At 63.1% G+C, this 57208-nt stretch carries 51 protein-coding genes and 2 pseudogenes (1 of these 53 cut by a window edge); 34 read left to right on the forward strand and 19 right to left on the reverse strand.

What is annotated here, in order from left to right; translation table 11 throughout:
• Positions 1 to 43: 43 nt before the first annotated feature.
• The 3 genes from grxD to PMM47T1_RS20120 form a co-directional block, all read right to left on the reverse strand.
• Positions 44 to 382: a Grx4 family monothiol glutaredoxin gene (gene grxD, locus PMM47T1_RS20110; protein WP_008372370.1), complete on the reverse strand. Its 339-nt coding sequence runs from the start codon at positions 380 to 382 to the stop codon at positions 44 to 46.
• A 116-nt stretch (positions 383 to 498) separates the two neighbouring features.
• Positions 499 to 2610, reverse strand: coding sequence for a molybdopterin oxidoreductase family protein (locus PMM47T1_RS20115; protein ID WP_008372372.1), 2112 nt, complete (start codon positions 2608 to 2610; stop codon positions 499 to 501).
• Between the two features lie 106 nt (positions 2611 to 2716).
• On the reverse strand, positions 2717 to 3010 hold the full coding sequence (locus tag PMM47T1_RS20120) for a hypothetical protein (protein WP_008372375.1): 294 nt from the start codon (positions 3008 to 3010) through the stop codon (positions 2717 to 2719).
• A 401-nt stretch (positions 3011 to 3411) separates the two neighbouring features.
• On the opposite strand from PMM47T1_RS20120, the gene argF reads away from it, so the two are divergent.
• On the forward strand, positions 3412 to 4332 hold the full coding sequence (argF, locus tag PMM47T1_RS20125; protein ID WP_008372377.1) for an ornithine carbamoyltransferase: 921 nt from the start codon (positions 3412 to 3414) through the stop codon (positions 4330 to 4332).
• Positions 4329 to 5375, forward strand: coding sequence for an ABC transporter ATP-binding protein (locus PMM47T1_RS20130; protein WP_008372379.1), 1047 nt, complete (start codon positions 4329 to 4331; stop codon positions 5373 to 5375). The genes argF and PMM47T1_RS20130 overlap by 4 nt, the downstream gene beginning before the upstream one ends.
• Before the next feature lie 2 nt (positions 5376 to 5377).
• Here PMM47T1_RS20130 and ybaK read toward each other — a convergent pair whose 3' ends face one another.
• Positions 5378 to 5848, reverse strand: coding sequence for a Cys-tRNA(Pro) deacylase (gene ybaK / locus PMM47T1_RS20135; RefSeq protein WP_008372381.1), 471 nt, complete (start codon positions 5846 to 5848; stop codon positions 5378 to 5380).
• A 469-nt stretch (positions 5849 to 6317) separates the two neighbouring features.
• Between ybaK and PMM47T1_RS20145 the strand changes: the two genes are divergently transcribed.
• The 11 genes from PMM47T1_RS20145 to PMM47T1_RS20195 all read left to right on the forward strand — a co-directional run bounded on the left by PMM47T1_RS20145 (position 6318) and on the right by PMM47T1_RS20195 (position 19500).
• Positions 6318 to 7169: an MIP/aquaporin family protein gene (locus PMM47T1_RS20145; RefSeq protein WP_008372384.1), complete on the forward strand. Its 852-nt coding sequence runs from the start codon at positions 6318 to 6320 to the stop codon at positions 7167 to 7169.
• 75 nt (positions 7170 to 7244) lie between these two features.
• A complete protein-coding gene (glpK, locus tag PMM47T1_RS20150) occupies positions 7245 to 8750 on the forward strand; it encodes a glycerol kinase GlpK (RefSeq protein WP_008372386.1) in 1506 nt (501 codons plus the stop codon).
• Between the two features lie 151 nt (positions 8751 to 8901).
• Entirely contained in the window at positions 8902 to 9657 is a 756-nt protein-coding gene (locus PMM47T1_RS20155) for a DeoR/GlpR family transcriptional regulator (RefSeq protein WP_008372388.1), read from the forward strand.
• 236 nt (positions 9658 to 9893) lie between these two features.
• Positions 9894 to 11420: a glycerol-3-phosphate dehydrogenase gene (gene glpD, locus PMM47T1_RS20160; protein WP_008372389.1), complete on the forward strand. Its 1527-nt coding sequence runs from the start codon at positions 9894 to 9896 to the stop codon at positions 11418 to 11420.
• Positions 11421 to 11756: 336 nt separating this feature from the next.
• Complete coding sequence (locus PMM47T1_RS20165) at positions 11757 to 12662, forward strand: glutamate/aspartate ABC transporter substrate-binding protein (protein ID WP_008372392.1); 906 nt, start codon at positions 11757 to 11759, stop codon at positions 12660 to 12662.
• A gap of 98 nt (positions 12663 to 12760) precedes the next feature.
• Positions 12761 to 13507, forward strand: coding sequence for an amino acid ABC transporter permease (locus PMM47T1_RS20170; RefSeq protein ID WP_008372393.1), 747 nt, complete (start codon positions 12761 to 12763; stop codon positions 13505 to 13507).
• Positions 13504 to 14172 (forward strand): ABC transporter permease subunit, encoded by a 669-nt coding sequence (locus tag PMM47T1_RS20175; protein WP_177323397.1) that lies wholly within the window; start codon positions 13504 to 13506, stop codon positions 14170 to 14172. Before PMM47T1_RS20170 ends, PMM47T1_RS20175 begins: the two co-directional genes overlap by 4 nt.
• The gene (locus PMM47T1_RS20180) at positions 14169 to 14903 is read left to right on the forward strand and encodes an amino acid ABC transporter ATP-binding protein (RefSeq protein ID WP_008372397.1); all 735 of its coding nucleotides are present in this window, start codon (positions 14169 to 14171) and stop codon (positions 14901 to 14903) included. The genes PMM47T1_RS20175 and PMM47T1_RS20180 overlap by 4 nt, the downstream gene beginning before the upstream one ends.
• 58 nt (positions 14904 to 14961) lie before the next feature.
• Positions 14962 to 16881 (forward strand): sensor histidine kinase, encoded by a 1920-nt coding sequence (locus PMM47T1_RS20185; RefSeq protein WP_008372399.1) that lies wholly within the window; start codon positions 14962 to 14964, stop codon positions 16879 to 16881.
• On the forward strand, positions 16878 to 18200 hold the full coding sequence (locus tag PMM47T1_RS20190; protein ID WP_008372401.1) for a sigma-54-dependent transcriptional regulator: 1323 nt from the start codon (positions 16878 to 16880) through the stop codon (positions 18198 to 18200). Before PMM47T1_RS20185 ends, PMM47T1_RS20190 begins: the two co-directional genes overlap by 4 nt.
• A 133-nt stretch (positions 18201 to 18333) precedes the next feature.
• Positions 18334 to 19500: a hypothetical protein gene (locus tag PMM47T1_RS20195; RefSeq protein ID WP_008372403.1), complete on the forward strand. Its 1167-nt coding sequence runs from the start codon at positions 18334 to 18336 to the stop codon at positions 19498 to 19500.
• Positions 19501 to 19521: 21 nt separating this feature from the next.
• Here the strand turns inward: PMM47T1_RS20195 and PMM47T1_RS20200 are convergent, their stop codons facing one another.
• The gene (locus PMM47T1_RS20200) at positions 19522 to 20283 is read right to left on the reverse strand and encodes a MipA/OmpV family protein (RefSeq protein ID WP_008372405.1); all 762 of its coding nucleotides are present in this window, start codon (positions 20281 to 20283) and stop codon (positions 19522 to 19524) included.
• A 216-nt stretch (positions 20284 to 20499) separates the two neighbouring features.
• Here PMM47T1_RS20200 and PMM47T1_RS20205 point away from each other — a divergent pair, with 216 nt between their 5' ends.
• From PMM47T1_RS20205 to PMM47T1_RS20225, 5 genes are all read left to right on the forward strand, one after another.
• The gene (locus PMM47T1_RS20205; RefSeq protein ID WP_008372407.1) at positions 20500 to 21198 is read left to right on the forward strand and encodes an MtnX-like HAD-IB family phosphatase; all 699 of its coding nucleotides are present in this window, start codon (positions 20500 to 20502) and stop codon (positions 21196 to 21198) included.
• A complete protein-coding gene (locus tag PMM47T1_RS20210) occupies positions 21191 to 22588 on the forward strand; it encodes an aspartate aminotransferase family protein (protein WP_008372408.1) in 1398 nt (465 codons plus the stop codon). Before PMM47T1_RS20205 ends, PMM47T1_RS20210 begins: the two co-directional genes overlap by 8 nt.
• A 17-nt stretch (positions 22589 to 22605) precedes the next feature.
• Positions 22606 to 23430 (forward strand): alpha/beta hydrolase, encoded by an 825-nt coding sequence (locus PMM47T1_RS20215; RefSeq protein WP_008372410.1) that lies wholly within the window; start codon positions 22606 to 22608, stop codon positions 23428 to 23430.
• Between the two features lie 166 nt (positions 23431 to 23596).
• Entirely contained in the window at positions 23597 to 25354 is a 1758-nt protein-coding gene (locus tag PMM47T1_RS20220; RefSeq protein WP_008372411.1) for a sensor histidine kinase, read from the forward strand.
• On the forward strand, positions 25351 to 26736 hold the full coding sequence (locus PMM47T1_RS20225) for a sigma-54-dependent transcriptional regulator (RefSeq protein ID WP_008372412.1): 1386 nt from the start codon (positions 25351 to 25353) through the stop codon (positions 26734 to 26736). Before PMM47T1_RS20220 ends, PMM47T1_RS20225 begins: the two co-directional genes overlap by 4 nt.
• A 20-nt stretch (positions 26737 to 26756) precedes the next feature.
• On the opposite strand, the gene PMM47T1_RS20230 is transcribed toward PMM47T1_RS20225, so the two are convergent.
• Positions 26757 to 27749, reverse strand: coding sequence for an alpha/beta fold hydrolase (locus PMM47T1_RS20230; protein WP_081492684.1), 993 nt, complete (start codon positions 27747 to 27749; stop codon positions 26757 to 26759).
• A gap of 192 nt (positions 27750 to 27941) precedes the next feature.
• A pseudogene (locus tag PMM47T1_RS20235) lies at positions 27942 to 28544 on the reverse strand (5-methyltetrahydropteroyltriglutamate--homocysteine S-methyltransferase); the annotation flags it as partial.
• 88 nt (positions 28545 to 28632) lie between these two features.
• Between PMM47T1_RS20235 and metR the strand changes: the two are divergent.
• Complete coding sequence (metR, locus tag PMM47T1_RS20240; protein ID WP_008372415.1) at positions 28633 to 29550, forward strand: transcriptional regulator MetR; 918 nt, start codon at positions 28633 to 28635, stop codon at positions 29548 to 29550.
• Positions 29551 to 29584: 34 nt separating this feature from the next.
• Here metR and PMM47T1_RS20245 read toward each other — a convergent pair whose 3' ends face one another.
• A complete protein-coding gene (locus tag PMM47T1_RS20245) occupies positions 29585 to 29983 on the reverse strand; it encodes an NUDIX hydrolase (RefSeq protein ID WP_008372416.1) in 399 nt (132 codons plus the stop codon).
• A gap of 94 nt (positions 29984 to 30077) precedes the next feature.
• On the opposite strand from PMM47T1_RS20245, the gene PMM47T1_RS20250 reads away from it, so the two are divergent.
• A complete protein-coding gene (locus PMM47T1_RS20250; RefSeq protein WP_008372417.1) occupies positions 30078 to 34343 on the forward strand; it encodes a DEAD/DEAH box helicase in 4266 nt (1421 codons plus the stop codon).
• Positions 34344 to 34463: 120 nt separating this feature from the next.
• Here PMM47T1_RS20250 and PMM47T1_RS20255 read toward each other — a convergent pair whose 3' ends face one another.
• Entirely contained in the window at positions 34464 to 35789 is a 1326-nt protein-coding gene (locus tag PMM47T1_RS20255) for an APC family permease (protein ID WP_008372418.1), read from the reverse strand.
• A 99-nt stretch (positions 35790 to 35888) separates the two neighbouring features.
• A complete protein-coding gene (locus PMM47T1_RS20260; RefSeq protein WP_008372419.1) occupies positions 35889 to 36707 on the reverse strand; it encodes a carbon-nitrogen hydrolase family protein in 819 nt (272 codons plus the stop codon).
• Between the two features lie 125 nt (positions 36708 to 36832).
• On the opposite strand from PMM47T1_RS20260, the gene PMM47T1_RS20265 reads away from it, so the two are divergent.
• Genes PMM47T1_RS20265 through PMM47T1_RS20275 form a run of 3 tightly spaced genes read left to right on the forward strand, consistent with a single transcriptional unit; the run spans position 36833 to position 39556 of the window.
• Positions 36833 to 37633, forward strand: coding sequence for a helix-turn-helix transcriptional regulator (locus PMM47T1_RS20265; protein WP_008372420.1), 801 nt, complete (start codon positions 36833 to 36835; stop codon positions 37631 to 37633).
• A 34-nt stretch (positions 37634 to 37667) separates the two neighbouring features.
• A complete protein-coding gene (locus tag PMM47T1_RS20270; RefSeq protein WP_008372421.1) occupies positions 37668 to 39278 on the forward strand; it encodes an FMN-binding glutamate synthase family protein in 1611 nt (536 codons plus the stop codon).
• A gap of 50 nt (positions 39279 to 39328) precedes the next feature.
• On the forward strand, positions 39329 to 39556 hold the full coding sequence (locus PMM47T1_RS20275) for a YheU family protein (protein ID WP_008372423.1): 228 nt from the start codon (positions 39329 to 39331) through the stop codon (positions 39554 to 39556).
• 33 nt (positions 39557 to 39589) lie between these two features.
• Here the strand turns inward: PMM47T1_RS20275 and PMM47T1_RS30615 are convergent, their stop codons facing one another.
• Together PMM47T1_RS30615 and PMM47T1_RS20280 are read right to left on the reverse strand one after the other, a co-directional pair.
• Positions 39590 to 39715 carry a PA1414 family protein gene (locus PMM47T1_RS30615; protein WP_008372425.1) on the reverse strand — a complete coding sequence of 42 codons (126 nt, stop codon included), beginning with the start codon at positions 39713 to 39715 and terminating at the stop codon, positions 39590 to 39592.
• 164 nt (positions 39716 to 39879) lie between these two features.
• Positions 39880 to 40284, reverse strand: a complete 405-nt coding sequence (locus PMM47T1_RS20280; protein ID WP_008372427.1) for a hypothetical protein — start codon at positions 40282 to 40284, stop codon at positions 39880 to 39882.
• Positions 40285 to 40408: 124 nt separating this feature from the next.
• Here PMM47T1_RS20280 and PMM47T1_RS20285 point away from each other — a divergent pair, with 124 nt between their 5' ends.
• Positions 40409 to 40684, forward strand: coding sequence for a hypothetical protein (locus tag PMM47T1_RS20285; RefSeq protein ID WP_008372429.1), 276 nt, complete (start codon positions 40409 to 40411; stop codon positions 40682 to 40684).
• Positions 40685 to 40724: 40 nt separating this feature from the next.
• Here PMM47T1_RS20285 and PMM47T1_RS20290 read toward each other — a convergent pair whose 3' ends face one another.
• On the reverse strand, positions 40725 to 42062 hold the full coding sequence (locus PMM47T1_RS20290; RefSeq protein WP_008372431.1) for a DEAD/DEAH box helicase: 1338 nt from the start codon (positions 42060 to 42062) through the stop codon (positions 40725 to 40727).
• A gap of 163 nt (positions 42063 to 42225) precedes the next feature.
• Here PMM47T1_RS20290 and PMM47T1_RS20295 point away from each other — a divergent pair.
• The 6 genes and pseudogenes from PMM47T1_RS20295 (at position 42226) to PMM47T1_RS20320 (ending at position 48424) form a co-directional block, all read left to right on the forward strand.
• Positions 42226 to 43515 (forward strand): annotated as a pseudogene (locus tag PMM47T1_RS20295) (mechanosensitive ion channel family protein).
• Between the two features lie 99 nt (positions 43516 to 43614).
• The gene (locus PMM47T1_RS20300) at positions 43615 to 44994 is read left to right on the forward strand and encodes an iron-containing redox enzyme family protein (protein ID WP_157213057.1); all 1380 of its coding nucleotides are present in this window, start codon (positions 43615 to 43617) and stop codon (positions 44992 to 44994) included.
• 11 nt (positions 44995 to 45005) lie between these two features.
• On the forward strand, positions 45006 to 45338 hold the full coding sequence (locus tag PMM47T1_RS20305; RefSeq protein WP_008372440.1) for a Rieske (2Fe-2S) protein: 333 nt from the start codon (positions 45006 to 45008) through the stop codon (positions 45336 to 45338).
• The gene (locus PMM47T1_RS20310) at positions 45325 to 46509 is read left to right on the forward strand and encodes a hypothetical protein (RefSeq protein ID WP_008372443.1); all 1185 of its coding nucleotides are present in this window, start codon (positions 45325 to 45327) and stop codon (positions 46507 to 46509) included. Before PMM47T1_RS20305 ends, PMM47T1_RS20310 begins: the two co-directional genes overlap by 14 nt.
• A 12-nt stretch (positions 46510 to 46521) precedes the next feature.
• Positions 46522 to 47745: an ATP-grasp domain-containing protein gene (locus tag PMM47T1_RS20315; protein WP_008372446.1), complete on the forward strand. Its 1224-nt coding sequence runs from the start codon at positions 46522 to 46524 to the stop codon at positions 47743 to 47745.
• A 7-nt stretch (positions 47746 to 47752) separates the two neighbouring features.
• Positions 47753 to 48424 (forward strand): phenylalanine--tRNA ligase beta subunit-related protein, encoded by a 672-nt coding sequence (locus PMM47T1_RS20320; protein ID WP_008372447.1) that lies wholly within the window; start codon positions 47753 to 47755, stop codon positions 48422 to 48424.
• Positions 48425 to 48426: 2 nt separating this feature from the next.
• On the opposite strand, the gene PMM47T1_RS20325 is transcribed toward PMM47T1_RS20320, so the two are convergent.
• From PMM47T1_RS20325 to PMM47T1_RS20340, 4 genes are all read right to left on the reverse strand, one after another.
• A complete protein-coding gene (locus tag PMM47T1_RS20325; RefSeq protein ID WP_008372448.1) occupies positions 48427 to 48843 on the reverse strand; it encodes an Lrp/AsnC family transcriptional regulator in 417 nt (138 codons plus the stop codon).
• Positions 48844 to 48911: 68 nt separating this feature from the next.
• Positions 48912 to 49769, reverse strand: a complete 858-nt coding sequence (locus PMM47T1_RS20330) for a carboxylate/amino acid/amine transporter (RefSeq protein WP_008372450.1) — start codon at positions 49767 to 49769, stop codon at positions 48912 to 48914.
• A 187-nt stretch (positions 49770 to 49956) separates the two neighbouring features.
• Complete coding sequence (locus PMM47T1_RS20335) at positions 49957 to 50556, reverse strand: FMN-dependent NADH-azoreductase (RefSeq protein ID WP_008372452.1); 600 nt, start codon at positions 50554 to 50556, stop codon at positions 49957 to 49959.
• Positions 50557 to 50697: 141 nt separating this feature from the next.
• Positions 50698 to 51012, reverse strand: coding sequence for a 3-phosphoglycerate kinase (locus PMM47T1_RS20340; RefSeq protein WP_008372454.1), 315 nt, complete (start codon positions 51010 to 51012; stop codon positions 50698 to 50700).
• A gap of 50 nt (positions 51013 to 51062) precedes the next feature.
• Here PMM47T1_RS20340 and PMM47T1_RS20345 point away from each other — a divergent pair, with 50 nt between their 5' ends.
• The 4 genes from PMM47T1_RS20345 to PMM47T1_RS20360 are packed head-to-tail and all read left to right on the forward strand — an operon-like array spanning position 51063 to position 55245.
• Positions 51063 to 51986 carry a LysR family transcriptional regulator gene (locus tag PMM47T1_RS20345; RefSeq protein WP_008372456.1) on the forward strand — a complete coding sequence of 308 codons (924 nt, stop codon included), beginning with the start codon at positions 51063 to 51065 and terminating at the stop codon, positions 51984 to 51986.
• Positions 51987 to 52000: 14 nt separating this feature from the next.
• Complete coding sequence (locus PMM47T1_RS20350) at positions 52001 to 52816, forward strand: alpha/beta fold hydrolase (RefSeq protein WP_008372458.1); 816 nt, start codon at positions 52001 to 52003, stop codon at positions 52814 to 52816.
• Complete coding sequence (locus PMM47T1_RS20355) at positions 52810 to 53373, forward strand: peptidylprolyl isomerase A (protein ID WP_008372460.1); 564 nt, start codon at positions 52810 to 52812, stop codon at positions 53371 to 53373. The genes PMM47T1_RS20350 and PMM47T1_RS20355 overlap by 7 nt, the downstream gene beginning before the upstream one ends.
• A gap of 39 nt (positions 53374 to 53412) precedes the next feature.
• Positions 53413 to 55245: an ABC transporter ATP-binding protein gene (locus PMM47T1_RS20360; RefSeq protein ID WP_008372463.1), complete on the forward strand. Its 1833-nt coding sequence runs from the start codon at positions 53413 to 53415 to the stop codon at positions 55243 to 55245.
• 132 nt (positions 55246 to 55377) lie between these two features.
• Here the strand turns inward: PMM47T1_RS20360 and PMM47T1_RS20365 are convergent, their stop codons facing one another.
• On the reverse strand, positions 55378 to 56511 hold the full coding sequence (locus tag PMM47T1_RS20365) for a GNAT family N-acetyltransferase (RefSeq protein ID WP_008372465.1): 1134 nt from the start codon (positions 56509 to 56511) through the stop codon (positions 55378 to 55380).
• 104 nt (positions 56512 to 56615) lie between these two features.
• Positions 56616 to 57208, reverse strand: partial view of a hypothetical protein gene (locus tag PMM47T1_RS20370; protein WP_008372467.1) — the 3' end only. The gene runs 649 nt beyond the window's last position; 593 of the gene's 1242 nt are visible here — the last part of the coding sequence; its start codon lies beyond the right edge, outside the window — the gene reads right to left on this strand; its stop codon occupies positions 56616 to 56618.

Here is a 57208-nt window from a genome sequence, read left to right on the forward strand (position 1 = left end):
GCTGTCTCGCGACAGCGGGGCTTTTTGTTGAAGCTCAGGGCAATCAGGCGTTTTCGCCGGCCTTGGCTTTTTCAGCTGCGGCCTTGATCAGCGTCTGCAGTTCACCCTGCTCGAACATCTCGCTGATGATGTCGCTGCCGCCGACCAGTTCACCGCCCACCCACAGTTGCGGGAAAGTCGGCCAGTTGGCGTATTTTGGCAGGTTGGCGCGGATTTCCGGGTTCTGCAGGATATCCACATACGCAAATTTTTCACCGCACTGCATCACGCACTGCGACGCTTTCGACGAGAAGCCGCACTGCGGGGCGTTCGGCGAACCTTTCATGTAAAGCAGAATGGTGTTTTTTGCAATCTGCTCTTTAATCGTTTCGATGATATCCATGGAGCACCTCGGCTTAGCTTTCCGACTCATAGGTCGACACGGTGACGCATTGTAACGGAAACCCGAGCGGCACGCTCGGCCATCTCCAGAGGGCCAGCGCAGCCTGGCGGCAGCGGCTACACGGTAGCAGCCACTTGGACGGGCACACCATTGAGCGCCGCATTGCCCGACACGCAGTCCAGCACACGCTCATCGGTCAGGTCATTGGCGCTGGCACCCGGTTGCGCGCGGGCAATTTCCAGGTGCACACCATGGCGGGCGTGGCCGAAGCCATGGGGCAGGCTGACCACCCCCGGCATCATCTCGACACTGCCCAGCACCTCCACCTCGATACTGCCCACCCTGGAAGTGACGCGCACCCGCTGGCCGTCCTCCAGCCCGCGACCCGCGAGGTCGTCAGGGTGCATCAGCAATTGGTGGCGGGGCTTGCCCTTCACCAACCGATGGTAGTTATGCATCCATGAATTGTTGCTGCGCACGTGGCGGCGCCCCACCATCAGCAACTCGCCCGCCTCCGCCGGCGGCTGCGCGGCAAAGCGTTGCAGGTCGTCCAGCAGCACCGCAGGCGCCGCCTGAATGCGCTGGCCAGGGGTTTTCAGCCGCGACGCCAGGTTGGGCTGCAAAGGGCCCAGATCGATGCCGTGGGGGTGCTCGGCCAAGGTGGCGAGTGACAGCCCCACCGCATTCTTATCGCCCCAGGGGCCCGCGCGCAAGCCGCGCTCGATGATATGGGCCGGCGGCACCGTGGCTTTCAGCTCCTTGCCGGATCGGGCGGCAAACGCCTGGGCCAGGCCGACGAAAATCTCCCAGTCGTGCAGCGCGCCCTCGGGCTTGGGCAGGATAGCGCGGTTGAACCGGCTGACATTGCGCACCGCGAACAGATTGAAGGTGGTGTCGTAGTGGTCGTTTTCCAGCGCCGAGGTGGACGGCAGAATCAGGTCGGCATAACGGGTGGTTTCGTTGATGTACAGGTCGATGCTGAGCATGAACTCCAGGCCATCGAGCGCCTGCTCCAACTGTCGGCCATTAGGGGTGGACAGCACCGGGTTGCCGGCCACGGTGATCAGCGCACGCACCTGGCCCTGGCCTTCGGTGAGCATTTCCTCGGCCAGCGCCGACACCGGCAGCTCACCGCCATACTCCGGCAAGCCGGACACGCGGCTTTGCCAGGCATTGAAATGGCCGCCGCCCGTGCTGGCCACCAGGTCCACCGCAGGCGTGGTGCACAAGGCGCCGCCCACGCGGTCGAGGTTGCCGGTCACCAGGTTGATCAACTGCACCAGCCAATGGCACAGCGTGCCGAATGCCTGGGTGGAGACACCCATACGCCCGTAGCACACCGCCTTGTCGGCCGCAGCCAAATCACGCGCCAGCTGGCGGATATCCGCTGCCGGCACGCCGCAGCGCGCGCTCATGGCCTGGGCAGTAAACCCGGCGATGGCCGCCCGCACTTGCTCCAGGCCATCCACCGGCAGGTGGGTGGCGCGGCCCAGGCCTTCGCTGAACAGCGTATTGAGCATGCCCAGCAGCAGCGCGGCGTCGCCGCCGGGACGAATGAACAGGTGCTGGTCGGCCATGGCCGCGGTCTCGGTGCGGCGCGGGTCGACCACTACCACGCGGCCGCCGCGCCGCTGGATGGCCTTCAGCCGCTTTTCAACGTCCGGCACGGTCATGATGCTGCCGTTGGACGCCAGCGGGTTGCCGCCCAGGATGAGCATGAAGTCGGTGTGATCGATGTCGGGGATCGGCAGCAATAGCCCATGCCCGTACATCAGGAAACTGGAAAGGTGATGGGGCAACTGGTCCACCGAGGTGGCCGAGTAGCGATTGCGGGTCTTGAGCAGGCCCAGGAAATAACCGCCATGGGTCATCAGCCCGTAATTGTGCACGCTGGGGTTGCCCTGGTAGATCGCCACCGCATCCTGGCCATGACGCTGCTGGATATCCCACAGCCGCGCGGCCACGGTATCGAAGGCTTCCTGCCAACTGATCGGGTGCCATTCGCTGCCGCTGCGCAGCATGGGCTGGCGCAGGCGGTCGGGGTCGTTCTGGATGTCTTGCAGGGCCACTGCCTTGGGGCAAATGTGGCCGCGACTGAAGGTGTCCAGGGGGTCACCCTTGATCGAAATGATACCCACGTGCCCCTTCTCGTCGGCCTGGGTCTCGATAGTCAGGCCACAAATGGCCTCGCACAGGTGGCACGCGCGGTGGTGCTGCGTCTTGGTCATGGCCTGTCTCGTCCGGGCATCGAAAGATGACTATGGAACGATAGTGCCGACTGCACCAGCTGGCATGGTGCCCTGAATCAGCGGCCATCAGGGCCGGCGATAGTGCTCAGGCCAGGGGGATGACGGAGGGCGCGGCCTGCAACTGGATTTCCAGCACGGTTTCCACCTCTTCCTGGGCAATGGGCACACCTGTCAGCTCGCCGATCAGCTTCCAGTGCTCGTCCAGGCCGCCACTGATGGTGGCCATGCGGTCGATCATGCGCCTGGCGGCCGAGGCGGTCACCTCATCTTCGCTGCGCAGCAACTCGAACGACATCGAGGTCATCGACGCCGTCAGGTGCGTGAGCGTTCGCGCCGTGAGGCCCAACAGCTCAAGCAATTGTTGTTCTCTGGAATCCATTCACCCTCTCCGCGTATCTTGCACGATACAGTCTAGTACCCAAGTGTTGCAGTGTACGTAAAGGCCGGGATGGCCACCACCCGCATCGCGTCTGACGGCAACAACCTGAGACAAGCTTAACGCTAGACAATTCCCGCCTTGATTGCCAAGCCAAGCGACGTCGGTGTACAAAGCAGGACAGGGTTCGGATGAACGGCCCTGAGCCGACCCGCGCGAGACATTCACTGAAACACTCCCGTGATCGGAATATGAAACACATATTGGTAATACGCGACATTTAATTATAAGATCGCGCCTTTCCCTAATTTCGTCGCCGTGTGCGGCTTTCGCCGCAGGCCTCACTCGTTTTTTTCGAAAGCCGGTCATGAGCGCTGCGGTACGTTGCAAAAAGGTAGTCAATGATGAGCGCAAGGCACTTTCTCTCCCTGATGGATTGCACGCCCGAAGAGCTTCTCAGCGTCATCCGTCGAGGCACCGAGCTCAAGGACCTGCGTAACCGCGGCGTACTGTTCGAGCCGCTGAAGAACCGGGTACTGGGCATGATTTTCGAGAAATCCTCGACCCGTACCCGCCTGTCTTTCGAGGCCGGCATGATCCAGCTGGGCGGCCAGGCAATCTTCCTGTCGCCGCGCGACACCCAACTGGGCCGCGGCGAGCCGATCGGCGACTGCGCCATCGTGATGTCGAGCATGCTCGATGCGGTGATGATCCGTACCTACGCCCACAGCACACTGACCGAATTTGCCGCCAACTCGCGCGTGCCCGTCATCAACGGCCTGTCCGATGACCTGCACCCCTGCCAGTTGCTGGCCGACATGCAAACCTTCCTTGAGCACCGCGGCAACATCCAGGGCAAGACCGTGGCCTGGATCGGCGACGGCAACAACATGTGCAACAGCTATATAGAAGCGGCTATCCAGTTCGACTTCCAGCTGCGCGTGGCCTGCCCCGAGGGCTTTGAACCCAACCCGCGCTTCCTGGCCCAGGCCGGTGACCGCGTGACCGTGGTGCGTGACCCGAAAGAAGCCGTGGCCGGCGCTCACCTGGTGAGCACCGACGTATGGACCTCCATGGGCCAGGAAGAAGAAACCGCGCGCCGCCTGAAGCTGTTCACACCCTACCAGGTCAACCGCGCATTGCTGGACTTGGCGGCCGACGACGTGCTGTTCATGCACTGCCTGCCTGCCCACCGTGGCGAGGAAATCAGCATGGACCTGTTGGACGACCCGCGTGCCGTGGCCTGGGACCAGGCCGAGAACCGCCTGCATGCGCAAAAGGCGCTGCTGGAGTTCCTGGTGGCACCGGCCTACCGCCCGGCATGAGCCTGGCGCCCCTGCTGACGTTGAACCATCTGGCCTGCGGTTACCAGGGCCAGGCGGTGGTACGCGACCTGGACCTGCAACTGCACGCTGGCGAAATCGGTTGCCTGCTGGGCGCCTCGGGGTGCGGCAAAACCACCACCTTGCGGGCCATTGCCGGTTTCGAAGGCGTGCACGAAGGCGAGATTCGCCTGGCGGGAGAAATTATCTCCCGCCCCGGCCATACCCTGGCACCGGAGAAACGTCGCATCGGCATGGTGTTCCAGGACTACGCGCTGTTCCCGCACCTGACGGTGGCCGAGAATGTCGCGTTCGGCATTCGCCAGCATCCGCAGCAGGCACAGGTGGTCGGGGAAATGCTGGCCCTGGTCAACCTCACCGGCCTGGGCGCCCGCTACCCGCACGAACTGTCCGGAGGCCAACAGCAACGCGTGGCCCTGGCTCGCGCGCTGGCGCCACAACCGCAATTGCTGTTGCTGGACGAGCCCTTTTCCAACCTTGACGTGGAACTGCGCCGACGCTTGAGCCAGGAAGTGCGCGAGATTCTGAAAAGCCGCGGTACCAGCGCCATCCTGGTTACCCACGATCAGGAAGAAGCCTTTTCGGTCAGCGACAAGGTGGGTGTATTCCAGCAAGGTCGGCTGGAGCAATGGGACACGCCCTACAACCTCTACCATCAGCCACACACCGCCTTCGTCGCCAGCTTCATCGGCCAGGGCTACTTTGTGCGCGGCACCTTGAACGATGCCCGCTCGGTGCTCACTGAACTGGGTGAGCTGCGCGGCAGCCACAGCTACCCCTGGCCCCAGGGCAGCGTCGTGGATGTACTGTTGCGTCCGGACAACATTGTCCACGCGCCCGACAGTCCATTGCAGGCACGGGTCACCGGCAAACGCTTCCAGGGCGCGGCTACCTTGTACCAACTGCAACTGGGCAGCGGCCGCCAGGTGGAAGCGCTACTGCCCAGCCACCTTGCGTGCGAGCCCGACCAGCACATCGGCATCCGCGTGCACACCGAGCACCTGGTGCTGTTCGCCGCCGCCTGACCTCAGGGGCGGCCGATATCGGCGAAGGTGCCGCAGGTGTGCTCGGCCAGCACCGCTGGCGCCAACTCCACTTCCAGCCCTCGCCGCCCGGCACTCACGTGCAGGGTCGGCAGAGGCTGGGCTGACTGGTCGATAAAGGTACGCAGGCGCTTCTTCTGCCCCAGCGGGCTGATCCCGCCCAGCAGGTAGCCGGTGGACCGCTGCGCAGCAACCGGGTCGGCCATTTCGCACTTCTTCACCCCCGCCGCATGGGCCAGGCCCTTGAGGTCGAGGGTGCCGGCCACCGGCACGACCGCCACCAGCAATTCCCCCTTCTCGCTGCTGGCCAGCAGCGTCTTGAACACCTGCGCCGGGTCCAACCCCAGCTTTTGCGCAGCCTCCAGGCCGTAGGAGAGTGCCTTGGGGTCGTGTTCGTAACTGTGCACACGGTGTTCGGCCCGTGCCTTCTTCAACAAATCCAACGCCGGGGTCATGTTCACTCCTGTGGCGGGGCGGCAAATAACTGCACCAACTCTACCACCAACGTGCAGCCGCTGCCGAAGGCTGCGCTGGCCCTGTACCGCAGTGTGGTTACCAAGCGTATGCCGATGATTGGTCTGTGCTCTTTAGATCGCGCGCCGCCCACGCGGCGCTTCCCGGCCACAGGTCGATCCTGCATTTTTTTCGAGCGTGCATCGTCAGCGGCATCCTGGTCCGCCTTGTTTGCACCCCTGCGGATCGGTGTCGCCAGCACTGCCTGCGCGCCACCAGTCAGTTTCTGAATGACAGTTCATTTTCGACCTTTGACATAATCGTTTCTTGTCTATATTTTTTCGTTTCTGAATATCGCAAACCCTAGACCAGTTTGCGAACGCAATACACCCACCGGTATGGGGTTTTACCGGCGGGTGCTTTACTCGAGCGCCCGAACGGCGCCGTACAACAACAAAAAAGGTGTCAATGATGACGACTGCTCAGCAACAACCTGCGTTGTCCGGCCAGTGCATGGCCGAATTCCTCGGAACCGCCCTCCTGATCTTCTTTGGCACCGGCTGTGTGGCGGCGCTCAAGGTAGCGGGCGCCAGCTTCGGGCTGTGGGAAATCAGCATCATCTGGGGGGTGGGCGTCAGCATGGCGATCTACCTGACCGCCGGGGTTTCCGGTGCCCATCTGAGCCCGGCCGTGAGCATCGCCCTGTGCGTGTTCGCCGGCTTTGAAAAACGCAAACTGCCGTTCTACATCCTCGCCCAGGTGGCCGGTGCCTTCTGCGGCGCGGCGCTGGTGTACACGCTGTACAGCAACCTGTTCTTCGATTACGAACAAGCCCACCACATGATCCGCGGCAGCCAGGAGAGCCTGGAACTGGCCTCGGTGTTCTCCACCTACCCGCACCCATCCCTGTCCACCGCCCAGGCCTTCCTGGTTGAAATGGTGATCACTGCCATTCTGATGGGCGTGATCATGGCCCTGGGCGACGACCAGAACGGCCTGCCGCGCGGCCCGTTGGCGCCGCTGCTGATCGGCCTGCTGATTGCCGTGATCGGCAGTTCCATGGGCCCGCTGACCGGGTTTGCGATGAACCCTGCGCGCGATTTCGGGCCAAAGCTGATGACCTACTTTGCCGGCTGGGGCGAAATTGCCTTTACCGGTGGGCGTGACATCCCGTACTTCCTTGTGCCTATCTTCGCGCCGATTCTGGGCGCCTGCGTGGGCGCGGCCGTTTATCGCGGCCTGCTGGCCCGCCACCTGCCGGCCGCCGCCCCCGCCCTGGAAGCTGCCAGCGACAACAACGCGAGCAAGGTACAGGCGTCCTAGACCAGCGCCTTCCTGACCTTGACCACAGCCTTGAGCCGTACTCCCGACTTTTATTTTTCTTGAAAGGCCACCGCCATGACAGACCTTCAGAACAAGAACTACATCATCGCCCTGGACCAGGGCACCACCAGCTCGCGCGCCATCATTTTTGACCGCGACGCAAACGTTGTCTGCTCCTCGCAAAGCGAATTCACCCAGCACTACCCGCAGCCGGGTTGGGTGGAACACGATCCCATGGACATCTTCGCCACCCAGAGCGCAGTGATGGTGCAGGCCCTGGCCAAGGCCGGCCTGCACCACGATCAGGTGGCCGCCATCGGTATCACCAACCAGCGTGAAACCACCGTGGTGTGGGACAAGAACACCGGCGCACCGATCTACAACGCCATTGTCTGGCAATGCCGCCGCAGCACCGAGATCTGCGAGCAGCTCAAGCGCGACGGCCACGCCGAGTACATCCACGAAACCACCGGCCTGGTCACCGACCCGTACTTCTCGGGCACCAAGCTCAAGTGGATCCTGGACAACGTCGAAGGCGCGCGCGACCGCGCGCGCAACGGCGAGCTGCTGTTCGGCACCGTGGATACCTGGCTGATCTGGAAATTCAGCGGCGGCAAGGTGCACGTCACTGACTACACCAACGCCTCGCGCACCATGCTGTTCAACATCCATACCCTGCAATGGGATGACAAGATGCTGGACGTGCTGAACATTCCGCGCCAGATGCTGCCGGAGGTGAAAGGCTCCTCCGAAGTCTACGGCCGAACCAAAAGCGGCATCGCCATCGCCGGTATCGCTGGCGACCAGCAAGCCGCGCTGTTCGGCCAGATGTGCGTGGAGCCCGGCCAGGCCAAGAACACCTACGGCACCGGTTGCTTCCTGCTGATGAACACCGGCGACAAGGCCGTGACTTCCCAGCACGGCATGCTCACCACCATCGCCTGCGGCCCGCGCGGCGAAGTGGCCTACGCCCTGGAAGGCGCAGTATTCAACGGCGGCTCCACGGTGCAGTGGCTGCGTGACGAGCTGAAGATCGTCAACGACGCCTACGACACCGAATACTTCGCCAACAAGGTCAAGGACAGCAACGGCGTGTACCTGGTGCCGGCCTTCACGGGCCTGGGCGCCCCCTACTGGGACCCCTATGCCCGTGGCGCACTGTTCGGCCTGACCCGCGGGGTCAAGGTGGACCACATCATCCGCGCCGCGCTGGAGTCCATTGCCTATCAGACCCGCGACGTGCTCGACGCCATGCAGCAGGACGCCGGCGAACGCCTCAAGTCCCTGCGCGTGGATGGCGGCGCGGTGGCCAACAACTTCCTGATGCAGTTCCAGGCCGACATCCTCGGCACCCAGGTGGAACGTCCGCAAATGCGCGAAACCACCGCCCTGGGCGCCGCCTACCTGGCAGGCCTGGCGGTCGGTTTCTGGGGCAGCCTGGACGAGCTGCGCGGCAAGGCCGTGATCGAGCGCGAGTTCGAGCCACAGCTGGACGAAGCCGCCAAGGAAAAACTGTACGCCGGCTGGCGCAAGGCGGTTGAGCGCACACGCGACTGGGAACCTCACGAGGAGCAGCTGTAAACTGCAACCTGCAAGCTGCAAGCTGCAAGCCCCCGCTCATCTGCCTTAGCGTGTAGCGTGTAACTTGCAGCTGCATCTCCCCGGGTGCTAGCACCCGGGGCCTTCCTGCGGCATGATGGGCGAATTTGCTCCGGCAGCCGAAGGAAGCCCAATGAACCTGCCTCCACGCCAACAACAAATCCTCGAACTGGTGCGTGAACGCGGCTACGTCAGTATCGAAGAGATGGCCCAGCTGTTCATCGTTACCCCGCAGACCATTCGCCGCGACATCAATCAGCTGGCCGAACTCAATTTGCTGCGACGCTACCATGGCGGCGCGGCCTACGACTCCAGTATCGAAAACACCGCCTACGCCATGCGCGCCGACCAGATGCGCGATGAGAAGCAGCGCATCGCCGAAGCGATCGCCGCGCAGATCCCCGACCACGCGTCGCTGTTCATCAACATCGGCACCACCACCGAATCCATCGCCCGCGCGTTGCTCAATCACAACCACCTGAAGATCATCACCAACAACCTGCACGTGGCCTCGATCCTCAGCGCCAAGGATGATTTCGAAGTGCAGCTGGCCGGCGGCAACGTGCGCCGTGACGGCGGCGTAGTAGGCCAGGCCAGCGTCGACTTCATCAACCAGTTCAAGGTGGACTTTGCCCTGGTGGGCATCAGCGGTATTGATGAAGACGGCAGCCTGCTGGACTTCGACTACCAGGAAGTGCGCGTATCCCAGGCGATCATCGCCAATGCGCGGCAGGTGATCCTGGCGGCAGACTCGAGCAAGTTCGGCCGCAACGCCATGGTACGCCTGGGTTCGATCACCCTGATCGACTGCCTGGTGACCGACAAGGTACCCGTGCCGGCGCTGTTGCAGTTGCTGAATCAGCACAAGGTGCGCCTGGAAGTCGTATAACCCGTCCCGCTGTAGCCGCCTGCGCTGGCGCCCTGGCTCACGGAATATTTCCAGTGCACGCAAGGGCCACGGCAGCCTGGCGGCAGCCGCTACATGTTCGCTTATTTTCATTTCGCCACCATTCGATCAGTATTTTCAATCGATAACGACTGGCCTGCACCCTCCTCTTGCGCTAATATTTTCGGAAATGAACATTAATGTTCGATTTCAACTTCAAATAACAGCAGGAGGCCGTCATGCCCCACTCCACCTTGCCCACCCCTCCCTTGGCCGAAGTCTATGATGTAGCCGTGATTGGCGGCGGCATCAATGGTGTTGGCATCGCAGCGGACGCGGCAGGTCGCGGGCTTTCGGTGTTCCTTTGCGAAAAGGATGACCTGGCCAGCCATACGTCCTCGGCCAGCAGCAAACTGATCCATGGCGGCCTGCGCTATCTGGAACATTATGAATTCCGCTTGGTGCGCGAAGCACTGGCAGAACGCGAAGTATTGCTGGCCAAGGCACCGCACATCGTCAAGCCCATGCGCTTCGTGCTGCCTCACCGCCCTCATCTGCGCCCGGCATGGATGATCCGCGCTGGCCTGTTCCTGTACGACCACCTGGGCAAGCGCGAGAAGCTTGCAGCCTCGCGCACGCTGAAATTCGGCGCAGACAGTGCACTGAAGAGCGAAATAGCCCGCGGTTTCGAATACTCCGACTGCTGGGTTGACGATGCCCGCCTGGTGGTACTCAACGCCATGGCCGCCCGCGAGCACGGTGCGCACCTGCATACCCGCACGCGCTGCCTGAACGCGCGGCGCATCAAGGGCCTGTGGCACGTTCACCTGGAACGCGCCGACGGCAGCCTGTTCTCCATTCACGCCAAGGCGCTGGTCAATGCGGCAGGCCCCTGGGTAGCGAAATTCATTCGCGATGACCTGAAGCTGGATTCGCCCTACGGTATCCGCCTTATCCAGGGCAGCCACCTGATCGTGCCCAAGCTGTACGAGGGCGAACAGGCGCACATTCTGCAGAACGAAGACCAGCGCATTGTCTTCACCATTCCATACCTGGAACGCTTCACCATCATTGGCACCACCGACCGCGAGTACACCGGCGACCCGGCCAAGGTCAGCATTACCGAGGCCGAGACCGATTACCTGTTGAAAGTAGTCAATGCGCACTTCAAGAAGCAGGTGCAGCGCGACGACATCGTGCGCACCTATTCCGGTGTGCGCCCGCTGTGCAACGACGAATCCGACAACCCTTCGGCCGTGACCCGCGACTACACCCTGTCGCTGTCGGGCGGCGCCGATGAACCGCCGCTGCTGTCGGTGTTCGGCGGTAAGCTGACCACCTACCGCAAGCTGGCCGAATCGGCCATGGCGCAGTTGGCGCCGTTCTTCAAGCACATGAAGGGCAGTTGGACCGCCACCGCGCCGTTGCCGGGCGGCGAACAGATGACCACCCCGCAGGCGCTGGCCCAGGCACTGGTGGCCAAACACGCCTGGCTACCCACCGAGCTGGCCCGCCGCTGGGCCATCACCTATGGCAACCGTAGCTGGGCGCTGCTGGACAATGCCCAGGGGCTGAGCGACCTGGGCGAACTGATCGGCGCCAACCTGTACAGCCGGGAGGTGGATTATCTCCGCCGTGAGGAATGGGCCGTGGACGTCGCCGATATCCTGTGGCGCCGTACCAAACTGGGGCTGTTCACCAGCGCGGCTGAGCAGCAGAAGCTGGCGGATTACTTGCTCAAGACCCTACACACCCAAGCCGCCTGACCTCGTGGGAGCGGGCTCTGCCCGCGAAGAGACCGTCGCTGTCGCCCCGTTGATACGCAGTGTTCTCTTCGCGGGCAGAGCTGCTCCCACAAAAGCCTGTGCCCATGATCGGGTTTCCGAATGCCTGCAATGCTAGCATTCGGCCACCCGACCCATCATTCCCGCCATATCCCCTTCATCAAAGATTAATCCCCTTGCCGATCAAGACTTTAGGCTAAACAGCGCAGCCTGGCACGACTCATGCTCTACACTCTCCAGCGAATCCGCAGCACAGACTGCTGAACGAATGAGCCCCAAGACGGCTCCATAAAAAAAACAAAGGTCGAGGAGACATAGATGCGCATCATTCACACCCTGTTGGGTGCAGCCATTGCTGCAGCACTGATCAGCAGCCCCGCCATGGGCGCCGAGCTGACCGGTACCCTGAAGAAGATCAAGGATTCGGGCACCATCACTCTGGGCCACCGCGACTCCTCCATCCCGTTCTCCTACATCGCTGACGCTTCGGGCAAACCGGTCGGCTATTCCCATGACATCCAGTTGAAAATCGTCGAAGCCCTCAAGAAAGACCTCGACATGCCCAACCTGAACGTCAAGTACAACCTGGTCACCTCGCAAACGCGCATCCCGCTGGTACAGAACGGCACCGTCGACATCGAGTGCGGTTCCACCACCAACAACGCCGAGCGCCAGCAACAGGTGGACTTTTCGGTGGGCATTTTCGAGATCGGCACCCGCCTGCTGTCCAAGAAAGACTCGCCCTACAAAGACTTCGCCGACCTGAAAGGCAAGAACGTGGTGACCACCGCCGGCACTACCTCCGAGCGCCTGCTCAAGGCCATGAACGCCGACAAGCAGATGGGCATGAACGTCATTTCCGCCAAGGACCATGGCGAGTCCTTCCAGATGCTGGAATCGGGCCGCGCCGTGGCCTTCATGATGGACGATGCGCTGCTGGCCGGCGAAATGGCCAAGTCCAAAAAGCCCGATGACTGGGCCGTGACCGGCACCGCACAATCCCACGAGATCTACGGTTGCATGGTGCGCAAGGACGACCCGGCGTTCAAGAAGGCTGTGGATGACGCCATCGTCGCCGTGTACAAGTCCGGCGAGATCAATGACATCTACAACAAATGGTTTACCCAGCCTATCCCGCCAAAAGGCCTGAACCTGATGTTCCCGATGAGCGACGAGCTCAAGGCGCTCATCGCCAACCCCACCGACCAGCCCGCCAAGGACTGATCCGCCCGCAACGTCTACCCTTCAACTATCCACTGGTGTGAAAACACCGGTGGCTGGTTGCAGGTGCCCGTGAATCACCAATCCAAGGGGAGACCCTGATGAATTACAACTGGGACTGGGGCGTGTTCTTCAAGTCCACCGGTATCGGCAACGAGATCTACCTGGACTGGTACCTTACCGGCCTGGGCTGGACCATCGGCATTGCCGTTGTCGCCTGGATCATTGCCTTGCTGCTGGGCTCCGTGCTCGGTGTGATGCGAACCGTGCCCAACCGCTGGGTATCGGCCGTTGGCACCACCTACGTCGAAATCTTCCGCAACGTGCCTTTGCTGGTGCAGCTGTTCATCTGGTATTTCGTGGTACCGGACCTGATGCCCCAGGGCTTCCAGGACTGGTTCAAGCAGGACCTCAACCCCACCACCTCGGCGTTCCTGAGCGTAGTGGTGTGCCTGGGCCTGTTCACTGCCGCCCGTGTCTGTGAGCAGGTGCGCACCGGTATCCAGGCGCTGCCCAAGGGCCAGGAATCGGCGGCCCGGGCCATGGGCTTCAAGCTGCCACAGATCTACTGGAACGTGCTGCTGCCCCAGGCGTACCGCATCATTATTCCGCCGCTCACGTCGGAATTTCTCAACGTATTCAAGAACTCCTCGGTGGCCTCGCTGATCGGCCTGATGGAATTGCTGGCGCAAACCAAGCAGACCGCCGAGTTCTCGGCCAACCTGTTCGAGGCCTTCACCCTGGCCACGCTGATCTACTTCACCCTGAACATGAGCCTGATGCTGCTGATGCGCCTGATCGAGAAGAAAGTCGCGGTGCCCGGGCTGATTTCCGTGGGAGGTAAATAATGGACTTCAGTGGAATCATCCCTGCCCTGCCGGGCCTGTGGAACGGCATGCTGATGACCCTGCAACTGATGGTCATGGGCGTGATCGGCGGTATTGTGCTGGGCACCCTGCTGGCGCTGATGCGCCTGTCGTCGAGCAAACTGCTGTCGCGACTGGCCGGGGCGTACGTCAACTACTTCCGCTCCATCCCGTTGCTGCTGGTGATCACCTGGTTCTACCTGGCGGTGCCTTTCGTACTGCGCTGGATCACAGGCCAGGACACGCCCGTGGGCGCGTTCACCTCCTGCGTCGTGGCCTTCATGATGTTCGAGGCTGCGTACTTCTGCGAGATCGTGCGCGCCGGCGTACAGTCCATTTCCAAGGGCCAGATGGGCGCGGCGCAGGCGCTGGGCATGACCTACGGCCAGATGATGCGCCTGATCATCCTGCCCCAGGCATTTCGCAAGATGACCCCGCTGCTGCTGCAGCAAAGCATCATCCTGTTCCAGGACACCTCGCTGGTGTACACCGTGGGCCTGGTGGACTTCCTCAACGCGGCACGGGCCAACGGCGACATCATCGGCCAGTCCAACGAGTTCCTGATCTTCGCCGGGCTCGTCTACTTCGTCATCAGCTTCTCCGCCTCGCTGCTGGTCAAGCGTCTGCATAAAAGGTTAGCCGTATGATTTCCATCAAGAACGTCAACAAGTGGTACGGGGACTTCCAGGTGCTGACCGATTGCAGCACCGAGGTCAAGAAAGGGGAAGTGGTGGTGGTGTGCGGCCCGTCGGGTTCGGGCAAGTCCACGCTGATCAAGTGCGTGAACGCACTGGAGCCGTTCCAGAAGGGCGACATCAACGTCGACGGCACCTCGATTGCCGACCCCAAGACCAACCTGCCCAAGCTGCGCTCGCGGGTGGGCATGGTGTTCCAGCATTTCGAGCTGTTCCCACACCTGACCATCACCGAGAACCTGACCATCGCGCAGATCAAAGTGCTGGGCCGCAGCAAGGAAGAAGCCACCGCCAAGGGCCTGAAGCTGCTTGAACGCGTGGGCCTTTCAGCCCATGCGCACAAGCACCCGGGGCAGTTGTCCGGTGGCCAGCAGCAACGGGTGGCGATTGCCCGCGCCCTGGCCATGGACCCCATTGTCATGCTGTTCGACGAACCCACTTCGGCGCTGGACCCGGAAATGGTCAACGAGGTACTCGACGTGATGGTGCAACTGGCCCACGAAGGCATGACCATGATGTGCGTCACCCACGAGATGGGTTTTGCCCGCAAGGTCGCCAACCGGGTGATCTTCATGGACAAGGGTCAGATCGTCGAAGACTGCCCCAAGGAAGAGTTCTTCGGTGACGTGAGCGCACGTTCCGAACGTGCGCAGCACTTCCTCGCCAAGATCCTGCAACACTAAAGCCCCCGGCGGGTACCTGTTTCGGGTACCCGCCGCTGGCAGGCCCCAAGGCACTGTGATGAAATGCGACCCTGATCACTCCCGTGCGACCTCGCCTGCCCTTGCCGTGAAACCCCGTCTGATTCGCCAACTGTTCCTGCCCCCTTTGATCCTCCTGCTGACCGTGGGCCTGGGTTATGCCGGCTATCGCGTCAGCCTGTACAACGGCATTCGCACCCTGGGCGAAAGTGGCGAGCGGCAGTTGGAACTCAACGGCCGCGCCGTGGAAAGCGAGATCAACAAATACACCTTCCTGCCCAGCCTGCTGGAGCTGGAAGACAGCGTCTCGACGCTGCTGGCCGACCCCGACGGCGAAGGCCACCGCCAGGCCGTCAACGACTACCTGGAAGGCCTCAACCGTCGTAGCCACAGCAGCGCCGTGTACGTGCTGGACACCACCGGCCGCGTGCAGGCCACCAGCAACTGGCGTGATGCCAACAGCTACCTGGGCGAAGACCTGTCCTTTCGCGCCTACTTCCAGGACGCCATTCGCGGCCAGGACGGTCGCTTCTACGGCATCGGCACCACCACTGGCGAACCTGGCTATTACCTGGCCCATGGCCTGGAGGAGCACGGCAAGATCGTCGGCGTGGCGGTGGTCAAGGTGCGCATGGAGTCCTTGGAGGAGCGCTGGCAGAAGGCGCGCCTGGAAGCCTTCGTCAGTGACGAGAACGGCATCATCATTCTCTCCAGCGACCCGGCACGGCGGCTGAAGTCGGTACGGCCGCTGACCCCGGAGATCAAGGAGCGCCTGGCGCGCAGCCTGCAGTATTACTGGTTCTCGCTGACCGAACTGCAACCGCTGGAGCGCGAAACCCTGGCCGATGGCGTGGAGCGCCTGAGCTTCCCCGCCGCTGGCCCGCGCCCCGGCAGCCAGCGCGAGGTCAGCTACCTGGCGCAGACGCGCGAGCTCAAAGACACCCCCTGGCACTTCACTCTGCTGACCCCGCTGCAGGACCTGCGCCGCGAGGCCATCATCCAGGGCGTGCTGGTGGCCGTGGCCTTCGCCTTGCTGGCCTTCCTGCTCATTGCCTGGAATGAGCGGCGCAAGGTCATCGCCACGCGCCTGGCCGCCCGCGAAGCGCTGCAAGAGGCCAACAACCTGCTGGAACGGCGCATTGCCGAACGCACCGAGAACCTGCGGGCCAGCAACGAGCGCCTCAAGAGCCAGATCCGCGAACGGCGCCAAGCCGAAGAAACCTTGCGCAAGGCCCAGGACGAACTGGTGCAAGCGGGCAAACTGGCGGCCATCGGTCAGATGTCTACCAGCATTGCCCATGAACTCAACCAGCCACTGGCGGCCCTGCGCACCCTGTCGGGCAACACGGTGAGGTTCCTGCAACGCGGCGCCCTGGACACCGCCAGCACCAACCTGGCCACCATGAACCAACTGATCGACCGCATGGGCCGCATCACCGCCAGCCTGCGTTCGTTCGCCCGCCGCGGCGAGGACCGCGGCCGCGCGTCACTGGCCCAGGCCGTGGACGCCACTGTGCAAGTGCTGGCAGCACGCATCGAGGAACAGGGCGTGCAGGTAAACCGGCAGTACAGCGACGCCACCCTGCCCATGAGCCAGACACGCCTGGAGCAGATTCTCGGCAACCTGGCCGGCAACGCCCTGGATGCCATGCAAGGCGTGGCCACCCCGGTGCTATGGCTGGAAGGTGAAAGCCTTGAAGATGGTCGCTACCGCCTGCGGGTGCGCGACAATGGCCACGGTGTTGACCCGCAGACCCGCCAGCACCTGTTCGAACCGTTTTTCACCACCAAACCCGGCGAGCAGGGGCTCGGCCTGGGCCTGACCCTGTCGGCCAGCCTGGCCTCGGCAGCGGGCGGCAGCCTGGCTGCCGAACACCCGGACGAAGGCGGCACCGCCTTCGTGCTGACCCTGCCGCCGCTGGTTCCCCCACCGCCCTCTTCATCAGCCGAGCCGTCATGAACACCTCGCTTACCGTACTGATCGTCGAGGACGATCCCCATGTGCTGCTTGGGTGCCAGCAGGCCCTGAGCCTGGAAGACATTCCCTGCCAGGGCGTAGGCAGCGCCGAAGAAGCCCTGGCACTGATCGGCGACGACTTTGCCGGCATTGTCGTCAGTGACATTCGCCTGCCGGGCATCGACGGCCTGGAACTGCTCAACCGCCTCAAGGCCCGTGACCCGAGCCTGCCGGTAGTGTTGATTACCGGCCATGGCGACATTTCCATGGCCGTGGGCGCCATGCGCGGTGGCGCCTACGACTTCATGGAAAAGCCCTTCTCTCCCGAGCGTCTGGTGGACGTGGTGCGTCGCGCCCTGGAGCAGCGCGGCCTGGCCCGCGAAGTAACCTCACTGCGCCGCCAGTTGGCGGGCCGCAGTACCCTGGAGGGGCGCATCATCGGTCGTTCGCCGGCCATGCAGAACCTGCGTGAACTGATTGCCAACGTCGCCGACACCTCGGCCAACGTGCTGATCGAGGGTGAGACCGGCACCGGCAAGGAACTGGTTGCGCGCTGCCTGCACGACTTCAGCCGCCGCCAGCCACAGCCATTCGTGGCGCTGAACTGCGGCGGCCTGCCGGAGAACCTGTTCGAAAGCGAAATCTTCGGCCACGAGGCCAACGCCTTCACGGGTGCCGGCAAGCGCCGCATCGGCAAGATCGAACACGCCAATGGCGGCACGCTGTTCCTCGACGAGGTCGAGAGCATGCCGTTGAACTTGCAGATCAAGTTGCTGCGGGTATTGCAGGAACGCACCCTGGAGCGGTTGGGGTCCAACCAGAGCATCGAGGTGGACTGCCGGGTGATTGCCGCCACCAAGGCAGACCTGGATGAGCTGAGCCGCAACAACGGCTTCCGCAGTGACCTGTATTACCGCCTCAACGTGGTCACCCTGGAACTGCCGCCGCTGCGCGAGCGCCGTGAGGACATCCTGCAGTTGTTCGAATACTTCCTGGAACAATCGGCGCTGCGCTTCGACCGCGAGATACCGGTGCTCGACAACCAGACCCTGTCACGGCTGATGAGCCACGACTGGCCGGGCAACGTGCGCGAACTGCGCAACGTCGCCGAGCGCTACGCCCTGGGCCTGCCGGCGTTCAAGAAAAGCGGCACGCAAAGCGCATCGGGCGTCGGCTTTGCCGAGGCGGTGGAAGCGTTCGAACGCAACCTGCTCAGCGACGCCCTGGCGCGCAACAACGGCAACCTCAGCCAGGCCAGCATCGACCTGGGCATGGCCAAGACCACACTGTTCGACAAGGTCAAGAAATACGGCCTGTCATGACCATCAGCCCGAAGCTGCAGCCCTGAGGCAGCAGCGTCGGATAAACGATGAGTCGCGAAGCAAAGAGGCTGTATATACCTAATATATCCTGCATACTATAAAATATCTAAGGCATGATATTAACGGATAAACGATGTCGCCATCACGCCCACTGTTCAAGCGTTCGCTGCTCGCGCAAGCCCTGGCCCGTGATGTGGCCGGTGAGTCGTTTGTCGATTACAGCTCCGGCCTGTTCCTGGCTGCTCCCCGTCGCACCGGCAAAAGCACGTTTCTGAACAACGACTTCATCCCAGAGTGCGAAAACCGCGGGTGGCTCGCCGTTTATGTCGACTTGTGGGCAGCCCGTGATAGTGATCCGGCCCAACTCATCTCAGGGGCAATTGGCGCCGCCCTCGCCCGCTTCGAAAACCCGGTGAGCAAGGCGGCAAAAAAAGCTGGGGTCGAGAAAATCAGCCTGCTGCGTACGCTTAGCTGGGACTTCAGCAAGCCACAATTACCCTCCGGCACCACCCTGGCAAAGGCGTTGGAGGTGTTGCACAGCATCTCCGGCAAGATGATCGTGCTAATCGTCGACGAAGCGCAGCATGCGCTCAATAGCGAAAGCGGCCTCAATGCCATGTTTGCCTTGAAGGCAGCCAGGGATCACTTGAACCGTGGCCTGCAACCAGATGGCATACGCCTGGTCTTCACAGGCTCCAGCCGGGACAAACTCGCCAACCTGGTACTCAAGAGCAAACAACCCTTTTTTGGCGCGAACATCACCTCATTTCCCCTGCTGGGGCATGATTTCGTCGAGTTTGCCACCCATCTGTGGAACAAGCGGCTCGCCGACAGCAATCAGTTCAGCGCCGACGATATGGAATACGCCTTCGAGCGAGTCGGCCGGCGTCCGGAAATGCTCAATCAACTGCTGACTGAAGTCAGCGTTGGGCGAGGCGAGGCGAGCAATCTGGGTGAACTACTGCGCACGGGGGCACTTAACCACCAGGCCGGTATCTGGAGCGACTACGAAAGCGCCTGCAATGACCTGTCTGCATTGCAACTGGCAGTGCTCAATGTCATGGCTGAACGGACGATAGGAAAACAAGCATTTGCGCCCTTTGCGGAGCAGACATTCGAGGACGTGAACCGCAAGTTGGAACAGGCCCACGCAGAGCCAAACGCTTCCACGCCCAATGTGCAAAAGGCCCTCGACGCCCTGCGAGACAAAGAGTTGGTGTGGAAGGCGAACCGCGGCGAGTACGCCCTCGAAGACTGCGCCATGGCCCAATGGCTGACGCGGGTCAACAAGGCCGACTGAGCCTGCGCGCAATACGAGCATTCAGAACTTGTAGGCCACCGCCGTCTGCACTTCGCCCTGGTTTACGTGCCCGCGCTGGCTGACGATGGTGCTGTCGGCCGCCGAGTTTTCCAGGTGTATCCAATTGACGTTGGCCAGCAGCGACCAGTGCGGCGCCAGGGGGAATTGCGCGCCTTGGCTCAGGGTCCAGTTCTGCAGGCCGCCGCTGGCGCGGTAGGTGCCAATACCACTGGCCTGGGCTTCGTTGGCGTCGACGCCGAAGTAGGTCTGGTTCATGCGCTGGTCGGCGAAATGCGCCACCAGTTCCGTGGCGCCGAACACCCCGCCACCCAGCGGGTAATCGAGCTCGGTACCCACGCGCCCCAGCGCGCCGCCCTGGCCATGACCGCCGCCTTCGGCACGCCCAGCCTGGGCATACACGCGCCAGAAGTCCACGGGGCTGTACTGCACGAAACCGCCCAGCTCGACCATGTCCGGCACGTCACGCAGGCCGCGCAGACGGTCGTTGCCGTTGCGCCCTTCCACCAGGTTGGTCATGGGGCCCGCGCTCCAGCCGTTGCCGGTCTTGAGCGCCGCCCAGGTCAGGCCTTCATCGGAATCGAGGCCGAAGTTGCCCCAGGTCAGGTCCAGGTAAGGCATGGGCTTGGTTTCGTAATGGCTGCCGGTGGGGTCGCTGGGCTGGTAGGACAGGCCCACGCCGGCATCGCCGGTCAACGGGGTGGCCCAGGCGCCGGTGGACAGGCTGGCCAGCAACAGCGCCAACAGCCGGTTGATTCGTGACATTGAAGTTCTCGCGACGTTTTTCGTACGCGCATGAACGCGCACGCGGAGGTGGGCGCGCAAGCACTCATGTTGTTTGTAGCAACCTACAAAAATTGTAGCCTGGGCCATGCAGCCATGCTCTAGAGCCCGCCAAACATGGACCTGCGCATGTTGGCACGGTCCCTGCTCTTACCCCTGGCAAGCGCAAAGTGCGCTGCTGACCATAGGTAACTGCAGATGATGCACTGGCATATCGTGTGTGACTTCGACGGGACCATCACCCCGAGCGACGTCATCGACAACATCCTGGATCGCTTCGCCGATCCGCGCTGGGAAGCCATCGAAGCGCAATGGCTGGCCGGTGAGATCGGCTCGCGTGAATGCCTGAGCCAACAGTTGGCCCTGGTCAAGGCCCAGCCGGCACAGCTGCTGGAATACTTTGACAGCGTCACCATCGACCCCGACTTCGCCCCCTTCGTGGAGCTGGTGCTGGAACGTGGCGCCACCCTGGCCGTGGTCAGTGACGGCCTGGAACAGGCCATCGCCCGCATCCTGGCGCGCAACGGCGCGCCGCTGCTGCCGATCATCGCCAACCAACTGCGCCAGGTCGACGCCGACAGCTGGCGCATCGTGTTCCCCCACGCCAGCGACGCCTGCCGCGCCGCCTCGGGCAACTGCAAATGCAAGTCCTCGCCCGCCAGCAAACGCATCCTGGTGATTGGCGACGGCAAATCCGACATGTGCGTGGCCGGCACCGCCGACTTCGTCTTTGCCAAAGGCAGCCTGGCCGACCACTGCGAACGCAATGGCATCGCCCACGCCCGCTTCGATTCCTTCGCCGAGCTGCCAGCGCTGCTGGCCGCCCTGCCGCAAGACACCCGCAACACCGTTCCACACCTTAATTCAGAACAGCAGGAACTCTTCCACCATGTCTAACATCCCGCGTATCACCAGCGAAGAAGACCAGATCCTTCTGGACAAAGAATCGCGCTACTGCTCGTTCGGTGACACCGTTCACTACATCGAGCCACCGCGCATTTTCAGCCGCTGCGAAGGTTCCTACGTTTACGACACCAACGACCAAGCCTACCTCGACCTGCAAATGTGGTACTCGGCGGTCAACTTCGGCTACGCCAACCCGCGCCTGAACAACGCGCTGAAGCAGCAGATCGATACCCTGCCGCAAATCGCCAGCCAGTACCTGCACAAAGGCAAAATCGAGCTGTCGGAAATGATCGCGGTCGATGCCAAGAAGAAATTCGGCATGGACGGTCGCGTTCACTTCAACGTGGGCGGTTCGCAGTCCATCGAAGACTCGCTGAAAGTGGTGCGTAACGCTTCCAACGGCAAGAGCCTGATGTTCGCCTTCGAAGGCGGCTACCACGGCCGTACCCTGGGTGCTTCGTCGATCACCTCGAGCTACCGCTACCGTCGGCGCTATGGCCACTTCGGCGAGCGCGCACAGTTCATCCCGTTCCCGTACCACTTCCGCGGCCCTAAAGGCATGACCAAGGAAGAGTACGGCAGCTACTGCGTGAAGCAGTTCGCCCGCCTGTTCGAAACCGAATACAACGGTGTATGGGACCCGAAAACCCAGCAGTGCGAATACGCAGCCTTCTACGTCGAGCCTATCCAGGGCACCGGCGGCTACGTGATCCCGCCGATGAACTTCTACAGCGAGCTGAAGCAGGTCCTGGACCAGCACGGCATCCTGATGGTCGTCGACGAAATCCAGATGGGCTTCTACCGTACCGGCAAGCTGTGGTCGATCGAGCATTTCGACGTAAAACCCGACGTACTGGTATTCGGCAAGGCACTGACCAACGGCCTGAACCCGCTGGGCGGTATCTGGGCTCGTGAAGAGCTGATCAACCCGGGCATCTTCCCACCAGGTTCGACTCACTCCACCTTCGCCTCCAACCCACTGGGCACTGCCGTGGGCCTGGAAATGTTCAAGATGACCAGCGAAGTCGACTACGGCGCCATGGTCATGGCCAAGGGCAAGTACTTCCTGGCTGGCCTGGAAGACCTGAAGAAGCGCTACAAGATCGTCGGCGACGTCGACGGCCTGGGCCTGGCACTGCGCATGGAAATCTGTGGCGAAGACGGTTTCACCCCGGACAAGGCCAAGCTCGACGAAATGGTCGAGGAAGGCATGAAGGGCGACATCGAAATCGACGGCAAGCGTCTGGGCCTGATCCTCGACGTGGGCGGCTACTACAAGAACGTGATTACCCTGGCTCCGTCGCTGGAAATCAGCTACCCGGAAATCGACCTGGCCATCGCCCTGCTCGACCGCCTGCTGCACCGGGTAACCAAGAAGTGAGTGCCGCGCAGATCGATATGGGTGTTGGCGACGCCAGCTTCGTGCTCGGCAACGGCCCTGTGGCTGTGCTGCTGATCCACGGGCTGACCGGCACCCCCACCGAGCTGCGCAAGGTTGCCCAGGGGCTGGCCAAGAGTGGGTACACGGTGTACGTGCCCACCCTGGCTGGCCACTGCGGGGACAACGCCGATCTGCAAGCCACTACATGGCGCGACTGGTACAACAGTGCGCTGAAGACCTTCGAAGGCATCCGCAAGGTGCACGAGCAGGTGTTCGTCGGTGGCCTGTCGATGGGCGCGGTCCTGTCGATGCACCTGGCCGCCCAGCGGCCAGGCGAGGTGGCCGGGTTGCTGCTGTACTCGACCACCTTGCGCTATGACGGCTGGAACATGCCCTGGGTGGCGCGACTGACGCCCTTGTTCATGGCCTTCCCGTTCGGCGTGCACATCTGCCGTTTCAACGAAAAACCGCCCTACGGGATCAAAAACCCGCGGTTGCGCGCCATCGTCGAAAAACAGATGAAAGCCGGAGAAAGTGCCAATGCCGGGCTGTTGACCATGTCGGGCATCAGCGTGCGCGAGTTGCATCGCCTGGTGGCCGAGGTCAAGCGCGGCATGCCGTCGATCAAGGCGCCGGCGCTGGTGCTGCACTCCAGCGAAGACGACATCACCAGCCGCTGGAACGCCGACTACATCGAAGCGCACATCGGCGGCCCGGTGACCAAGATCCTGCTCGACGACTGCTACCACATGATCACCGTGGACCTGCAATACCCGAAAGTGATCAGCCTCAGCGCGGAGTTCATTCAGCTTCACGCACCGGGCCTTGCCCAGGCATCCTGATACACCCGACGCTTCGCGTCGGACCACATGCTAATCTGCGCTTTGCGTGGGAGCGAGTTCTACCCGCGAAGCAGGCGCTGCGGTGCCCCAAACACGACGTGGAGCCTTCTTCGCGGGTAGAATCCGCTCCCACGGACCCGCGCAGTTGCCAGATAAGCGAGTATCGATGACACCGCCTGAACCCAAACCGTCCACCTTTCGACTGTCGCGCTGGAACCTGCAACGCAAGTTGATCCTGGCGTTCTGGTTGGTCAGCGTGGTGCCGACGATGATCGCCGCCGAGCTGGCCGCCACTACCCTGGCACAGATTTTCGACAGCAACGTGCGCGTATGGCTGCAGGAATCGACCAAGATCGTCGAAGACGAAATCAGCGAGATACTGCGCGACAACGCCCGCGTGGCCCAACTGTTCCTGCGTTATGCCCGGGCCGACGAACCCACCGAGAAAAAAGCCGAGCACCAGGACAAACTCATCAGCGACATTGCCGATGCCATGGGCATCGACGTGGTGGCCCTGATCCGTACCCGCGACCACAAGGTGGTGTTCTCAACCGCCACGGCCGATGTGGTACAGCAGATCAGCCTGGCCCCCGACGCAGTGCTGCAAACCATTCACAACGGTGGCACCACCATCGGCACCGTGGTGTCGACCTTCCCTACCCAGCAGGACGGCGAAGACTACCAACTGCTGGTGGCGACCTTTCTGGACAACAGCTTCCTGACCAGCGTGGCCGACGTGCACACCCTGGACCTGCGCCTGTACCTGTCCAGCGATCATGGCTTCGCCGAGGTGTTTTCCAGCCAGCGCTTCGAAGACCACCCCGCGCTGCTACCACGCCGCATCGAGCAAGTGCTGCGCGACACCAAAGACCCCACCGAGCAGTTTACCAGCCAGTACAGCGGCCTCTACCGGCCGTTGCTCAACGACAAGGGTAACCTCCAGGGCGTGGTGTTCAGCGGCCTGCTGCGCCACAGTAGCCTGCTGGGCCTGGTCAACCAGAGCAACCTGTTTGCCTTGATATTCCTGCTCAGTTCGGCCTTGTCGCTGGGCGTCGGCACCCTGGTCACCCGGCGCCTGACACGGCCCATGCGCGCCCTGTCCGAAGGCGTGCGCGCGGTGACCGCCGGCGACTACAGCCAACACGTGGAAGTGCTGGGCAACGATGAACTGGCCGAATTGGGCGTGACCTTCAACCACATGACCGAAGGCCTGCAGGCCCTGCAACACCTGGAAGCGCAGATGCGCCGGCGCGACCGCCTGCACACCATGGGTGAGGTGGCCATGGGCCTGGCCCACGAAATCCGCAACCCGTTGGGCATCATTAAGACGGCCACGCAGTTGCTGCACCGCCGCGCGGCCTTGCCGGAGACGGACATGCGCCACCTGGAGTACGTGATTTCCGAGGTCACGCGCATCAACGAACTGATCACCGAGTTCCTCGACTTCGCCAAACCCAGCCCGCCCATCCGCACGGTGATGCCGGCGCGGCCGTTGCTCGAAGAAATTCTGGGCTTCTGCGCCCCGGAGCTGGCCACCCATAACATTCACGCACGCATCGATGACCTGGCCGCCGGCGCCACCCTGTATGCCGACAGCCGCCAGCTCAAGCAGGCCTGCCTGAACCTGGTGCTCAACGCCATCGACGCCATGCCCGACGGCGGTCACCTGACGCTGGGCATCGCCAGCCAGGGCGCCGATACGCGCCTGAGCATCGAAGACGATGGCCAAGGTATCTCCAGCGAACTGCAGGAACGGATCTTCAACCCGTTCGTCACCACCAAGGCCTCCGGCACCGGCCTTGGGCTTGCAAAAGTGTTCTCGATCATGGAAAACCATGACGGTCGTGTCGAGTGCATCAGCACCCCGGGGCAAGGCGCCACGTTCAACCTGTACATCCCGGCCCGCGAAGGAGAGCCGTCTTGAGCCATAACGTTTTGGTAGTCGATGACGAACCGAAACTCTGCGATTTGCTGGTGTCGGCACTGAGCCAGGGCGAGGTGCAGGTGTTCACCGCAGGCAACGGCCTGCTGGCACTGGAAGTCATGGAGCAGGAAAGCATTGACCTGGTGATCAGCGACTGGCGCATGCCGGGCATGGACGGCCCGCAACTGCTGGCCGAGATCAAGCAGCGCTTTCCCCAGGTGCCGGTGATCGTCATGACCGCCTACTCCACGGTGAAGAATGCCGTGCAGTCCATGCGCAATGGCGCCTTCGACTACATTGCCAAGCCGTTCGACATCGACGAGCTGGACATCACCGTGCACAAGGCCCTGCAGTTTCGCGATATTCTGCGCGACAACGCACGCATGCGCGCCGAGCTTAATCAGCACCAGCAATTCGACAGCCTGGTGGGTGAAAGCCCGGCCTTTCGCCGCGTGCTGCAGGCCATTGATTCGGTGCGCGAGAGCAGCGCCACCATCCTGTTGACCGGCGAGAGCGGTACCGGCAAGGAGATGGTCGCGCGTGCCATTCACCAGCACGGCAATCGCGCCGACCAGCCGTTCGTGGCGGTCAACTGCGCGGCCATTCCCGAGGGGTTGCTGGAAAGCGAAATGTTCGGCCACCGCAAGGGGGCCTTTACCGGCGCGGTCAGCGACCGTATCGGGCGTTTCCAGCAGGCGGACAAGGGCACGCTGTTCCTCGACGAAGTGGGCGACATGCCCCTGGCCCTGCAAGCCAAGATTCTGCGTGCCTTGCAGGAGCGCCTGATCGAACCGGTGGGCGACACCCGCGAGCGCAAGGTGGATGTGCGCGTGATCGCCGCCACCCACAAGAACCTGGTGGAAGCCGTGGCGCGCAAGGAGTTTCGCGAAGACCTGTACTACCGCCTCAACGTATTCCCCATCCCGCTGCCTGCCTTGCGCGAGCGCTGCGAGGACATCCCCGGCCTGGCCCACCACTTCGCCGGCCTGCTGGGTGCCGAAGCCGGCAAGCGCATCACCGGCTTCAGCCCCCAGGCCATGCAGTCGATGCTCAACTACCCCTGGCCGGGCAACATACGTGAACTGCAGAACTGCGTGGAACGGGCCACCATTGTTGCCCAGGGCGCGACCATCGAGCAGCAAGACCTGCCAGCGTACCTGTTCGATGCCACCGGGAGCCCCAGCGAAGAAAGCACCCCTGGCGGCGTGCCTGCCGACCTGGACGGCAAGCTGGCGGAAGTGGAGAAAGCCTGGATTCTCGCGGCCCTGCAACAAACCAACGGTGTGCAGGCGGCTGCCGCGCAACTGATGGGCATCAGCGAGCGCAGCCTGTGGTACCGGCTGAAAAAGCTCGCCATCCAAGTCAGCAAGTTTGCAAGATAGCACCGCTAGCTACGAAGGGTTTACAGGCCGGCCACTGGCGCATCGCGCAGCTTCTGCGCATCCAGGTACGGCAGCACCGCCGCCAGCAACGGCGCCTTGAACGCTTCCTGGAAGCGATGGGCCAACCCCGGAATCAGCCGCAACTCACTGCCGCGAATATGCGCCGCCAGGTGCACGCCGTGCATCACCGGCAACAACGGGTCGGCCGTGCCATGCACCACCAGGGTCGGCACCCGCAGCCGGTCGAGCAACGCCACGCGGCTGGGCTCGGCAAGGATCGCCAGGATCTGGCGCTTCACACCCTCGGGGTTGAACGCCCGGTCGTAGGACACCGCCGCCTGCTGCAACAGCATCCTGCGATCGTCCACCACGTCGGGGCTGCCCAGGGCTGCCAGCAGGTCGGCCTGCTGTTCGATGGCCACCTCGCGATTCGGCGCGCTGCGCCGCGCCAGCAGTTGCAGCAAGGCCGGGCTGGGCATGGGCAGCCCCGGGTCACCCGAACTGCTCATGATCAACGTCAGGCTTTCGACCCGCTGGGGCGCCATGGCCGCCATGTGCTGGGCAATCATGCCGCCCATGCTCGCGCCCAGCAGGTGGAAGCGCGCCACGTGCAGGCTGTCCATCAGGCCAAGACCATCGGCGGCCATGTCGGTGAGGCTGTAGGGAGCCGAGACAGGCAAACCCAGTTTGTAGCGCAGCACTTCGAACGTCAGGTTGGCGCTGTCGGGCGCCTGCACCCAGCTGGACAGGCCGACGTCACGGTTGTCGTAGCGAACCACTCGAAAACCCTGCTGGCATAGGGCAATCACCACTTCGTCAGGCCAGTGGATCAGTTGCCCGCCCAGGCCCATGACCAGCAGCAACGCCGGGTCCGAATCACGGCCAATGCTTTGATACGCCAGGTTGACGTCCTTGAGCGGTGCGTGCTGCACCGGGACGTTGACGTCGCACGTTGAAGATGCAAAGGATGAAAGGCTGCACAACAGTGCCGCCAGAAACAGAATTGCCCGCATGAAAAACACCAAAAACGCAGATCCCCAGTAGAGCGCGAGTTTGATGAACTTCAGGCGAGCGCGCTGCCACAGTTCAGTGACAGTTTGATGAACGGCGCCAGGCGGTCATCACGTGGTGATGGGGCACGCCCCCGATGCCGGACGAAAATCGGGCAGCAGCCCGCCCAGGTCGGCCAGCCAGCGCGCGCCCACCAGCCACAGGTTGTCGCCAAAGCGGCGGCGCGCTGGCTGCAGTTGTGCCTGCACGGTTTCCAGCTCGCAGCACCACAGGTCGGCGCCATCGGTAGCCACCCCAAGGGACAGCACTTTATAGCTGGGCACGCGGTCCAGCACGGCGGTCAACTGCTCCGGCGCACCGGCCAGGTCCACGTGCAAGCCATCCACCGGCAGGTGCGCGGCCAGGCCCAGGTTGTCCTGGAGCGGGCCGCCGTAGACCGCCAGCAGCTTTTTCAGCGGCGAGTACTGGAGGATGTGATACGCACGCTCGAACGCGCTTTTCCAGGCCTGGGGCAAATCGTGGGTGAGGATGGGTTCGTCAATCTGCACCCACTCCACGCCCAGGCGCGCCAGGCGCTGGAGGATTTCACCGTACACCGGCAACAGCCCTTCAAGCCGGGTCAAGGCACGTACGTCGCTGCCGTTGGCGCGGTGCAGCCACAGGTAGCTCAACGGCCCCATCAGCACTGGCCTCGGCATTTCGCCACGCGCCCGGGCCTGTTCGACCTCGTCCAGCAGGCGTTGGGTGTAGAACGAAAGGTCGTGGGGGGTGGTGACTGCCATGGGTGTGACTCCGTAATCGATGGCTCATTATCGACATCCCGCCCAACATGAGACAAACTCAATATATTCGTGTTGATCACAAGATTTATTCATAGAGGCCGTCATGCTCGAGATTCGTCACTTGAAAACCCTGCACGCCTTGCGCGAGGCGGACAGCCTGGTGGAGGCCGCCGAGCGCCTGCATTTGACCCAGTCGGCCCTGTCCCACCAATTCAAGGAACTGGAAGAGCGCCTGGGCCTACCGTTGTTCATGCGCAAGACCAAGCCTATCCGGTTCACCAGCGCCGGCCTGCGCCTGCTGCAACTGGCCGATGCCACCCTGCCGCTGCTGCGCGGCGCCGAGCGTGACATCGCGCGCCTGGCGGGCGGTACCGCCGGGCGTCTGCACATGGCTATCGAATGTCATAGCTGCTTTCAGTGGCTGATGCCCACCATTGACCAGTTCCGTGACGCCTGGCCGGAAGTGGAGCTGGACCTGGCCTCGGGCTTCGCCTTCGCGCCCTTGCCGGCACTGGCGCGCGGCGACCTGGACCTGGTGGTGACCAGCGACCCGCTGGAACTGACCGGCATTACCTACGTGCCACTGTTCACGTACGAAGCCATGCTGGCGGTAGCCAACCAGCATGCGCTGGCCAGCAAGCCCTATATCGTGCCGGAGGACTTGGCCAGCGAAACCCTGATCACCTACCCGGTGGAGCGCGACCGCCTGGACATCTTCACCCGCTTCCTGGAACCGGCCGACGTTGAGCCTGCGCACGTGCGCACCTCGGAGCTGACGGTGATGATGATGCAACTGGTGGCCAGTGGCCGCGGCGTATGCGGCATGCCGCATTGGGCGCTGCATGAATACAGCTCGCGCGGCTACGTGAAGGGCAAGCGGCTGGGCGAGAAAGGCCTGTTTGCCACGCTGTACGCCGCCGTGCGCGCCGACATGCTCGATGCACCGTACATGCGCGACTTCCTGCTGACAGCCAAGGACACCTCGTTTTCGACGCTGGAAGGTGTGAGCGCGGTGCGCTGATATTTCCGTTTGCAGCCGTCGCGTTTGGCCGCGGCTACAAGGCGGCGAAGATGGGCAGGATGTGATCCCGGGTCAGCGCTGCCAACGCCAGCTGTGCATGGCTCTCACGGTCCACCCACACGGCCTCTTCGATCTCGGCGGCGATGGTCACTGGCCCGGCTACGTCTACGCGAAACAGCTCGCAGCGCACCTCGAAACCCGGCTCGTTGGCCGCTGGCGCGCTGAAGGCACCCAGGTACTGCGCTTGCGCGGGGTCGATCCGTACGCCCAGTTCCTCGTCCAGCTCACGGGCCAGGGCATGCACCGGCTGCTCGCCGGGCTCGATCTTGCCGCCCGGCTGCATGAACGCCAGGGTATGGCGTTTGCGCACCAGCAAGGTCTTGCCGTCCGGGCCCATCAGCAAGGCGGCGGCGATGTGAATGGTTCGACTCATGGCAGGCCCCAAAAAGCGCGCAGTATACCGTAGCAGCCTGGCGGCAGCCGCTACACGGGTTGAAACTTGCGCGCGGGTGGCGCATCAATAGTGCATGACCCTGCCCGCCTTCGACGACCCGGCGCTCGACGGCTTCCACCCCGCCGTGCGCGCCTGGTTCCAGCACAGTTTCCCGGCCACCACCCCGGCCCAGGCCGCCGCGTGGCCGCGGATCAAGGCCGGCGAATCGCTACTGGTGGCGGCGCCCACCGGCTCGGGCAAGACCCTCACTGCCTTCCTGGCAGTGATTGACGACCTGGTGCACCTGGGCAGCGAACTGCCGCAGCAAACGCTGGTGGTTTACGTGTCGCCCCTCAAGGCGCTGTCCAACGATATCCAAATCAACCTGCAACGCCCCCTGGCCGGCATTGCCGAGCAGCTTGAGGCCAGGGGCCTGCCCCCGGTGCCGATCCGCACTGCGGTGCGCACCGGCGACACCCCACAGAAAGAGCGGGCAGCCATGCGCAAACTGGCGCCGCACATTCTGGTCAGCACCCCGGAATCGCTGTACGTGTTGCTGGGGTCGGCGTCGGGCCGCACGATGCTCGGCAGCGTCACCACGGTGATTGTCGACGAGATTCACGCGGTGGCTGCCAGCAAGCGCGGCAGCCACCTGGCGCTGAGCCTGGAGCGGCTACAGGCTTTGTGCAGCGTACCGTTGCGGCGCATCGGCCTGTCCGCCACCCAGCAACCCATCGAGCGCGTGGCGCGCTTTCTAGTGGGCCATGAACGGCCCTGCGCCGTGATCGACATCGGCCACGCACGCCCACGCGACCTGGCCATCGAGGTGCCGCCCGTACCGCTGGGCGCGGTGATGGCCAATGACGTCTGGATGCTGGTGTACGACCGCCTCGCTGAACTGGTGCGCGAGCACCGCACCACCCTGGTGTTCGTCAACACCCGGCGCCTGGCCGAGCGCGTGGCCCGCCACCTCAGCGACCGCCTGGGCCGTGATGGCGTGGCCGCCCACCATGGCAGCCTGGCCAAGGAGCGGCGCCTGGACGCCGAGCAGCGGCTCAAGCGCGGCGACCTGCGCGTGCTGGTAGCCACCGCATCGCTGGAGCTGGGCCTGGACATTGGTGACGTCGAACTGGTGTGCCAGATCGCCTCGCCGCGGTCGATCTCGGCGTTCCTGCAACGGGTGGGCCGCTCCGGCCACCAGGTTGGCGGCACCCCCAAGGGGCGGTTGTTCGCCACTTCGCTGGACGACCTGATCGAATGCACGGCGCTGCTGGACTGCGTGCGCCGGGGCGAGCTGGACACCTTGCACATTCCTGTGGCGCCACTGGACGTGCTGGCCCAGCAGATCATCGCCGAGGTCAGCTGCCAGGAATGGCACGAGGACGCCCTGCTGGCTCTGATACGCCGGGCCATGCCCTACCAGCACCTGGACAACGCCCACTACCAGGCGCTGCTGCGCATGCTGGCCGAGGGTTACAGCGGCCGCCAGGGCGTGCGCGCCGCCTACCTGCACCGCGACGCCGTCAGCGCTACTTTGCGCGGCCGCCGCGGCGCACAACTGACGGCGATGACCAGCGGCGGCACCATCCCCGACAATGCCGACTACAGCGTGGTGCTCGAACCCCAGGGGCTCAACGTAGGCAGCGTCAACGAAGACTTCGCCGTGGAAAGCATTGCCGGCGACATCTTTCAGCTGGGCAACACCTCCTACCGTATCCTGCGCATCGAGACTGGCCGGGTACGGGTGGAGGATGCTCAGGGCCAGCCGCCCAATATCCCGTTCTGGCTGGGCGAGGCGCCGGGGCGCAGTGACGAGCTGTCATTCGCCGTGGCCCGCCTGCAAGCGCACATCGATGCCCAGCTTGCCGTGCAGGCCGGGCATGTGCCCGCCGTGGTCACGGCGCTGCAATCCACCCTGGGTATGGGCGCCGACAGCGCCGAGCAACTGGTCGATTACCTGGCCCGTACCCGCAATGCCCTGGGCGCGCTGCCGTCCCGGGACACGTTGATCATGGAGCGCTTTTTTGACGAGTCCGGCGGTACGCAACTGATCATCCACACGCCGTTCGGCAGCCGCGTCAATCGTGCCTGGGGCCTGGCCTTGCGCAAGCGCTTGTGCCGCACCTTCAACTTCGAATTGCAGGCGGCGGCCAGCGAGGACGCCATCGTGCTGTCACTGTCCACCAGCCACAGTTTCGAGCTGGATGAGGTGTGGCGCTACCTCAACAGCAACAGCGCCGAGCACTTGCTGATCCAGGCCGTGCTCGACGCCCCGCTGTTCGGCGTGCGCTGGCGCTGGGCTACCGGCGTCGCCCTGGCGTTGCCACGCTTTGCCGGTGGGCGCAAGGTGGCCCCGCACGTGCAGCGCATGAAGAGTGAAGACCTGATTGCCACGGTGTTTCCCGACCAGATCGCCTGCCTGGAAAACATCGTTGGCGAGCGCGATATTCCCGATCATCCGCTGGTGGAACAGACGCTCGACGACTGCCTGCACGAAGCCATGGACAGCGAAGCCTGGCTGGCCTTACTGCGGCGCATGGAACAAGGCCAGGTGCGCCTGATAAGCCGCGACCTGCCCGCGCCGTCGCCATTGGCGGCGGCGATTCTCAACGCCCGCCCCTACGCCTTTCTGGACGACGCCCCGCTGGAGGAACGGCGCACCCAGGCCGTGCTCAACCGGCGCTGGAGCGAGCCCCAGGCCGCCGATGACCTGGGTGCCCTGGACGCGGAAGCCATCAGTGCGGTGGCGCTGGAAGCCTGGCCCGCGCCCCAGGGCCTGGACGAAATGCACGAAGCCCTGATGCAACTGGCCGCGATCAATAGCCGTGAAGTTGGCCACCACCCCCAATGGCAGGGCTGGCTGCAGGCGCTGGCCGCCGGCGGGCGGGCGACCTTGATGGACGTGGGCAACGACCAATTGCTGTGGTTGAGCGTGGAGCGCCTGACGCTGATGCAGGCCATCTACCCCCAGGCCACCTGCGTCCCACCCCTGACACCGTTGACCGGTTTCGATGACGCCTGGGACCCGGACAGCGCCTGTCAGGAACTGCTGCGGGCGCGCCTGAGCGGCTTCGCGCCGCTGCGCCTGGGGGAAATCGCCGGCCCGTTGAACCAGCCTTTGGCGGCGATAGAACACGCCCTGGCCCGCCTCGAAGGCCAGGGCTATCTGCTGCGCGGCCAGTTCCGCCCCGGCATGCGGGACAGCCAGTGGTGCGAGCGCCATCTGCTGGCGCGCATTCACCGTTACACCATCAAGCGCCTGCGCCGGGAAATCGAACCGGTGAGCCTGCAGGACTTCATGCGTTTCCTGTTGCAGTGGCAACACCTGGACCGCGCTACCCGCTTGCAAGGGCCGGGCGCACTGGCCCAGGTGCTCGACCAACTGGAAGGTTACTGCGCACCGGCCGGGGCCTGGGAAAGCGACCTGTTGCCCAGCCGCCTGCGCGACTACAACGGCCAGTGGCTGGACGATGCCTGCCGCACCGGCAAGACCCTGTGGACGCGCCTGGCTGCCAGCGGCAAACCGCTGACCGCCACCTTGCGCGCAACGCCCATTGTGCTGTTGCCCCGGGCGCGGGCCAATCTGTGGCGAGGCTTGTCGGCGGCCGTGACCCTTGATGAACTGTCGCCTCGGGCACGCAAGGTGCATGACGTGCTGAGCCAGCAGGGCGCGTTGTTTTTCGATGAGCTGGGCACCGATGCGCACCTGTTGCGCAGCGAACTGGAAACCACGTTGCAGGAGCTGGTGGCCGCCGGGCTGGTCAGCGCCGACAGTTTTGCCGGCCTGCGCGCACTGATCACCCCGGCCAGCAAACGCCAGGGCCGCAGCCCCCGCCGGGGGCGCGGCGCCTTCATCGGCGGCATGGACGACGCTGGGCGCTGGGCGTTGCTGCGCCCGGTGCAGCAGCGTGACGAGGAGCCGCTGGAGGCGGTGGCCATGACCTTGCTGCGCCGCTATGGCGTGGTGTTCTGGCGGCTATTGGAGCGTGAGGCGGACTGGCTGCCCAGTTGGCGCGAACTGTTGCGTACCTATCATCGCCTGGAAGCTCGCGGCGAGGTGCGTGGCGGCCGCTTTGTCGGCGGCCTGGCCGGCGAGCAGTTTGCCCTGCCGGAGGCCATCCCGGTGCTGCGCGAGGTGCGCAAACGCGCGCTGGATGACAGCCTGGTGGCCATCAGCGCCAGCGACCCGCTGAACGTAGCGGGCACCTTGCTGCCGGGGGTCAAGGTGCCGGCCGTCAGCGGCAACCGCCTGGTGCTGCGCGATGGCTTGCCGGTGGCCGCCATCATCGCTGGCAAGCCGGTGTACTGGGAAGCGCAAACCCCCGAGTTGCGTCAGGCTTTAATCCAGCAGCGCGCCTGACGCGGCCCTACGGCATTGCGCTTGCGGAGGTGCCGAAAGCTGCGCAACGGTCCGCAGGACCTTCAGCGTTGTCATACCGATCGCGGGTCGCGCAGCGCGCCAGCATCCGTGCGGCGCGCGTCAGGCGGCTTCCTGGAAATCCATTTCCGGCGGCTGGCGGCGCAGGCCGCCGGTGAGCACCAGCAGGTACACGCAACCCACCGCCAGCCAGCTCACGCCCAGGACAATCGCCAGGTGATCAAGGCTGACCATCAACCACAGGTCCGCCAACAGGCCGATCAAGGGGCACAACAGAAACAGCAGGAACTCCTGCGGCCCGCGTTTTTCACCGTTGATCCAGTAGTGAAAAATCACCGACAGGTTCACCAGGCTGAAGGCCAGGAACGCACCGAAGTTGATGAACGAGGTGGAGGTGGTGACGTCCATCTTCAGGGCCAGCAGGGCCACCACGCCGCACAGCAGGATGCTGTTGATGGGTGTGCCGAATCGCTGGTTGAGTGCGGCGAAAAAGCTTTTTGGCAGCACGCCATCGCGGCCCATGGCGAACAGCAGGCGCGAACCGCTGGCCTGGGCCGACAGGCCCGAAGCGAACTGGCCAACGATCAAGCCGATCAGGAAGATCGACACGAACAGGTCACCGCCAATGTTGCGGGCAATCTCGTAGGCGGCCGAATCGACGTTGTCGAACACAAAGGCCGGATGCGCCACTTGCACGAAGTACGACACCGCCACGAAGACCAGCCCGCCAATCAGCGTGATGAGCATGATCGCCCTCGGAATGGTGCGGCGCGGGTCGCGGGTTTCCTCGGTGAGGGTGCTGACCGCGTCAAAGCCCAGGAACGAGTAACAGGCAATGGCCGCGCCGCTCATGATCATTGGCACGTGCATGTCGGCGTTGAAGAATGGGGCTATCGACCACATCGACTGGCTGGCGTCGCCACCGATGTAGTGAATGGCCAGCACCACGAAGGCTACCAGCACCAAACCCTGCACCAGCATCAACAGCGAATTGACCGTGTTGGCCAGCTTCAGGCCCACGCAGTTGATCAAGCTGGTAATGCCAATGAACAGGAGCACCCACACCCATTGCGGCACGGCAGGGAACGCCGAGCCCAGGTAGGCCGCGCCGATCAGCCAGATGGCCATGGGCAGGAACAGGTAATCCAGCAGCACCGCCCAGCCGGCCAGGAAGCCCAGCTTGGGGCTGATGGCCTTGCGTACGTAGCTGTAGGCCGAGCCGGCCACCGGGAAGGCGGCCGCCATGCGCCCATAGCTCATGGCGGTGAAGAACATGGCCACCAGCGCCGCCAGGTAGGCGGCCGGCACCATGCCGGCGGTGGATTGAGCGAGGATCCCAAAGGTTCCCAGAACGATGATCGGCGTCATGTAGGCGATGCCGAACAGCACCACCGACCCCAGGGAAAGGGTGCGTTGCAAACGAGCCATATGCGACTACTCCGCGATTATTAGATTTTATGGCAGAACCGAGGTCGGCAAAAAACAGGGTGGCGGCGGGCCTCTGCGGGCTCGCGCGCCAAATGAAAATCAGCGAGGGATGATCAGCTCCCGCAGGCCGCTGGCGTGTTCAATCACCTCGCCCGGCAGGCGCAGACGCTGGTCGTCCAGGTAGCGATAGTCCTTGCGGGCGGCCTGCAGCTGCTCAAGGTCCAGTTCCACACTGAACTGGCACTCATCGCGACCGGCCTCCTGCAGCAGGGAGCCGAACGGGTCCACCAGGGCGCTGCCACCGGCGAACACCAGGCCGCCGTCGCCGGCGCCCACGCGGTTGACCATTAACGCAAAGGCCTGGTTTTCCTGGGCGCGGGCCATGATGGCGGTGCGGTGGGTGGGGCCGTAGGGGTCCATGTTGCCGTTGGTGACGATGAGCAATTCGGCACCCAGTTGCGCCAGGGCGCGGGCACTCTCGGGGAATTCGATGTCATAGCAAATCAGCAGGCCCACGCGCACGCCCTGCCACAGGGCGGTGGCGTAGCGGTCACCGGCGCTGAACACGCCACGGTCCGAGGCCCACAGGTGGGTCTTGCGATACTTCAAGGCAATGCCTTCGGGGGTAATCAGCAACGTGGTGTTGTAGAAGTGCCCCAGGTGGTTCTCTGCCACGCCGATGACCACGGCAATATCGCGCTCGCGGGCCGCCTGCTCGATGGCGCGCACGGTGGCACCGTCCAGGGGTTCGGCCACGGACGCCACGGTCTGTGCGGACGGGAAGCCCATCAAGTGGGTTTCCGGAAACACCAGCAGGCGCGTATCCTCGGCGCACGCGGCAATGGCCGCCAGGGCGCGTTCAAGGTTATACGCGGTGGCGTTGTCCTTTCCCGCCAGTTGGGCAAGTTCGACCTTCATGGGTTCTCCTTGTTAATAGACTGACTGTGGGAGCTGGCTTGCCAGCTCCCACAAGAAACGAGTATGCGCAGCACACCCCCGTCAGGGGAATTACGCAGCCGGGGTAACCCGATAGGGGTAGTTGCATGAGTCTTTCGTTGGACGACGTGGCCTGGCACCGGGCCGTGGGGCAATTGATCGAGGGCCTTGACCAGGCCAATTTCTGGACGCGCCTGGTGCGCCTGCTGGACCAATACGTTCCGTTCGACAGCTGGGTGGCCCTGCTCTTCAGCAGCAACCAGCGGCCGCTGGTGTTCGCCGAGTGCCCCGGCGAGGACGGCAGCCCCGACCAGTTGTTTCAGGACTACCTCAAGGGCCTGTACCTGCTGGACCCGTTCTACATCGCCAGCCGCGAGCCCATGCCGGACGGCTTGTATCGCCTGGCCGAAGTGGCGCCGGAACACTTCGAGCTGACCGAATACTACCAGCGCTACTTCCGCCTGAACGTGGTGGCGGACGAAATCCAGTTCAATTGCCGCGTCGACGCCGACCGCACCCTGTGCCTGTCTTTGGGCAGCACCCAACGTTTCTCGGCCCGGCAGATCGCCCTGCTGTCACTGATTCAACCTTGGGTGCTGGCCCTGTTGCGCCAGCGCCTGACGTTCGAGGACAGCAGCGCGCCCGTGGTCGCCACGGGCAACACCAGCAGTGACTGGCGCAGCCAGTTGGAGGCCTCGGTGCAACAGCTCAAGGGCGCACAATTGACCGCCCGCGAACTGGACGTGGGGCGCCTGATGCTCAGCGGCTGTTCGAGCAAGGAGATCGCGCGCAAGCTGGATATTTCGGTGGAAACCGTCAAGGTTCACAAAAAACACATGTACAGCAAGCTAGGCATCAAGTCGCAATCCGAGCTATTTTCCATATTCCTGCAGGCCCAGAACGCCTGAGCCTGACTTGTTGCTGGTCACCCGGGGATATTGCATGAGCCTGTCGCTGCTGAGCCGTTACGCGTTCTTTGCCGCCTGTGTACTGTTCACCCTCGCCTGCATGCCGTTCATGCACCATGACTGGTTGTGGCCCTTCGCGTTCACCGGTGCCGTGCTGAGCCTGATCGGCATCTTCGACCTGCTTCAGACACCCCACGCAGTGCGGCGCAACTACCCCATCCTGGGTAACATTCGCTATCTGGTGGAGGGCATACGCCCGGAGATTCGCCAATACCTGCTGGAATCCGACAGCGACGCCCTGCCCTTCTCGCGCGCCCAGCGCTCGCTGGTGTACTCGCGGGCCAAGAACGAAAGCGCCGACAAGCCCTTCGGCACCTTGATCGACGTGTACGAGCCAGGGTTCGAATTCATCGGCCACTCCATGCGCCCGGCACCCCTCAGTGACCCGGCCAGTTTCCGGGTGATCATTGGTGGCCCGCAATGCACCCAGCCCTACTCGGCGTCGCTGTTCAACATCTCGGCCATGAGCTTCGGCGCCCTGAGCGCCAACGCCATCCGCGCGCTGAACCAGGGCGCCAAGCTCGGCAATTTCGCCCATGACACCGGCGAGGGCAGCATCAGCCCCTACCACCGCGAACATGGCGGCGACCTGACCTGGGAGCTGGGCAGCGGCTACTTCGGCTGCCGTACCAGCAGCGGCCTGTTCGACCCGGAAAAATTCGCCACCCAGGCCCGCGAGCCGCAAGTGCGCATGATCGAAATCAAGATGAGCCAGGGCGCCAAGCCCGGCCATGGCGGCATCCTGCCCAAGCACAAGGTCACCCGTGAAATCGCTGACACCCGGGGCGTGATGATGGGCGAGGACTGCGTGTCGCCGTCACGGCATTCGGCGTTTGCCACGCCGCTGGAGATGATGCATTTCATTCAACAACTGCGTGAACTGTCCGGCGGCAAGCCGGTGGGGTTCAAGTTCTGCATGGGCCACCCATGGGAGTTCATGGGCATCGCCAAGGCCATGCTGGAAACCGGCATCCTGCCGGATTTCATTGTGGTCGACGGCAAGGAGGGCGGCACGGGCGCCGCGCCCGTGGAATTCACCGACCACATGGGCACGCCCATGCGCGAAGGCCTGCTGTTTGTGCACAACACCTTGGTGGGGGTGAACCTGCGGGACAAGATCAAGCTGGGCGCCAGCGGCAAGATTGTCAGCGCCTTCGACATCGCCAGCGTGCTGGCTATCGGCGCCGACTGGGCCAACTCGGCGCGCGGCTTCATGTTTGCCATCGGCTGCATTCAGTCCCAGAGCTGCCATACCAACAAATGCCCCACCGGCGTGGCCACCCAGGACCTACTGCGCCAACGCGCCCTGGTGGTGCCGGATAAGGCCAACCGGGTGTTCAACTTCCACCACAACACCCTCAAGGCCCTGGCCGAGATGCTGGCGGCAGCGGGGCTGGACCACCCCTCGCAGCTACAGGCCAAGCACTTGGTGCGACGTATGTCGGCCACCGAAGTAAAGCTGTTTTCGCAATTGCACGTGTTTCTCAAGCCCGGTGAACTGTTGAGCGGGGAAGTGAGTGGCGAGTTCTACCAGCGCATGTGGGCCATGGCCCGGGCTGACAGTTTCGAGCCCAATGCAATCTGACGGCGCCTGGCGGCAGCAGTTACAATGCGGGACTTATTGCGAGAACGTCCATGCTGATTCCCCACGACCAATTGTCGCCAGAAACCCTGACATTGCTGATTGAAGATTTTGTCACCCGCGACGGTACCGATAACGGCGACGAAACGCCGCTAACCACGCGTGTGGAGCGGGTACGCCATGCGCTGGCCAAGGCCCAGGCCTTCATTGTCTTCGACCCCGAGAGCCAGCAGTGCACGCTGATGCTCAAGCATGACATCCCTCGGGAACTGTTCGATTGACATCAGGCCGCTGCCTCGCGGCAGCGGCTGCGATCAGCGGCGCGGCTGGCGACGGCGGTCGTTGTCTTCGGTGGGAATCGGGATCGGCTGCAATGGCGGCGGGATCAGGCCCAGGGCAACGCCAAGGTCATGGAGCCAGTTGTACAGAGTGCGGTTCATAGAGCCCCCCTTAGGGTAAACCTGAGCGACAGGTCAATGTTTTCGTCGTCTCAAGCAGATCATAGTCCTGATTGCCATCACGCGCACCGGCTAAAGTGCGGCAAAAGGTCTCAGACGGGTCGAATTTCATCCACTGCCCGACGAATGCCCGATAACCGCACGTCTCACACCGAGCCACCGGCAATCTGAGCCTTGCCGGCCACCTCGTCGAAGGTTTCCGGCAACAGCCCGTCTTCCTGATCGTCCAGCACCTGGCGGGGGTGGTCATGGCCAGGGATGCTGCTGTCGATCAGGCTCAGCAGGCTGGAACCCCGGGGCGTCAGCACGAAGTTTTCGCCATTGCCGCCCTCGTCTTCCGGCCGGGGGGCGATATAGCCGCGTTGCAGCAGCAATTGCTCATACTCCCCGGCCACCGCCTTCAAATGGTCCAGGTCACCGGCCGCCTCGCCTTCGCTGGCCTTCTGCGCCGCGAGCTGCTCGGCGTAGGGCCGCGGGGTAAAGCTGTGCCCGGCGCCGTTCTGCACCTCGTGGAGCAAGCGTTCGATCAAATCCCAGTTATACGTTGTCATCCTGAGCAACCTCCAACCAAGTGAAAGGGCTTACACAGGTTGTGACCCGCCAGCCGCGCAGCCGTTCACGCTGAACTTTCACGGCGCGCGCAGGCTCCACCGAAAACCCATGGGAGGCTTGAGCATGAAGACCTTATTGAGCGTAACGGGCGTGCTGGCGGTACTGCTCAGCGTGAACGCCCTGGCCTGCACGCCGGAAGAAGCCACGGCCAAGCGTGAGCAACTGGCCCGGGAAGTGGCGAAAATCACTCAGCAGAACCCGCAGAAGGCCAAGGAAATCAACGATGAGTTGCAGGGCATGCAGCTGGACACCGCCAGCAAGGACTTGCCGGACAAATGCCAGCTGATAGACAAGCGCTTGCAGGAGCTGGATGAAGCCGGCAAGAAAGCCGGCTCCTGAATCCGTATCTGTGCGACCCGGTCCGCTCCTACAGGGCGCGTTATTCTGCGTCAGCGGCCGGCTTGCGACGCTTGAGCGGCGCCATGCCGTCAGCGCTCACCAGTTGGTCGGCCTTGGGCTTGTTGACCGTCTTGCGCTTGGTCGGGCCCTTGGCGGCGGTTTTCTTGTCGCCCTTCTTGGGGTCGGTCTTTTTCTTCTTCACGCCCACGGCCTTGCCCGAAGCCTTGACCTTCTTGGGGCCACCGTAGGTGCCTTTGACTTCCTTGATCACCCGGCGCTCGAACTTCTGCTTCAGGTAGCGCTCGATGCTCGACATCAGGTTCCAGTCGCCGTGGCAGATCAGCGACACCGCCAGGCCCTCGTTACCGGCGCGGCCCGTGCGGCCGATACGGTGTACGTAGTCATCGCCGCTGCGTGGCATGTCAAAGTTGATCACCAGGTCCAGGCCATCCACGTCCAGGCCGCGGGCGGCGACATCGGTGGCCACCAGAATCTTCACGCCACCCTGCTTCAGGCGGTCGATGGCCAGCTTGCGGTCCTTCTGGTCCTTGTCGCCGTGCAGCACGAACGCCTTGTATTCCTGAGCCACCAGGCGGCCGTAGATACGGTCGGCCATGGCGCGGGTGTTGGTGAAGATGATCGCCTTCTGGTAAGTCTCGTTGGCCAGCAGCCAGTTGAGGATCTGTTCCTTGTGCACGTTATGGTCAGCGGTAACGATCTGCTGACGGGTGCCCTCGGCCAATTGGCTGACGTTGTTGATCAGCAGGTGCTCAGGGTCTTTCAGCACTTTGCTCATCATGTCGCGCAGGCCGGCGCCGCCGGTGGTGGCGGAGAACAGCAGGGTCTGGGCGCGGTCCTTGCACTCCTCGCTCAGGCGCGTGACGTCCTCGGAGAAGCCCATGTCCAGCATGCGGTCGGCTTCGTCCAGCACCAGCACTTCGACCTTGCTCAGGTCCAGGTTGCCGGCATTGAGGTGTTCCAGCAGACGGCCCGGGGTACCGATGAGGATGTCCGGCACCTTGCGCAGCATGGCGGCCTGCACCTTGAAGTCTTCACCGCCGGTGATCAGGCCGGACTTGATGAAGGTGAACTGCGAGAAGCGCTCCACTTCCTTCAGGGTCTGCTGGGCCAGCTCGCGGGTTGGCAGCAGGATCACCGCGCGAATTTCCACGCGCACCTTGGCCGGGCCGATCAGGCGGTTGAGGATCGGCAGCACGAAGGCTGCGGTCTTGCCGCTGCCGGTCTGCGCCGTCACTCGCAGGTCACGCCCTTGCACTGCCAGCGGGATAGCCGCTACCTGCACCGGGGTAGGCTCGACAAAATTCAGCTCGGCCACGGCTTTGAGCAGGCGTTCATGCAAGGGGAATTGGGAAAACACGGGTGTTACCTCGGCGAAGTACATAAATTCAACTGCATAGCGTAACGGTTTGCGCGCAAATTAGCCGACTTTCTTTACGTGCGGTTACGTACTTATTGCGATTTTTTCGTGCCAATGGGCTCTAATGGTCAGTCCATCCGCTATTGGACACTGGCCGCAACCCATGGACATTCACAACATTTGGCTTCAGGCCCAGGCCCTATGGGGGTCGCTGGATCAACACCCGCAGCTGAACGCCAGCCTCGGCCTGGTGCTGTTGCTGGGCATCGCCGTGGTGCTGGGGCGCGTGGCGCGCCAGGTACTGCTGTACGCCGTGCGCCTGCTGGGCCGCCAGCCGGCCTTGCACTGGCTGGAAGACTTCCTGCACAACAAGGTGTTTCACCGCCTGGCGCAAATGGTGCCCTCGTTGGTGATCCAGTTCGGCCTGGCGCTGGTGCCTGCCCTGGGCGACAAGGTCGCGCATTTCATCGGCAACCTGGCCCTGGCGGTGAGCATCCTGTTTCTGGTGCTGGCCCTGGGCGCGCTGCTCAACGCCCTGCTGGACATCTACGCGCGTACCGAACACGCCCGCACCCGCTCCATCAAGGGTTACGTGCAACTGGCGAAGATGATCCTGTACATCTTCGCCGCCATCATCATTGTCGCCACCCTGATCGACCGCTCGCCACTGTTGCTGCTGTCGGGGCTGGGCGCCATGTCGGCGGTCATTTTGCTGGTGTACAAGGACACCCTGCTGTCGTTCGTGGCCAGCGTGCAGTTGACCAGCAACGACATGCTGCGCGTGGGCGACTGGATCGAAATGCCCCAGGTAGGCGCCGATGGCGACGTGGTGGACATCACCCTGCACACGGTGAAAGTACAGAATTTCGACAAGACCATCGTCAGCATCCCCACCTGGCGGCTGATGTCCGAGTCGTTTAAGAACTGGCGTGGCATGCAGCAGTCGGGTGGCCGACGCATCAAGCGCAGCCTGCACATCGACGCCAGCGGCGTGCGTTTCCTCAGCGATGACGAACAGCGACACCTGGCCCAGGTCCACCTGCTCACCGCCTACGTGGGCCGCAAGCAGGCCGAAGTGGCCAGTTGGAACCAGGCCCAGGGCGACGTGGCTGACCTCGCGGCCAACCACCGGCGCCTGACCAACCTGGGCACCTTCCGCGCCTTCGCCCTGGCTTACCTGAAAAGCCACCCCGACATCCAGCCGAACATGACCTGAATGGTCCGCCAGATGGAAACCGACGGCCAGGGCGTGCCACTGGAAATCTACTGTTTCACCCGCACCACGGTGTGGGCGGAGTACGAGCGAATTCAGGGGGATGTGTTCGATTATCTGCTGGCGGTGCTGCCGGAGTTTGGCCTGGGGTTGTACCAACAACCCAGTGGCGCGGACATGCGGGTGGGGCTGGCAGGAAAGCGAGGCATCGCCACCGAGCACAGCCGCCCCGCGCTTTAGTAATTTTCACTAGCCGAAGGTTTTTTTTGCAACTGCCCAGGGCCCCGTCCCTGCTAATAGCATTCATGCCCATCGTTCTCCGAACCATAGGCGCCAATGATGTTAGGGACAACCCAATCCTCCAGCCAGATTGTCGACACGCTGCGCGACGATGAAATCCAGGCGCTGCTGCAATTCAGCAGCGCTCCGGCCTTCGGCCAACCGCGCTCGTTCTACACCACCCACCCCTACCAGCGGCCGTCGCGGCCGCAGGATATCGATCCGGCGCAGTTGGCCACGCCGCTGGCCAGCGATGGCCTGGCCAGCCCCGAGCACCTGCTGGCCCAGCGGCTGTTGCTGAACATCTACGAGCAGGACCTGGTGTTCCTGCCCAAGCCACCCCAGCGCCTGGACATGAAGGCGTTCAAGGGCTTTTACGACCCAGCCAACATGGCCCTTGGCAAGCAGGTGCGGCCGCTGCTGGAACATTACACCTACGGCTGGCTGAAGAATGAAGTGCACATCAACGGCCCCTGGTGCGAGGAGTCGTTCATCGCCCACACCGACAAGGTGCTTGAGGACGTGGGCCAGGGGCCGTCCCGGCTGCACGAGGTACTGACCGGCAGCCGCGACCCGCAGCGCGCCGCGCGATTCTTCCTGATCCAGTGCGCCGGCGACTTCCTCAGCGAAGCCTCGGCCATGGCCCGCAACGTGCTGGGCAACGCCGGCCCGCACACCAGCGAACTGTTCAAGATACTCATCGACGAATACGGCTACGGCATCGACAAGAAGAAGCACAGCAGCATTTTCGAGACGTTGCTGGACCAGGCCGGGCTGAGCAGCCAGGTACACCACTACTGGCAGTTCTACACCGCAAGCTCGCTGTCGCTGACCAACTATTTTCACTACGTGTCGGCCAACCACGGCGAATTCTTCCGCTACATCGGTGCCATGTATTACACCGAGGCGTCGCTGGCGCTGACCACCGGTCACCAGTCGCGGGCATTGAAGGACATTTTCGGCGACTCGGTATCCACCGAATACTTCGACGAACACCAGCACATCGATGTGCACCACGGGCGCATGGCCCTGGAACGCCTGATCATTCCCCTGATCCGCCAGTACGGCCCGCAGGTGATTCCCGACCTGATTCGCGGTTTCGAGGAGTTCCGGCTATTGCAGGACCTGGCCGACGAAGAACTCTACGCCCACATCAAATGGCACGACGAGTTGGATGCCTGCCGCGCGCGCGCCTCCATGCTGCATGGCAGCAAGCCCGCCGACGCACGTTTTACCGAACCCCTGGGTGAAGTCTCGGTACTGCACTGCCACGCCAATACCGAGTTGTTCTGGGTGGAAAGCGGTGAGCTGGACTTCGTGGTCAGCCCCCAACTGGCGCTCAAGCTGGGGGCCGGGGAAGGCGTCATCATTCCCAAGGGCATGCTCCACGGCACACACGTCACCAGCCCGTCCTGCACCTACACCGTTACCGCGCTCTGAGAGGCCTGCCCGTGAAATCAGTCACTCTGGACGCCGACCATACGCCATACCTGGCCGTGGGCGGCAAGACCTACTTCCTCAACCGCCAGGCCCAGTCAACCTACCTGCTGCCCACCCTGTGCCCCCACCGGGGCGGCCCGCTGCACATGGGCCAGGCCGCGGAAGACGGGCAGCGGGTGATCTGCCCCTGGCATGACAACGGCTACCCCCTGTGCAACCTGGAAAAAAGAGGACTGCCCACGGTTCGCGTGGGCAAGCGCTTGAGCACCGTCATACCGACGGCCGAGCACTGCACGCCCCTGCTGCGCATCATTCGTCACGGTGAAACCCATGAATCACGCTAAAACCACGCTACCGGCGTTCTACAGCATCGTCACCCTGTTCACCGGCCTGGACATGGCCATCGTCATCGCCATGGTGTGGTTTGGGCTGCAGACCACCGGCTCTACCTTCCTGGTGGGCGCCACGCTGTGTATCGCCACAGTAGTGCCTTACGCTTTGGAGCAATACCTGGGCCGTTATTTCGTGGTCGAAATGAGCATGAAACGGCTGCTGTACATTCGCCTCGCGGTGTTCATCGCCATCCTGGGCCTGTCGTTTACCCAGGTTTCACTGATGCCGATCGGCTTCCTGGGCATCGCGTTCCTGGTGGGCGTTACCGACTACTTCACCATCAGCACCCTGGAGTCGAAGAACACCAAGCTGGTGCTTGCCGGGCACACCAACAGCGACACCTCGGCGCGCCTGATGCAAACCTCCATCCAGATTGGCGCCTTTGGCGGCGCGCTGCTGGGCGGCTTGATCGTCGACCGGTTTGCGGTCAATCACACCCTGCAGATCATCGCCATCGCCGCCATCGTCTCGCTGGGCGCCATTGCCCTGTTGGCCAGCACGCCCGCCGAGGTCAGCGAAACGCCCCACCCCGCTGCTGCCCAGGCAGACGCGCCCACCCTTGGCAGCCAGCTGTACCTGCTGATCGTGGTGCTGAGCATGATCGGGTTCCATATCGGCGCCTTCAATAGCCTGGTGCCCGTCGTCTTTCAGAAACTCAATGGCTGGAACGCCACACTGTTTGGCACCGCCAGCGGCCTGGCCGGGCTGGGTGCCTTTTGCGCAGCGGTATTGCCACGGGTGCGGTTGGGCAGTTATGCCGCCGTGGCGCTGATCGTCGTGGCCGATGTGGCCATCGTCTATTTCGCCAATGAGTGGCTGATGATCGCCGCGGCCTTCGTGCTGGGCTTCTGCATCAACAGCCTGCGTATCCAGTTGCGCCGCCAGTTGATCGACGCCGCGCCGGACGCACGCACGGCCGATGTCATCGCGGCGAAAAGCTCGCTGTACTACCTGCTGGTCAGTGGTGCCGCGCCCATGCTGCTGACCCTGTTCACCACCAACGCCCTGCTGGGTTTCGAAGGTGCGCGCGCCCTGATGGTCGCCTCCGCCCTTCTGCTTGGCGGCGCCGTACTGCTGCGCACGCTCTGGCCTGACCAGCGCACCGTTGTAACGGCCAAGTAGGAAACCGAGCCCATGAACCATATCGTCATCGTCGACCCGTTCTCCACCGGCAAGCTTTACGCGCCGCTGCTCCATGCCCGTGGCCTGAACTGCATCGCCATCATTTCCCGGCCCGACCTGCCCCTGCATTTCACCCAGGACCTGGTGCCCGAGCATTTCACCCAGGTGCTGGCCTGGAGCCCCGAGGTGGTGGAGACCCTGGACGCCCTGGGGGTGCTGGCGGTCATCGCTGGCTGCGAAACCGCCATTCACCTCACCGACCGCCTGACCGACCACCTGGGGTTGCGCGGCAACAGCCCGGCCACCAGTGATGCGCGGCGCAACAAATACACCATGCAACAGGCACTGGAGCGGCGCGCTCTACCCCATATCAATACGCGTCAGGTCACCCAGCCAGAGCAGATCCTGACCGTGCTGGAGGCCGTGAATGACACGGGCCAGTACGTGGTCAAGCCAATCAATTCCGCCGCCACCCAGGGCGTGGTATTTGCCACCGGTCGCTCGGGCGTGGCCCAGGCCCTGGACAGTGCGCGATGGCAGCAGAAAAACGACTTGGGCGAAACCAACCTTGGTTTTGTGTTGCAGCCGTTCATCAGCGGCCCGGAATACGTGGTCGACCTGGTGGCCTTCAACGGCACTTATCATGTGGCGTCGGTGTGCAGGTACACCAAGATCAAGCGCAACGGCAGCCCCTTTGTGTACGACAGCCTCGACACCCTGGACCCGGCCGCCACGGATCTGGCACCGCTGCTGGACTATGCCCGGAAGGCCGCTGCCGCCTTGGACGTCAATGTGGGGCCACTGCACATGGAGATCATCTGGTCGGCCGACGGGCCGGTGATGATCGAGGCCGGCGCACGCCTGCACGGCGGCATCGCGCCGCGGCTGTTCCAACAGGTGTACCAGCCCGACTTGCTGTCGCTGGCCATTGACAGCTACCTGGGCCGCCCCGCTCCTTCGGGCCCAGGCTACTCGCGCCAGACCCATCACGGCCGCATCGGCTTCTTCTGGGCCACCCGCCAGGCCACCTTCGACGGCCCCGGCTACGAGCGCATGGTGTCTGCCGGCAAGGTGCCCGGCTATGGCGGCCACCGTTATTTCGTCAGCCCAGGCAGCGAGGTACCCGCCACCATCGACTTCGCCACCTGCCCGGGACTGTTCTGGCTTAGCCACGACGACGCACACCAGCTTGACCGCAACGCCGAACAGATCCGCACCTTGCTATGGAACCAGTGAGAATCCCATGACTGCCCGCCTCGTCATCAACCCATGCGCCGCCGCCGTCGGTGCAGGCAATGCCTGCGCCGTGGTGATTGACGGCATCGAGATCAACAACGACAGCAGCTTCGTGCCCTTGCTGACCCGCAACCTCAACCAGGTAGCCTCGCACCTGGGCGACCTGGCGCAGAACCCGGTCTACCAGGGCTTTGCCCGCCAGATGGAGGAAATGGGTTACCCGAACACCGTCGCCGCCAACGAGAAACTGCTCAAGGCCTTCGTCTCCAAGGGCATACGGTCCATCAACAACGTGGTGGATGCCTACAACGCCATCGCCATCCGCCATGGCGTCAGCATCGGTGTGCACACCTATGAACAGGTAGAAGACATCCACGTATTCCGCGCCCATGAACCCATGAAGTTTCGCCCGTTGTTTGCCAAGAAGGACGCGGCGGTGCCGGCTGGCGACCTGGTATACACCTGCGCCGATTCACTGCTGGCGTGCATCGGCAAGACCGACGCCGACGCGCATGACTTCCGCCTGACCGACGCTTCATCGCGCCTGGTGGCGGTAGTGCTCGGGCATCACGACACGCCCCTGGATTTCAACCGGCAGGTGCTGGAAGAGCTGGTGGGGGCGCTGCGAGAGACCATGCCCGGGCTGCGTCACCACTTCCTGGAACGGGCCGCCGCCTGACCTCAGCGCCAGGCGGTGAGCACGGGGTTGATGATCACTTCGCGAACATGCTCAAGGGCCAGAATGCGGTCCTTGAGCGCCATCAACTCTTCAAAGGTGTGATAACTCACTTGTAGCAGCATGTCGGTGTCGCCGAACAGCGAATAAGCATGCACGATTTCGGCGTGGCCCTGGATCTGCGGAAACACCAGGTGGCAGTTATTGCCCACCAGTTGCAGCATCAGGAAGGCACTCTGATGGCCCCGGTCCTCCTCGGCCACGTTGATGGTGAAGCCAAGGATGACGCCGCTGTCGACCAGTTTCTGCACGCGCGCCTCCACAGCCGTGCGTGACTTGTGCACCTGGCGCGACAACTGCGCCAGGCTCAGCCTGGCGTCTTCTTTCAATGCCGCGATGATCTGCTTGTCGACCTTGTCCATTCTCACGCCCCCGCAGACACACGCCACGTTGCGGGCCTTGCTGGCCCGGCTCGGCGATTCTGCCACAACTAGCGAACGGCAACCGCGCCGCGGCGGCTGATCCACAGCGACGCCAGGATCACCAGCGCCCCCAGGGCCAGACGCCCCAGCGGTTCACTCTGGTTCCAGATCAGCAGGTTCATCAGCAACCCGGTGGGGATATGCAGGTTATTCATCACCGCCAGCGTACCGCCGCTGACCTGGCTGGCACCCTTGTTCCAGGCATACATGCCCAATGCCGTGGCCACCAGGCCAAGGAACACCAGCACGCCCCACTGAACCGGCGTTTGCGGCAGGTGCTGCGGGTTGCCGAACGCCAGGAAGGCCGGCAACGCCACCAGCAGCGCACCCACGAAGAAGTAACCGAAGCGACGGTATTGCGGCTCGTCGCTGGGGTATCGAGCCACCAGGCGCTTGTACAGCACCTGCCCGGCGGCGTAGGTGAAGTTGGCCAGTTGCAACAGCACGAAGCCCATGAAGAAATCCGGGTTCACCCGGTCGAAACGAATGATCGCAGCCCCCGCCACGGCCACCAGCGCGGCCAGCAGCGCCCAGGCGTTGAATCGCCGGTTGAGGGCGTCCTCGATCAAGGTCACGTGCAAGGGCGTGAGGATGGTAAACAACAGCACCTCCGGCACCGTCAGCACGCGGAAGCTCAGGTACAGGCACACGTAAGTGACGCCGAACTGCAGCGCGCCGATCAGCAGCATGGATCGAATAAAACCTGGCGCCACGCCACGCCAGCGGGTCAACGGAATGAACACCAGCCCGGCGATGATCACCCGCGCCACCACGGCGAAATAACTGTCCACGTGGCCGGCCAGGTAAACGCCGATAAGGTTGAAGGAGAATGCTTGAATCAGTGTGACGAGAAGTAGATAGCCCATGGGTGCCCCTTGCGTAAGGCCGCGACCTTAATCAATCAGCTCCCTTGGAGCAACCTATAGCTCCCACCAACGCGGTGAGACCACATGGGTTGTTTGCGCATAAAAAAACCCGGCACGCGCGGAGCACGGCCGGGTTGAAGCACCAAGGAGCGGGAAGTGCATAAAAAGGAGCGATCAATTCGATAGGTCAGGCCACCTGGCTGAGCAACGCCTTGGCCTGGTTCAGGCCTTTCTCGCTGAAGTCACCGCCCAGATTCATGCCCTCGGCATGAATGAACTGCACGTCGTGAATGCCGATGAATGCCAGCACCTGACGCAGGTAGGGTTCCTGATGGTCAGCGCTGCTGCCGGCGTAGATACCGCCACGGGCGGTGAGCACGATGGCGCGCTTGCCGGTCAGCAGGCCCTGGGGGCCGGTATCGGTGTACTTGAAGGTCAACCCGGCGCGCAGCACGTGGTCGAGCCAGGCCTTGAGGGTACTGGGAATGGCAAAGTTGTACATGGGCGCGGCCAACACCATTACGTCGGCGGCCAGCACTTCGTCGGTCAAGGCGTTGGAGCGGGCCAGGGCCTGCACTTCTTCGGCGTTGCGCTGGGCATAAGGCTTCATCCAGCCGCCCAGCAGGTCTGCATCCAGGTGCGGCACCGGCTCAAGGGCCAGATCACGCACGCTGATATCGTCGGCCGGGTGCGCCGCCTGCCACTGGGCAATGAACTGCGCGGTCAGCAGACGCGAGATGGAACCGTCTTTGCGGGCGCTGCTTTCAATGATCTGTACGCGGGACATGGGCATGGCCTCCATCAAGGCGCGGTGATTCGATGGAGGCCATGGTAGGCAATGGATAGTTGATAAAAAAGCGTAAAAAACAGCTACAACCCATCAATTAAGTTGATTTATAAAGCCATTCCTCTACTCTTCAACAGGTGCTTACACCGGTGTGCAGGTCAGTTTCAACCGCAGCGTGAGAATGTCGCGATTGAAGCGTTGCAGGGTACTGACGGACTTTCCGGGTTCGACCGTGACCCTGCGCGTGCGCGGCGACTCCGGGCCATTGCGGAACACCACCGTGCACTCGGCGGCCTGCGGGCCGTCGTTGCTCAGGGTAATGGAACCCATGTCACCGGCGGTGTCATCGGTGGTGTAGGAGATATCAGTGCCCGCCACATGCTTTTCCACGGCTATGGGGTAGGCAAAGGCACACAACGGCAACAGCGTCAGCAAGAGCGCACAGCAACTTTTCATTCGGCAGTCTCCAAGAGGGAACTGTCAGCTTAGGACATCAGGAGTCGATGATGAAAGCGCCCCGCGTTACCCTGGATCAGTGGCGAACCCTGCAGGCCGTCGTCGACCATGGCGGTTTCGCCCAGGCCGCCGAAGCCCTGCACCGTTCCCAGTCGTCGGTCAGCTACACCGTGGCGCGCATGCAGGACCAACTGGGCGTGCCGTTGCTGCGCATCGACGGCCGCAAAGCGGTGCTCACCGAAGCCGGTGGCGTGCTGTTGCGCCGTTCGCGGCAGTTGGTGAAAAACGCCAGCCAACTGGAAGACCTGGCCCACCACATGGAGCAAGGCTGGGAAGCCGAAGTGCGCCTGGTAGTAGACGCCGCCTACCCCAACGCCCGCCTGGTGCGCGCGCTGACCGCATTCATGCCGCAAAGCCGCGGTTGCCGGGTGCGCTTGCGTGAAGAGGTATTGTCGGGGGTGGATGAAGTATTGACTGAAGGTGTGGCCGACCTGGCCATCAGCAGCTATAGCATTCCCGGCTACCTGGGCACCGAGATGAGCCCGGTGGAATTCGTCGCCGTGGCCCACCCGGACCACGCCCTGCACCGCCTCAACCGTGAGCTGAGCTTCCAGGACCTGGAAAGCCAACTGCAGGTGGTGATCCGCGACAGCGGCCGTCATCAGCCCCGCGACGTGGGCTGGCTGGGCGCCGAACAACGCTGGACGGTCGGCAGCCTGGCCACCGCCGCCACCTTCGTCGGCTCCGGCCTGGGCTTCGCCTGGCTGCCACGCCACCTGATCGAACGCGAACTGGGCGAAGGTGTGCTCAAGCCGCTGGTGCTGGAACAGGGCGGCAGCCGCCACCCGGTGTTCTACCTTTACTCCAACAAGGACAAACCCCTGGGGCCGGCCACGCAGATTCTCGTCGAGTTGCTGCGCCAGTTCGACACCGCGCCCCTGGATGCGCCCTTCGCCGCCCCTCAACAAGCCTGACAGGACAGTCGCCCATGGCCTTTTTCGAACATGACGGATGCGCGTTGCACTACGAAGAGTACGGCCAGGGCGAACCCCTGCTACTGGTCCACGGCCTGGGTTCCAGCGCCCAGGACTGGGAATACCAGATACCGGCGCTGGCGCCTCATTACCGCCTGATCGTGGTTGACCTGCGTGGCCATGGCCGCTCCGAAAAGCCTCGCGAGCGCTACAGTATCGAAGGCTTCGCCGCCGACCTGGCAGCCCTGCTCGAACGCCTTGGCACCGGCCGTGTGCATTACGTGGGCCTGTCCATGGGCGGCATGACCGGCTTCCAGCTGGCCGTGGACCACCCTACCCTGCTCAAGAGCCTGACCATCGTCAACAGCACCCCCGAGGTCAAGGTGCGCAAACCCGACGACTACTGGCAATGGTTCAAGCGCTGGAGCCTGATGCACCTGGTGAGTATGGGCGCCATCGGCAAGGGCCTGGGCAAGTCGCTGTTCCCGCTGCCCGAACAGGCCGAACTGCGGCGCAAGATCAGCGAGCGCTGGGCGCGAAACGACAAACGCGCCTACATCGCCAGCTTCAACGCCATTGTCGGCTGGGGCGTGCAGGAACGCATCGGGCAGATTCGCTGTCCCACACTGATCATCAGCGCCGATCACGACTACACCCCCGTGTCACTCAAGGAGCAGTACGTAAAACTGATTCCGCAGGCAAAACTGGCGGTAATCACCAATTCGCGGCACGCTACGCCGCTAGACCAACCCGAACACTTCAACCGGACACTCCAGGACTTCCTCGCCAGCGTGTCCGCAACCCCCAAGGATCCAAGAGTCCCATGCTGAAAAAAATCGCCCTCGCCGCCTGCTCCCTGATGTTCGCCAGCCACTTGATGGCCGCCGACGCCCAGCACCCGCACGTGCTGATGGATACCAGCTTTGGCAAAGTCGAAATCGAACTGGACATGGTCAAGGCCCCGATCAGCAGCAAGAACTTCCTGGCCTACGTGGACAGCGGTTTCTACAACAACACCATTTTCCACCGTGTGATTCCTGGCTTCATGGTCCAGGGCGGTGGCTTCACCCAGCAGATGCAGGAAAAATCGACTCGCGACCCGATCAAGAACGAAGCTGAAAACGGCCTGAAGAACGTGCGCGGCACCCTGTCGATGGCGCGCACCAGCGACATCAACTCGGCCACCAGCCAGTTCTTCATCAACGTCAACGACAACGCCATGCTCGACCACGGCAACCGCGACTTCGGCTACGCCGTGTTCGGCAAGGTGGTCAGCGGCATGGACGTGGTAGACCAGATCGTTCACGTGCAGACCACCAGCAAAGGCGGCATGCAGGACGTGCCTGCCGACCCGATTCTGATCAAGTCGGCCAAACGCATCGACTGATGCCTGGAAGGCCAGGCCCTACGCAGGAGTTTTCGTCCCATGCTTTACCGTCGTTTCGAAAAATGGATCGATATCTTCCGTGACGCGCCCACCGAGGCGCCGCCCACTCGGGTGCTGGCCTTCTATGTGTATTACCTGCGCCAGGTCTGGCCCAGCTTCGCCGCGCTGTTGGTGGTGGGGTTGGTCGGGGCGCTGATCGAGGTGGCGCTGTTCAGCTACCTCAGCCGCATCATCGACCTGGCCCAGGGCACGCCCAACGTGCACTTCTTCAGCGAACATGCCGGTGAACTGGCATGGATGGCTGTGGTGGCCCTGGTGTTGCGACCGATTTTCGTCGGCCTGCACGACCTGCTGGTGCACCAGACCATCAGCCCCGGCATGACCAGCATGATCCGCTGGCAGAACCACAACTACGTGCTCAAACAGAGCCTGAATTTCTTCCAGAGCGACTTTGCCGGGCGCATCGCCCAACGCATCATGCAGACCGGCAACGCCCTGCGCGACTCGGCCGTGCAGGCGGTGGACGCGCTCTGGCACGTACTGATCTACGCGGTCAGTTCCCTGATCCTGTTTGCCGAAGCCGACTGGCGGCTGATGATCCCGCTGATCAGCTGGATCGTCGCCTACATCATTGCCCTGTACTACTTCGTGCCTCGGGTGAAGGAGCGCTCGGTGATCTCCTCCGACGCCGGCTCCAAGCTCATGGGCCGCATCGTCGATGGCTACACCAACATCGCCACCTTGAAGCTGTTCGCCCACACTAATATGGAACAGCGTTACGCCCGCGAAGCCATTACCGAGCAAACCGAGAAATCCCAGCTCGCCAGCCGCGTCATCACCAGCATGGACGTCGCCATCACCACCCTCAACGGCTTGCTGATTGTCGGCACCACGGGCCTGGCGCTGTGGCTGTGGACCCAGTCATTGATTTCGGTGGGCGCCATCGCCCTGGCCACGGGGCTGGTGATCCGCATCGTCAACATGTCCGGCTGGATCATGTGGGTGGTGAACGGTATCTTCGAGAACATCGGCATGGTCCAGGACGGCCTGCAAACCATTGCCCAGCCGGTCAGCGTCACCGACGTGAAAAGCGCGCCGACACTCAAGGTGGACCGTGGTGCGGTGCGTTTCGACAATGTCGACTTCCACTACGGCAAGGGCAGCAAGATCATCGAAAGCCTGACACTGGACATCCGCCCCGGCGAGAAAATCGGCCTCATCGGCCCGTCCGGTGCCGGCAAATCGACCTTGGTGAACCTGCTGCTGCGCCTGTATGACCTGCCCGGCGGGCGCATCCTCATCGACGGCCAGGACATTGCCCACGTCAGCCAGGAAAGCCTGCGCGCGCAGATCGGCATGATCACTCAGGACACCTCGCTGCTGCACCGCTCCATCCGTGAAAACCTGCTGTACGGGCGCCCCGGCGCCAGCGAAGCGCAGCTCTGGGATGCAGTGGTCAAGGCCCGCGCCGACGAGTTCATCCCGCACCTGTCCGACGCCCAAGGCCGCATGGGCCTGGACGCCCACGTGGGTGAGCGCGGGGTGAAGCTGTCCGGCGGCCAGCGCCAGCGCATCGCCATCGCCCGGGTGCTGCTCAAGAACGCGCCTATCCTGATCATGGACGAAGCCACCTCGGCGCTGGACTCCGAGGTGGAGGCGGCGATTCAGGAAAGCCTGGAAACCCTGATGCAGGGCAAGACCGTGATCGCCATCGCCCACCGCCTGTCCACCATCGCCAAGATGGACCGGCTGGTAGTGCTGGAAAAAGGCCGCATCGTAGAGCTGGGCAACCACAGGGAGCTGCTGGCGCATCAGGGATTGTATGCCCGCCTGTGGCATCACCAGACGGGTGGATTCGTGGGTATCGATTGAGCTGCACCTGGCCCCGTAGCACCTGCCGCCAGGCTGCGATGGCGCGCACAGCGTGCCCGCGATCGATATGGCACCGCCGAACGTCCTGCGAACCTTTTCGCAGCCTGCCACCGGATGGCCGCCCCGCAGCGCCTACAGGGTGGGGTTCACGCCATCGGACTGGCGATAGGGCAGTGCAGCCTTCGCCTCTTCGGCATACGCCCGCACACCGGCCCGCTCTTCGTGCAGAAATTCCGCCACCGCGTTCTTAAGCCCAGGGTGGCTCAGGTAATGCCACGACCGGGTAATCACCGGCTCGAAACCGCGAATCAATTTGTGCTCACCCTGGGCACCGGCGTCAAAGCGCTGGATGCCATTGGCAATGGCGTAATCCATGCCCTGATAGAAACAGGTCTCGAAGTGCAGTCGGTCGAACTCCGCCAGGCAGCCCCAATAGCGGCCATAGAAACTGTCGCCGCCCACCAGGCTGAACGCCATGGCCACCGCCCGGCCGCCTTGGCGTGCAAACACCACGCGAATGGCCTCGGGCATGCGCTCGGCCAGCAGGCTGAAGAATTCCCGCGTCAGGTACGGTGACTGGCGGCGCACCGCGTAGGTGTTGGCGTAGCAGGCGTAGACAAAATCCCACTCGGCATCGGTCAGGGTGCGGCCCTCGCGCCAGTCAAACTCGAAGCCCTGGGCCGCGACTTGCTCGCGTTCCTTGCGCATCTGCTTGCGCTTGCGTGACGCCAGGCTGTCGAGGAAGTCCTGGAAATCACGGTAGCCGCGGTTATGCCAATGATACTGGCAACCCAAACGCTCCAGCCAACCGGGCTCTTGTGCCACCAGGGCGTCCAGGTCCGGTTCGGTGAAGTTGATGTGTGCCCCGGACAACTGCTCCGCCTCCACATAACCCGGCAACGCCTGCAACAACGCCAGTCCATCGCCCAGCAAACGCGGGCCGCTGACCGGGCTGAACGGCACGGCGCACAGCAGTTTGGGGTAATAGTCGATACCCGCGCGACGACAGGCGTCGGCCCAGCCGTGGTCGAACACGTATTCGCCGTAGGAGTGCCATTTGCGGTACGCCGGCATCGCGGCAATCAGCTGGCCGTCTTCGATGTGCAGCAGGTGTTCGGGGCGCCAGCCGGAGTGCTTGCCCAGGCTGCCGCTGTCTTCCAAGGCGCTGAGGAAGGCATGGCGCAGGAAAGGTTGGTCGACGGGCAACAACGCGTCCCAGTCAGCCGCCGACACCTCACCCAGGCTGTGCGCTACGTGCAATGGCATGGCAATTTCCCCCTTTGAATAGGGCAAGGATGCCACATCCACCGCTGCGCCTGTAGCCACTGCCGTCAACTTGAAAACCGGCAGTCCCGGCATCAGGGTGGCGATCAGCCCAGCAAGCGAACAACCACCGGCGCGATGAACTCGTCAAACCCTGCCAGTAGCAGCCGCCCCTTATCGTCACTGGCAATCGTCGCCCCCGCCATGCAATCCCTCATGTCCCGGGGCTCAATCAGCGCCCGCCCCTGTACCCCAAAACCGGCATCCAACGTGCCATTGGCATGGTAACGCTCTACCAACGCCTGACTCTCCACCCCCCACCGATTACCCACCCAATAGCGCCCCTCCTTGCTGAGCCCCACGCGCCCATACACCGACGTGCCTTGATAACTCACTTCCAATGGCTGACCGCCGTTGAATGTGGCGTCGTTGAGCCCGTCCATCTGGCCCAGACTGAACTGTACCCCGGAGCCACCGCCGTAGCCGACCACCATCACGTTCTGGTGATCACCCGCAAACATACCCAGCGGGTAAGCGTTACGTTCGAGTAGCTGTATGCCTTGCACGCCAAAACCCTCATCAAACGTGCCTTGGTGAGTCAGTTTCAAAACAGCGCAATCAATGAATTCACTTGGCTCTACCTCCAGCCTTGACCCCAGGTAGATACCCGTATCATCAATGTGCGATGACCAGGTAAATA

Origin of the sequence: Pseudomonas sp. M47T1 (assembly GCF_000263855.1) — a bacterium.
In the GTDB taxonomy this organism is placed as follows: domain Bacteria; phylum Pseudomonadota; class Gammaproteobacteria; order Pseudomonadales; family Pseudomonadaceae; genus Aquipseudomonas.

Coding starts and splice junctions, on each gene's coding strand:
- PMM47T1_RS20195 (WP_008372403.1), top strand. CDS start 18,334: ATGTCGCCATCACGCCCACTGTTCAAGCGTTCGCTGCTCGCGCAAGCC.
- PMM47T1_RS20335 (WP_008372452.1), bottom strand. CDS start 50,556: ATGTCCCGCGTACAGATCATTGAAAGCAGCGCCCGCAAAGACGGTTCC.
- PMM47T1_RS20300 (WP_157213057.1), top strand. CDS start 43,615: ATGTTAGGGACAACCCAATCCTCCAGCCAGATTGTCGACACGCTGCGC.
- PMM47T1_RS20320 (WP_008372447.1), top strand. CDS start 47,753: ATGACTGCCCGCCTCGTCATCAACCCATGCGCCGCCGCCGTCGGTGCA.
- PMM47T1_RS20255 (WP_008372418.1), bottom strand. CDS start 35,789: ATGGCTCGTTTGCAACGCACCCTTTCCCTGGGGTCGGTGGTGCTGTTC.
- PMM47T1_RS20165 (WP_008372392.1), top strand. CDS start 11,757: ATGCGCATCATTCACACCCTGTTGGGTGCAGCCATTGCTGCAGCACTG.
- PMM47T1_RS20265 (WP_008372420.1), top strand. CDS start 36,833: ATGAGTCTTTCGTTGGACGACGTGGCCTGGCACCGGGCCGTGGGGCAA.
- PMM47T1_RS20285 (WP_008372429.1), top strand. CDS start 40,409: ATGAAGACCTTATTGAGCGTAACGGGCGTGCTGGCGGTACTGCTCAGC.
- grxD (WP_008372370.1), bottom strand. CDS start 382: ATGGATATCATCGAAACGATTAAAGAGCAGATTGCAAAAAACACCATT.
- glpD (WP_008372389.1), top strand. CDS start 9,894: ATGCCCCACTCCACCTTGCCCACCCCTCCCTTGGCCGAAGTCTATGAT.
- PMM47T1_RS20310 (WP_008372443.1), top strand. CDS start 45,325: ATGAATCACGCTAAAACCACGCTACCGGCGTTCTACAGCATCGTCACC.
- PMM47T1_RS20325 (WP_008372448.1), bottom strand. CDS start 48,843: ATGGACAAGGTCGACAAGCAGATCATCGCGGCATTGAAAGAAGACGCC.
- PMM47T1_RS20350 (WP_008372458.1), top strand. CDS start 52,001: ATGGCCTTTTTCGAACATGACGGATGCGCGTTGCACTACGAAGAGTAC.
- PMM47T1_RS20130 (WP_008372379.1), top strand. CDS start 4,329: ATGAGCCTGGCGCCCCTGCTGACGTTGAACCATCTGGCCTGCGGTTAC.
- PMM47T1_RS20250 (WP_008372417.1), top strand. CDS start 30,078: ATGACCCTGCCCGCCTTCGACGACCCGGCGCTCGACGGCTTCCACCCC.
- PMM47T1_RS20155 (WP_008372388.1), top strand. CDS start 8,902: ATGAACCTGCCTCCACGCCAACAACAAATCCTCGAACTGGTGCGTGAA.
- PMM47T1_RS20180 (WP_008372397.1), top strand. CDS start 14,169: ATGATTTCCATCAAGAACGTCAACAAGTGGTACGGGGACTTCCAGGTG.
- metR (WP_008372415.1), top strand. CDS start 28,633: ATGCTCGAGATTCGTCACTTGAAAACCCTGCACGCCTTGCGCGAGGCG.
- PMM47T1_RS30615 (WP_008372425.1), bottom strand. CDS start 39,715: ATGAACCGCACTCTGTACAACTGGCTCCATGACCTTGGCGTTGCCCTG.
- PMM47T1_RS20315 (WP_008372446.1), top strand. CDS start 46,522: ATGAACCATATCGTCATCGTCGACCCGTTCTCCACCGGCAAGCTTTAC.
- PMM47T1_RS20260 (WP_008372419.1), bottom strand. CDS start 36,707: ATGAAGGTCGAACTTGCCCAACTGGCGGGAAAGGACAACGCCACCGCG.
- PMM47T1_RS20205 (WP_008372407.1), top strand. CDS start 20,500: ATGATGCACTGGCATATCGTGTGTGACTTCGACGGGACCATCACCCCG.
- PMM47T1_RS20355 (WP_008372460.1), top strand. CDS start 52,810: ATGCTGAAAAAAATCGCCCTCGCCGCCTGCTCCCTGATGTTCGCCAGC.
- ybaK (WP_008372381.1), bottom strand. CDS start 5,848: ATGACCCCGGCGTTGGATTTGTTGAAGAAGGCACGGGCCGAACACCGT.
- PMM47T1_RS20345 (WP_008372456.1), top strand. CDS start 51,063: ATGAAAGCGCCCCGCGTTACCCTGGATCAGTGGCGAACCCTGCAGGCC.
- PMM47T1_RS20215 (WP_008372410.1), top strand. CDS start 22,606: ATGGGTGTTGGCGACGCCAGCTTCGTGCTCGGCAACGGCCCTGTGGCT.
- PMM47T1_RS20330 (WP_008372450.1), bottom strand. CDS start 49,769: ATGGGCTATCTACTTCTCGTCACACTGATTCAAGCATTCTCCTTCAAC.
- PMM47T1_RS20220 (WP_008372411.1), top strand. CDS start 23,597: ATGACACCGCCTGAACCCAAACCGTCCACCTTTCGACTGTCGCGCTGG.
- PMM47T1_RS20340 (WP_008372454.1), bottom strand. CDS start 51,012: ATGAAAAGTTGCTGTGCGCTCTTGCTGACGCTGTTGCCGTTGTGTGCC.
- PMM47T1_RS20275 (WP_008372423.1), top strand. CDS start 39,329: ATGCTGATTCCCCACGACCAATTGTCGCCAGAAACCCTGACATTGCTG.
- glpK (WP_008372386.1), top strand. CDS start 7,245: ATGACAGACCTTCAGAACAAGAACTACATCATCGCCCTGGACCAGGGC.
- PMM47T1_RS20280 (WP_008372427.1), bottom strand. CDS start 40,284: ATGACAACGTATAACTGGGATTTGATCGAACGCTTGCTCCACGAGGTG.
- PMM47T1_RS20145 (WP_008372384.1), top strand. CDS start 6,318: ATGACGACTGCTCAGCAACAACCTGCGTTGTCCGGCCAGTGCATGGCC.
- PMM47T1_RS20210 (WP_008372408.1), top strand. CDS start 21,191: ATGTCTAACATCCCGCGTATCACCAGCGAAGAAGACCAGATCCTTCTG.
- PMM47T1_RS20365 (WP_008372465.1), bottom strand. CDS start 56,511: ATGCCATTGCACGTAGCGCACAGCCTGGGTGAGGTGTCGGCGGCTGAC.
- PMM47T1_RS20230 (WP_081492684.1), bottom strand. CDS start 27,749: ATGCGGGCAATTCTGTTTCTGGCGGCACTGTTGTGCAGCCTTTCATCC.
- PMM47T1_RS20115 (WP_008372372.1), bottom strand. CDS start 2,610: ATGACCAAGACGCAGCACCACCGCGCGTGCCACCTGTGCGAGGCCATT.
- PMM47T1_RS20245 (WP_008372416.1), bottom strand. CDS start 29,983: ATGAGTCGAACCATTCACATCGCCGCCGCCTTGCTGATGGGCCCGGAC.
- PMM47T1_RS20190 (WP_008372401.1), top strand. CDS start 16,878: ATGAACACCTCGCTTACCGTACTGATCGTCGAGGACGATCCCCATGTG.
- PMM47T1_RS20200 (WP_008372405.1), bottom strand. CDS start 20,283: ATGTCACGAATCAACCGGCTGTTGGCGCTGTTGCTGGCCAGCCTGTCC.
- argF (WP_008372377.1), top strand. CDS start 3,412: ATGAGCGCAAGGCACTTTCTCTCCCTGATGGATTGCACGCCCGAAGAG.
- PMM47T1_RS20270 (WP_008372421.1), top strand. CDS start 37,668: ATGAGCCTGTCGCTGCTGAGCCGTTACGCGTTCTTTGCCGCCTGTGTA.
- PMM47T1_RS20185 (WP_008372399.1), top strand. CDS start 14,962: ATGAAATGCGACCCTGATCACTCCCGTGCGACCTCGCCTGCCCTTGCC.
- PMM47T1_RS20360 (WP_008372463.1), top strand. CDS start 53,413: ATGCTTTACCGTCGTTTCGAAAAATGGATCGATATCTTCCGTGACGCG.
- PMM47T1_RS20120 (WP_008372375.1), bottom strand. CDS start 3,010: ATGGATTCCAGAGAACAACAATTGCTTGAGCTGTTGGGCCTCACGGCG.
- PMM47T1_RS20170 (WP_008372393.1), top strand. CDS start 12,761: ATGAATTACAACTGGGACTGGGGCGTGTTCTTCAAGTCCACCGGTATC.